This is a genomic window from Paenarthrobacter sp. YAF11_1, assembly GCF_052113445.1.
Taxonomy (GTDB): Bacteria; Actinomycetota; Actinomycetes; order Actinomycetales; family Micrococcaceae; genus Arthrobacter.
In genome coordinates this window covers 282245-339081 of sequence record NZ_JBFRDF010000004.1, presented here as the reverse complement: position 1 = coordinate 339081, position 56837 = coordinate 282245, and the positions used below count along the sequence as shown (strand labels likewise).

At 61.9% G+C, this 56837-nt stretch carries 55 protein-coding genes and 2 pseudogenes (2 of these 57 running past the window's edge); 30 read left to right on the top strand and 27 right to left on the bottom strand.

The genetic code is table 11. The features are described from left to right. The 3 genes in view from AB4Y77_RS09150 to AB4Y77_RS09140 are tightly spaced (at most 17 nt apart) and all read right to left on the bottom strand, a layout consistent with a single transcriptional unit that may run on beyond the window. Positions 1-486, bottom strand: partial view of an MFS transporter gene (locus tag AB4Y77_RS09150; protein WP_442013681.1) — the beginning only. Its footprint begins 837 nt before the window's first position; 486 of the gene's 1323 nt are visible here — the first part of the coding sequence; it begins with the start codon at positions 484-486; its stop codon lies off the left edge, out of view. Further along, positions 483-2075 (bottom strand): acyl-CoA synthetase, encoded by a 1593-nt coding sequence (locus AB4Y77_RS09145; RefSeq protein ID WP_442013680.1) that lies wholly within the window; start codon positions 2073-2075, stop codon positions 483-485. Before AB4Y77_RS09145 ends, AB4Y77_RS09150 begins: the two co-directional genes overlap by 4 nt. 17 nt (positions 2076-2092) lie before the next feature. Then, the gene (locus AB4Y77_RS09140; RefSeq protein ID WP_442013679.1) at positions 2093-2857 is read right to left on the bottom strand and encodes an enoyl-CoA hydratase/isomerase family protein; all 765 of its coding nucleotides are present in this window, start codon (positions 2855-2857) and stop codon (positions 2093-2095) included. 117 nt (positions 2858-2974) lie between these two features. Here AB4Y77_RS09140 and AB4Y77_RS09135 point away from each other — a divergent pair, with 117 nt between their 5' ends. After that, on the top strand, positions 2975-3868 hold the full coding sequence (locus AB4Y77_RS09135) for a LysR family transcriptional regulator (RefSeq protein WP_442013678.1): 894 nt from the start codon (positions 2975-2977) through the stop codon (positions 3866-3868). Positions 3869-3966: 98 nt separating this feature from the next. Then, entirely contained in the window at positions 3967-4350 is a 384-nt protein-coding gene (locus tag AB4Y77_RS09130) for a DUF1304 family protein (protein WP_311213563.1), read from the top strand. Between the two features lie 230 nt (positions 4351-4580). Here AB4Y77_RS09130 and AB4Y77_RS09125 read toward each other — a convergent pair whose 3' ends face one another. The 12 genes from AB4Y77_RS09125 to AB4Y77_RS09070 all read right to left on the bottom strand — a co-directional run bounded on the left by AB4Y77_RS09125 (position 4581) and on the right by AB4Y77_RS09070 (position 18458). Next, positions 4581-4994 (bottom strand): hypothetical protein, encoded by a 414-nt coding sequence (locus AB4Y77_RS09125; RefSeq protein ID WP_442013677.1) that lies wholly within the window; start codon positions 4992-4994, stop codon positions 4581-4583. An 80-nt stretch (positions 4995-5074) separates the two neighbouring features. Then, entirely contained in the window at positions 5075-6268 is a 1194-nt protein-coding gene (locus tag AB4Y77_RS09120) for a Gfo/Idh/MocA family protein (RefSeq protein ID WP_442013676.1), read from the bottom strand. A 4-nt stretch (positions 6269-6272) separates the two neighbouring features. Next, positions 6273-7022, bottom strand: a complete 750-nt coding sequence (locus tag AB4Y77_RS09115) for a ThuA domain-containing protein (RefSeq protein WP_442013675.1) — start codon at positions 7020-7022, stop codon at positions 6273-6275. 1 nt (position 7023) lies between these two features. Beyond that, on the bottom strand, positions 7024-8127 hold the full coding sequence (locus AB4Y77_RS09110) for a Gfo/Idh/MocA family protein (protein WP_442013674.1): 1104 nt from the start codon (positions 8125-8127) through the stop codon (positions 7024-7026). Between the two features lie 47 nt (positions 8128-8174). After that, positions 8175-9074 carry a carbohydrate ABC transporter permease gene (locus AB4Y77_RS09105; RefSeq protein WP_349471460.1) on the bottom strand — a complete coding sequence of 300 codons (900 nt, stop codon included), beginning with the start codon at positions 9072-9074 and terminating at the stop codon, positions 8175-8177. Beyond that, positions 9071-10012 carry a carbohydrate ABC transporter permease gene (locus AB4Y77_RS09100; RefSeq protein WP_442013673.1) on the bottom strand — a complete coding sequence of 314 codons (942 nt, stop codon included), beginning with the start codon at positions 10010-10012 and terminating at the stop codon, positions 9071-9073. The genes AB4Y77_RS09105 and AB4Y77_RS09100 overlap by 4 nt, the downstream gene beginning before the upstream one ends. Positions 10013-10014: 2 nt before the next feature. Continuing rightward, positions 10015-11337 carry an ABC transporter substrate-binding protein gene (locus tag AB4Y77_RS09095; RefSeq protein WP_442013672.1) on the bottom strand — a complete coding sequence of 441 codons (1323 nt, stop codon included), beginning with the start codon at positions 11335-11337 and terminating at the stop codon, positions 10015-10017. Between the two features lie 200 nt (positions 11338-11537). Beyond that, complete coding sequence (locus AB4Y77_RS09090) at positions 11538-12533, bottom strand: LacI family DNA-binding transcriptional regulator (protein WP_442013671.1); 996 nt, start codon at positions 12531-12533, stop codon at positions 11538-11540. A 142-nt stretch (positions 12534-12675) separates the two neighbouring features. After that, positions 12676-15030, bottom strand: a complete 2355-nt coding sequence (locus tag AB4Y77_RS09085) for an AAA family ATPase (protein ID WP_442013670.1) — start codon at positions 15028-15030, stop codon at positions 12676-12678. Between the two features lie 1048 nt (positions 15031-16078). After that, complete coding sequence (locus AB4Y77_RS09080) at positions 16079-16618, bottom strand: integrase catalytic domain-containing protein (RefSeq protein WP_442013669.1); 540 nt, start codon at positions 16616-16618, stop codon at positions 16079-16081. After that, a complete protein-coding gene (locus tag AB4Y77_RS09075) occupies positions 16603-16971 on the bottom strand; it encodes a hypothetical protein (protein WP_442013668.1) in 369 nt (122 codons plus the stop codon). The genes AB4Y77_RS09080 and AB4Y77_RS09075 overlap by 16 nt, the downstream gene beginning before the upstream one ends. Before the next feature lie 431 nt (positions 16972-17402). Further along, positions 17403-18458 carry a hypothetical protein gene (locus AB4Y77_RS09070; RefSeq protein WP_442013667.1) on the bottom strand — a complete coding sequence of 352 codons (1056 nt, stop codon included), beginning with the start codon at positions 18456-18458 and terminating at the stop codon, positions 17403-17405. A gap of 621 nt (positions 18459-19079) precedes the next feature. Between AB4Y77_RS09070 and AB4Y77_RS09065 the strand changes: the two genes are divergently transcribed. The 4 genes from AB4Y77_RS09065 to AB4Y77_RS09050 all read left to right on the top strand — a co-directional run bounded on the left by AB4Y77_RS09065 (position 19080) and on the right by AB4Y77_RS09050 (position 23737). Further along, on the top strand, positions 19080-19946 hold the full coding sequence (locus AB4Y77_RS09065) for a HEPN/Toprim-associated domain-containing protein (RefSeq protein WP_442013788.1): 867 nt from the start codon (positions 19080-19082) through the stop codon (positions 19944-19946). Positions 19947-20201: 255 nt separating this feature from the next. Beyond that, complete coding sequence (locus tag AB4Y77_RS09060; protein ID WP_442013666.1) at positions 20202-21293, top strand: ABC-three component system protein; 1092 nt, start codon at positions 20202-20204, stop codon at positions 21291-21293. Further along, the gene (locus AB4Y77_RS09055; RefSeq protein ID WP_442013665.1) at positions 21283-21789 is read left to right on the top strand and encodes a three component ABC system middle component; all 507 of its coding nucleotides are present in this window, start codon (positions 21283-21285) and stop codon (positions 21787-21789) included. The genes AB4Y77_RS09060 and AB4Y77_RS09055 overlap by 11 nt, the downstream gene beginning before the upstream one ends. Positions 21790-21793: 4 nt before the next feature. Continuing rightward, positions 21794-23737: a DUF3732 domain-containing protein gene (locus AB4Y77_RS09050; RefSeq protein ID WP_442013664.1), complete on the top strand. Its 1944-nt coding sequence runs from the start codon at positions 21794-21796 to the stop codon at positions 23735-23737. Positions 23738-23894: 157 nt separating this feature from the next. Here the strand turns inward: AB4Y77_RS09050 and AB4Y77_RS09045 are convergent, their stop codons facing one another. The 3 genes from AB4Y77_RS09045 to AB4Y77_RS09035 form a co-directional block, all read right to left on the bottom strand. After that, positions 23895-24170 carry a hypothetical protein gene (locus AB4Y77_RS09045; protein ID WP_442013663.1) on the bottom strand — a complete coding sequence of 92 codons (276 nt, stop codon included), beginning with the start codon at positions 24168-24170 and terminating at the stop codon, positions 23895-23897. 241 nt (positions 24171-24411) lie between these two features. Next, positions 24412-24543 carry a hypothetical protein gene (locus tag AB4Y77_RS09040; protein WP_442013662.1) on the bottom strand — a complete coding sequence of 44 codons (132 nt, stop codon included), beginning with the start codon at positions 24541-24543 and terminating at the stop codon, positions 24412-24414. 2 nt (positions 24544-24545) lie between these two features. Beyond that, complete coding sequence (locus AB4Y77_RS09035) at positions 24546-24806, bottom strand: hypothetical protein (protein WP_442013661.1); 261 nt, start codon at positions 24804-24806, stop codon at positions 24546-24548. 887 nt (positions 24807-25693) lie between these two features. On the opposite strand from AB4Y77_RS09035, the gene AB4Y77_RS09030 reads away from it, so the two are divergent. The 14 genes and pseudogenes from AB4Y77_RS09030 to AB4Y77_RS08965 all read left to right on the top strand — a co-directional run bounded on the left by AB4Y77_RS09030 (position 25694) and on the right by AB4Y77_RS08965 (position 39516). Next, positions 25694-26497, top strand: a complete 804-nt coding sequence (locus AB4Y77_RS09030; RefSeq protein WP_442013660.1) for a hydroxypyruvate isomerase family protein — start codon at positions 25694-25696, stop codon at positions 26495-26497. A 116-nt stretch (positions 26498-26613) separates the two neighbouring features. Continuing rightward, entirely contained in the window at positions 26614-27522 is a 909-nt protein-coding gene (locus AB4Y77_RS09025; protein WP_442013787.1) for a 2-hydroxy-3-oxopropionate reductase, read from the top strand. Positions 27523-27646: 124 nt separating this feature from the next. Beyond that, complete coding sequence (gene gcl, locus AB4Y77_RS09020; RefSeq protein WP_442013659.1) at positions 27647-29422, top strand: glyoxylate carboligase; 1776 nt, start codon at positions 27647-27649, stop codon at positions 29420-29422. 25 nt (positions 29423-29447) lie between these two features. Further along, positions 29448-30614 carry a glycerate kinase gene (locus tag AB4Y77_RS09015; RefSeq protein WP_442013658.1) on the top strand — a complete coding sequence of 389 codons (1167 nt, stop codon included), beginning with the start codon at positions 29448-29450 and terminating at the stop codon, positions 30612-30614. After that, entirely contained in the window at positions 30607-31956 is a 1350-nt protein-coding gene (allB, locus tag AB4Y77_RS09010; protein WP_442013657.1) for an allantoinase AllB, read from the top strand. The genes AB4Y77_RS09015 and allB overlap by 8 nt, the downstream gene beginning before the upstream one ends. A 10-nt stretch (positions 31957-31966) precedes the next feature. After that, complete coding sequence (locus tag AB4Y77_RS09005; RefSeq protein WP_442013656.1) at positions 31967-32719, top strand: winged helix-turn-helix domain-containing protein; 753 nt, start codon at positions 31967-31969, stop codon at positions 32717-32719. A gap of 98 nt (positions 32720-32817) precedes the next feature. Further along, positions 32818-33285 carry a thioredoxin-dependent thiol peroxidase gene (bcp, locus tag AB4Y77_RS09000; RefSeq protein ID WP_442013655.1) on the top strand — a complete coding sequence of 156 codons (468 nt, stop codon included), beginning with the start codon at positions 32818-32820 and terminating at the stop codon, positions 33283-33285. A gap of 210 nt (positions 33286-33495) precedes the next feature. Then, positions 33496-34614 (top strand): annotated as a pseudogene (locus AB4Y77_RS08995) (PP2C family protein-serine/threonine phosphatase). 21 nt (positions 34615-34635) lie between these two features. Next, a complete protein-coding gene (locus AB4Y77_RS08990; protein ID WP_442013654.1) occupies positions 34636-36618 on the top strand; it encodes a glycosyltransferase family 2 protein in 1983 nt (660 codons plus the stop codon). Further along, the gene (locus AB4Y77_RS08985; RefSeq protein WP_311213545.1) at positions 36602-36934 is read left to right on the top strand and encodes an STAS domain-containing protein; all 333 of its coding nucleotides are present in this window, start codon (positions 36602-36604) and stop codon (positions 36932-36934) included. Before AB4Y77_RS08990 ends, AB4Y77_RS08985 begins: the two co-directional genes overlap by 17 nt. Further along, positions 36927-37346 carry an ATP-binding protein gene (locus AB4Y77_RS08980; RefSeq protein WP_442013653.1) on the top strand — a complete coding sequence of 140 codons (420 nt, stop codon included), beginning with the start codon at positions 36927-36929 and terminating at the stop codon, positions 37344-37346. Before AB4Y77_RS08985 ends, AB4Y77_RS08980 begins: the two co-directional genes overlap by 8 nt. Positions 37347-37591: 245 nt before the next feature. Further along, complete coding sequence (locus tag AB4Y77_RS08975; protein WP_442013652.1) at positions 37592-38140, top strand: hypothetical protein; 549 nt, start codon at positions 37592-37594, stop codon at positions 38138-38140. Further along, positions 38141-39235, top strand: a complete 1095-nt coding sequence (locus tag AB4Y77_RS08970) for a C2 family cysteine protease (protein WP_442013651.1) — start codon at positions 38141-38143, stop codon at positions 39233-39235. Between the two features lie 8 nt (positions 39236-39243). Next, the gene (locus tag AB4Y77_RS08965) at positions 39244-39516 is read left to right on the top strand and encodes a hypothetical protein (RefSeq protein WP_311213541.1); all 273 of its coding nucleotides are present in this window, start codon (positions 39244-39246) and stop codon (positions 39514-39516) included. A 99-nt stretch (positions 39517-39615) separates the two neighbouring features. Here the strand turns inward: AB4Y77_RS08965 and AB4Y77_RS08960 are convergent, their stop codons facing one another. Together AB4Y77_RS08960 and AB4Y77_RS08955 are read right to left on the bottom strand one after the other, a co-directional pair. Then, the gene (locus tag AB4Y77_RS08960; protein WP_442013650.1) at positions 39616-40710 is read right to left on the bottom strand and encodes a pyridoxal-phosphate-dependent aminotransferase family protein; all 1095 of its coding nucleotides are present in this window, start codon (positions 40708-40710) and stop codon (positions 39616-39618) included. Positions 40711-40735: 25 nt separating this feature from the next. Beyond that, positions 40736-41980 carry an MFS transporter gene (locus AB4Y77_RS08955; RefSeq protein ID WP_442013649.1) on the bottom strand — a complete coding sequence of 415 codons (1245 nt, stop codon included), beginning with the start codon at positions 41978-41980 and terminating at the stop codon, positions 40736-40738. A 58-nt stretch (positions 41981-42038) separates the two neighbouring features. On the opposite strand from AB4Y77_RS08955, the gene AB4Y77_RS08950 reads away from it, so the two are divergent. The 7 genes from AB4Y77_RS08950 (at position 42039) to purM (ending at position 47809) form a co-directional block, all read left to right on the top strand. Further along, positions 42039-42530: a winged helix-turn-helix transcriptional regulator gene (locus tag AB4Y77_RS08950; RefSeq protein WP_442013648.1), complete on the top strand. Its 492-nt coding sequence runs from the start codon at positions 42039-42041 to the stop codon at positions 42528-42530. A gap of 88 nt (positions 42531-42618) precedes the next feature. Further along, positions 42619-43449 carry a phosphatase PAP2 family protein gene (locus AB4Y77_RS08945; protein WP_442013647.1) on the top strand — a complete coding sequence of 277 codons (831 nt, stop codon included), beginning with the start codon at positions 42619-42621 and terminating at the stop codon, positions 43447-43449. A gap of 154 nt (positions 43450-43603) precedes the next feature. After that, positions 43604-44113, top strand: coding sequence for a 2-oxo-4-hydroxy-4-carboxy-5-ureidoimidazoline decarboxylase (gene uraD, locus AB4Y77_RS08940; RefSeq protein ID WP_442013646.1), 510 nt, complete (start codon positions 43604-43606; stop codon positions 44111-44113). Beyond that, on the top strand, positions 44110-44451 hold the full coding sequence (gene uraH / locus AB4Y77_RS08935) for a hydroxyisourate hydrolase (protein ID WP_017199951.1): 342 nt from the start codon (positions 44110-44112) through the stop codon (positions 44449-44451). Before uraD ends, uraH begins: the two co-directional genes overlap by 4 nt. A 92-nt stretch (positions 44452-44543) precedes the next feature. After that, on the top strand, positions 44544-44876 hold the full coding sequence (locus AB4Y77_RS08930; RefSeq protein WP_089596292.1) for a hypothetical protein: 333 nt from the start codon (positions 44544-44546) through the stop codon (positions 44874-44876). A gap of 147 nt (positions 44877-45023) precedes the next feature. Next, entirely contained in the window at positions 45024-46655 is a 1632-nt protein-coding gene (gene purF, locus AB4Y77_RS08925; RefSeq protein WP_442013645.1) for an amidophosphoribosyltransferase, read from the top strand. Continuing rightward, positions 46652-47809, top strand: coding sequence for a phosphoribosylformylglycinamidine cyclo-ligase (purM, locus tag AB4Y77_RS08920; RefSeq protein ID WP_089596294.1), 1158 nt, complete (start codon positions 46652-46654; stop codon positions 47807-47809). Before purF ends, purM begins: the two co-directional genes overlap by 4 nt. A 72-nt stretch (positions 47810-47881) precedes the next feature. On the opposite strand, the gene AB4Y77_RS08915 is transcribed toward purM, so the two are convergent. From AB4Y77_RS08915 to AB4Y77_RS08905, 3 genes are all read right to left on the bottom strand, one after another. Next, complete coding sequence (locus tag AB4Y77_RS08915; RefSeq protein WP_442013644.1) at positions 47882-48652, bottom strand: VOC family protein; 771 nt, start codon at positions 48650-48652, stop codon at positions 47882-47884. Next, entirely contained in the window at positions 48649-49431 is a 783-nt protein-coding gene (locus tag AB4Y77_RS08910; protein ID WP_442013643.1) for a VOC family protein, read from the bottom strand. Before AB4Y77_RS08910 ends, AB4Y77_RS08915 begins: the two co-directional genes overlap by 4 nt. A gap of 184 nt (positions 49432-49615) precedes the next feature. After that, on the bottom strand, positions 49616-49840 hold the full coding sequence (locus tag AB4Y77_RS08905) for a DUF3073 domain-containing protein (RefSeq protein WP_024818182.1): 225 nt from the start codon (positions 49838-49840) through the stop codon (positions 49616-49618). 242 nt (positions 49841-50082) lie between these two features. On the opposite strand from AB4Y77_RS08905, the gene AB4Y77_RS08900 reads away from it, so the two are divergent. After that, positions 50083-51006, top strand: a complete 924-nt coding sequence (locus AB4Y77_RS08900) for a septum formation family protein (protein ID WP_442013642.1) — start codon at positions 50083-50085, stop codon at positions 51004-51006. A gap of 82 nt (positions 51007-51088) precedes the next feature. Here AB4Y77_RS08900 and clpB read toward each other — a convergent pair whose 3' ends face one another. Further along, positions 51089-53746, bottom strand: coding sequence for an ATP-dependent chaperone ClpB (clpB, locus tag AB4Y77_RS08895; protein WP_311213530.1), 2658 nt, complete (start codon positions 53744-53746; stop codon positions 51089-51091). Positions 53747-53916: 170 nt separating this feature from the next. Here clpB and AB4Y77_RS08890 point away from each other — a divergent pair. Both AB4Y77_RS08890 and AB4Y77_RS08885 read left to right on the top strand, forming a co-directional pair. After that, positions 53917-54405, top strand: a pseudogene (locus AB4Y77_RS08890) (MSMEG_1061 family FMN-dependent PPOX-type flavoprotein); the annotation flags it as partial. After that, a complete protein-coding gene (locus AB4Y77_RS08885; RefSeq protein WP_442013641.1) occupies positions 54393-54533 on the top strand; it encodes a hypothetical protein in 141 nt (46 codons plus the stop codon). The pseudogene AB4Y77_RS08890 and the gene AB4Y77_RS08885, both read left to right, overlap by 13 nt. Positions 54534-54536: 3 nt before the next feature. Here AB4Y77_RS08885 and AB4Y77_RS08880 read toward each other — a convergent pair whose 3' ends face one another. The 3 genes in view from AB4Y77_RS08880 to modA are tightly spaced (at most 16 nt apart) and all read right to left on the bottom strand, a layout consistent with a single transcriptional unit that may run on beyond the window. Next, positions 54537-55625 (bottom strand): sulfate/molybdate ABC transporter ATP-binding protein, encoded by a 1089-nt coding sequence (locus AB4Y77_RS08880; protein ID WP_311213528.1) that lies wholly within the window; start codon positions 55623-55625, stop codon positions 54537-54539. After that, positions 55622-56437, bottom strand: a complete 816-nt coding sequence (locus AB4Y77_RS08875; RefSeq protein WP_442013640.1) for an ABC transporter permease — start codon at positions 56435-56437, stop codon at positions 55622-55624. Before AB4Y77_RS08875 ends, AB4Y77_RS08880 begins: the two co-directional genes overlap by 4 nt. A gap of 16 nt (positions 56438-56453) precedes the next feature. Further along, positions 56454-56837, bottom strand: partial view of a molybdate ABC transporter substrate-binding protein gene (gene modA / locus AB4Y77_RS08870; RefSeq protein ID WP_311213526.1) — the final stretch only. Its footprint extends 417 nt past the window's final position; only the last 384 of its 801 coding nucleotides appear in the window; its start codon lies off the right edge, out of view; its stop codon occupies positions 56454-56456.

The window sequence follows — 56837 nt, the reverse complement described above, 5'->3', positions numbered from 1 at the left end:
GCTTGCGTAGGTTGCACGCTTGCCTTCCGGGGCGTATTCGACAATAAACGCCGACGATCCCGTGTATTCGCCGCCGGTTGTGAAGCCCTGAACGGCGCGGAATACGAACAAAAGAATCGGGGCCCAAATGCCGATCACCGCGAACGTCGGCAGGATACCGATGCAGAACGTTGCCGCGCTCATGATCAGCACGCACAGGCCCAGCATCTTGTTGCGGCCAATCCGGTCACCATAGCGTCCAAAGAAAGCCGCCCCGAGCGGCCTGGCGATGAAGCCGCCGGCGAAGATCGCCCACACGGCCAGAAGTGACGCCGTCGTGGAGTAATCCGGGAAGAAGAGCTTCGCGATGGTGACGGACATGACCGCATAAGCCGCGGAGTCGAACCATTCGACGAAATTTCCGACGGCGGCCGCCGCGGCGACGCGCTTCAGGCTGCGCCGGGGGGAAGACTCAGTGTCTGCAACTTTCTCGGTCATCGTATTCATGATTGTTGTCCTTCGAGGCGGGGAGAGGCTACAACGTGTGGGAGTTCGCGGAGCTGGGCCCGCTGGACTTTTCCGGTGGCCGATTTCGGCAGCGCGGAGACGTATTCAATAAACCGTGGATACGCGAAGCGGGAGAAGTTCTCCTTCACATGGGCCACGATGGTTTCGCTCAGTTCCGCTCCCCCAGCGTGACCGGGCATCAGCTCGATCCAAGCCTTGATGGACTGGCCGCGGAGCTCGTCGGGCACGCCAGTCACTGACACGTCCCGCACGGGATCGAGCTCGCGGATGACTGCCTCCAGCTCATAGGGTCCAACGCGGTAGCCGGACGTTTTGATGACGTCGTCGGTCCTCCCCAGGAACCAGAAGTAGCCGTCATCGTCCGCGTAGGCCTGGTCCTTGGTGTGGTACCAGCCGCCCCCGAATGCGGCGGCGGACGCCTCCGGCATGTTCCAGTATCCCAAGGGAAATTGCGGGTTGGACCGCGCGCGGAGGCAGACCTCACCGGTCTCGCCCGCGGCCACTTCCTGTTCGTTCTCGTCCAACAACCGGACTTCCCATCCAGGAAGTGGACGGCCCATGGATCCGGGCTTGACCGGCACATCCGGGAAGTTGCCCAAGAGCGGGTACGACTCCGTGGAGCCGTAGTAGTCGAGCAACGTCACCCCATACTGCGACTCGAACCACGTGATCAGGTCCGGCGTCAGCGGCTCATTGGACGAACAAACCGTCCGCAGGGACAGCGGGAAGCGAGTACCGGCGTCGGGCACGTCTTCACGCATCTTCCGCAGGAAGGTCGGGTTCACCAGTGCGCTGGTGACGCGGTGGCGACTCATGCTGTCCAGCAGGGCCTCCGGGTCGAAGCCGCCGTTGGGCCGGAAGACCAGGTGCGTGGCACCAAGCCGGAGCGGCCCCATCAGCTTGGCCAGCGACCACGCCCAGTCCCCCGCGCCGTAGAACACGTCGCCGTCGCCGATCTGGTGGCAGTACTCGAACTCGTTGTGGCCGAGCAATGTCCGGTGCGCGTGAACGATTCCCTTGGCCCGACCGGTGGTGCCCGAGGTGTAGAAGATGAGGGCGGGGTCGTCGGCTTTGGTCTCGACATCCTGGAATTCTGGGGCAGCCTCTTGGATGGCCGGGCTGTCAATGTCGATGAACGTGCCGTCGTAGTCCTCGAAGAGGTGCCTCGCCGACTCCTCGGCGATGATCACCGATGCGCCGCTGTCGTCCAGCCGGAACCGAATGGGTTCCGCGGCCCAGAGCAGGGACATGGTGACCAGGATGGCGCCGGTCCGCAGCACGCCGAGGTAGGCAGCCGGGGTGTCGGAACGCTGCGGCAGGAGGACGGCGACGCGGTCGCCCTTCTTGATGCCGGCCTTTTGCAGGGTGGCCGCGATCTGGCGGGATCGGTCCTGAATTTCGCCCCAGCTCACCTCGCGTTGACCTTCGACGGCGGACTCCAGGATGAGTGCCCGCTTGTCCCTTGGGTGCCGGTCGGCGACGTCGACGGCCATGTTGTAGAGCTCCGGAACCTCCCAGCGGTGGCTGTTCCGCAGTTCGGTGTAGCGGTCTTGGGTTGCAGTTTTCATGGTGTGATCCCGTCCGTTCAGCGGCGACCGGCGAGGAAACGGGCCATCTCGCGCTGCGGTTCGCCGGTGCCGTAGGCCTCGCGGTGGACGCGCTTGGCTTCGGCCATCGCGTCGGTGAGGTCGTCGTCTTCCAGGCTGCGCAGGCGGTTCTTGGTCAAGCGAACGGCACCCGGGGGAAGGAGGCTCAAGCGGGCGGCGAGGTCCTTGGCGTAAGTCAGCACGCCGCCGTCGTCCGCCAAGTAGTTAAGGAGGCCGAGACGCTGGGCCTCGGCGGCGTCAACCAGTTCGCCGGTGAGGACGAACTGGGAGGTCTTGGACTTGCCAAGGATGCTCCACATGGCCCAGATGCCGGTGATGCTGGGGATGCCGGAGAGGACTTCGGGCTGGCCCATCCGGACTTTGGAATCACCGACACGGAGGTCGGCGAGGAGCGAGTACTGGAAACCGGAGCCGGCGGCGACGCCGTTGACCGCGGCGATGGTGATCTGGTCGAGGTTACGGACGGCGCGGTAGAGGCGGTCGAAACCGTCGATCCAGGCTTCCGCTGACTCGTGGTCATCGGGGTTCATGGACGCGGTCTCGGCCAGGTCCTGCCCGGCGCAGAATGCGCGGCCGCTGCCGGTGAGGATGACGGTGCGGACTTCGTCGTTGCCTTTAAGGCCTTCCAGGTAGTCGATGAGTTCGCTGCGCATGGCTTCAGTCCAGGCGTTGAGTTTGTCCGGTCGGTTGAGGGTGATGATGGCCGTGGAGTCGATGTGTTCGAAGAGGACGTCCTGAGACATTGGGGAGTTTCCTTTGGTTCGTTGGGGCTTTCTTGAGTCCCATCTGACCATCGGGGAATGTGACCCGTCTAACATCAATATCTACTCGCCTTGATATCAAACTGATATGGTGCGGTGATGGACCTTCACCATCTCAAGTACTTTGTGGTGCTCTCCGAGGAACTGCATTTCGGCCGCGCGGCCCAGCGCCTGCACATGGCCCAGCCGCCGCTTTCGCAGCGCATCAAGGACTTGGAGAAAGAGCTGGGGGTGGTGCTTTTTCATCGGAGGCGTACCGGTGTGGAGCTGTCCGAGGCCGGAGCTCTGCTGTTGGAGCATGCGCGTGGGGTGCTGGATCACGTGGCCATGGCGCAGGAGTCCATGCGGCGGATCCGGCCAGGCGCGTCGGGCATCCTGCAGGTGGCCGTGCCGCCGGACACGAACCCTGTTGCGCTGTCCACCATGGTCTCTTCGTTTGCTGCGTCTGCCCCTGACGTTCTGCTGAATTTGCACGAGCTCACCACCGTTGAGCAGGTTGAGCGACTGCGCGACGGCGAACTGGACGTTGCGGTGGTCCGTCACCCTTTGAGCAGCGTGGGTTTTGAGTCGGGGCCGCTGTATTCGCGGGCTCTTGGCGTGGTTCTGAATGCTTCGCATCCGTTGGCTTTATTGGATGCTGTGCCGCTGGGTGACCTGGCCGGGAATCCGTTGATCATCTTCCCGCGGCATATGGCCCCCACGTTGTACGACTCGTTCCTGCACACGTGCCGGGATGCCGGGTATTTGCCGGCGGCTATCGTTCACGCGCGGAATCAGCACTTCACGCACGGACTGATCATGGCCGGCCGTGGTGTGCACTTCAACGAGGAGCCGTGGACACCGTTGCCTTCGGGGATCGTGTGGCGGCCACTGGTTGGCGATCCGTTGGCTTGGCGGACGTCGGCGCTGTGGTTGAAGAGCAGGCGGTCGGCGGAGACGGACGCGTTTGTTGTGGCCGTCGGGGCGGGGCTGGAGGCGGGTGGGCACGGGTAATGGACTGCGTTTGCAGGCTGCCCCTTGATGGTCTTCGCCCCTGAAGCGTAACCTGCACGCAAGAAGCGGAGATTGCAAGATTGTTCTAGGAGCGCGGCATGAATGTGCTGAGCCAGATACTCGCCGGATCCACCGGTCTGGCGCTGATAAGCGTTGGCATCCTGGAGATCTTCTTCCATGGCGATCAACGGTTCCACCGGATCTTCCTGATCAGGCCGGACGACGTGCGCGCAGTGCGGATGTGGGCGATGAATGTTGGCGCCTACAACATCTCTTTCGGCTTAGGCATCGCAGTGGGCCTGTGGCTGGTGAACCTCTCGGGCAATCCCGCCGGCGGGTCGGCAATCGTTATCTTCTGCTGCGCGTGCCACGTCTTCCTCGGTTTCTGGCTGTGGGTCACAGAGAAGCGCCTTCTGGTCAGCGCCATCGGCCAGGCGCTCTTCCCGGCGCTGGTAATCGTCTTCTACGTTCTCTTTCACTAGGGGTGGTGGTCGGCGGTAATGCCCGCAGACCACCAGATCGCCCAAAAAATACATGCCTCCACCGGGTCCGGCAGCGACCACGCCAGAGACCCCGTAGACCTGCAACTCCTCGGGGCACGGGAGCATCTTGACCTGACAATGGTTCGGGCCACGTGCGTTCGTCTTTTCGACTACCGAAGGGTTCATGTTTGGCCTCCGGATGTTGTCGAGGCTGGCCGGTCATGACTCGACTATCCGCCAGCCACCTGCCCCGCCGGACTTTGACGCAATGACATCAATGCGAGCGCGTACAGCAAGCCGCGGGCCACACCGAACAACCACGGGAACGGTAGGTCGAAGCCCAACCAGAAAACCGCTTCCAAAGGCAGCAGGGCCAACCCAAGAATCAGCCCGGATCTACGCCCCTTCCATGACAGCCAAGCCGCCCACGCCGCCGCGAGGACCACGACGAGGAATGCCATTAGCAGGGTCACGAAGACCGATGGCTCGACGCCGTCCCACGGCCCTGCATACAGCGGGAACAGGTCCATGAACATCGGGAGGTAGCCGTTTTGGAGGAGATGGATGCTGACTGGGATGGCTGGAATCCCGAACGCCGCAGCGTAGATCCAGGTCAGCACGGCCGCCACTCGCGCTTTCTGCATAGCCTTCCTCATTCCGCCCCGCCCACGGCATTTCCGCTTGCCAATGGAACGGATAGAACCAGTGTGGAGCAGGGCGTTCATCAGTGGAAGTGGCTCACAGCCTCTCCCATTTCCCTGACGAAGGACGGAACCGTCGTCACCGTGCTCCTGTTTCGGGCCGACTCTTCGACGGCGGCCAGCACCCGCTGAATCTGCACCCCATCAGCGAACGACGGCGACGGCTGGCTTCCGTCGCGAACGGCAAGGAGGAAGTCGCGAACCTGGTGCGTGAACGTGTGCTCCCAGCCGATGATGTGCCCCTGCGGCCACCATGCTGCAGCGTAGGGATGCTCGGGCTCATTGACCAGAATCCGACGGAATCCCTGCTCCCGCACAGGAAGCGTCGCGTCCAGGAAACCGAGCTCATTCAGGTTCTCCAGGTCGAAAGTCAACGAGCCCAGCGACCCGTAGATTTCGATCTTGAGCGAGTTCTTCTTTCCCGTGGCCACACGGGACGCTTCCACTGAGGCACTGATGTTTCCTGTCATGCCAAGAGTCGCCCACGCGGCGTCGTCGACCGTTACTTTCTCCAAACCGCCGGCACCGGGGCGCTCGGCCACGAAAGTCCGCAGCGTTCCGGTCACCTCAGTAACCGTCTGGCCGGTGAGGTGCTGGACCTGGTCAATGGCGTGGGAGGCAATGTCCCCCAGCGCCCCGGAGCCGGCGGTCTCCTTCCGGAGCCGCCAACTCATGGGGGCGTCGACGTCGGAAAGCCAGTCCTGCAGGTAGGCGGCCCGGACGTGCCGCACAGTTCCGAGACGTCCTTCGGCAATCAGCTCCCGGGCCAATGCCAACGCAGGAACGCGGCGGTAGTTGAACCCGATCATCGACTGCACACCCTTGGCCCGCGCTGAAGCAGCCGCTTCCGCCATCAGCTCTGCCTCACCGACACTGTTGGCGAGCGGCTTCTCCACGAGCACATGCTTGCCCGCTTCCAAAGCGGCGATGGCGATCTCGGCGTGCATCCAGCCCGGCGCGCAGATATCAACAATGTCGATGTCATCCCGCAAGATCACGGAACGCCAGTCGGTATCGGATTCGGCCCAGCCATACTTGGCGGCTGCCTCGGCCACTGCCGAGGCGTCCCGGCCAACGAGCACTTTCTGCTCGAAGGCCGGGACGTCGAAGAAACTGGCCACATTCCGCCACGCATTCGAGTGGGCCTTCCCCATGAAGGCGTGTCCGATCGCGGCCACTCCTAGAGGACGGCCAGAGGGAAGAAGGGAACTGGTCATCGTCCTAAGCTTCCTCGAACCAGCCCCGCGCAGGGTTCGACACCTCGGGCGCCTCACGGAAGACACCCGGCTGGGCAACCCAGCCAACACCGTTGGCAATGACCTTCTGGATCTGCGGCTGGTGGTACACGGGGTATTCCTGGTCACCGGGGCTGAAGTAGAAGATCCGCCCCTTGCCGCGCGAGAACGTCACACCGGAGCGGAACACCTCTCCCCCGGTGAACGAACTGATGAAGATCAGGTCATCCGGCTCTGGAATGTCGAACAGTTCGCCATACATTTCCTGCTGGGGAATGACGATCGGGCTCTCAATGCCCGCCGCGATTGGGTGCGAAGGCTTGACCGTCCACACGAGCTCACGTTCGCCCTCGTTGCGCCACTTCAGCGAGCACGTGGTCCCCAGCAATCGAGTGAAGATCTTGGCGAAGTGCCCGGAGTGCAGAACCACCAAGCCCATGCCGCCCAGCACATGCCGCTGCACGCGTTCCACCACCTCGTCGCTGACTTCCTGATGCGCGATATGCCCCCACCACAGCAGCACATCGGTCTGCTCCAGGACTTCCTCGGAGAGGCCATGCTCTGGGTCAGCCAACGTGGCGGTGGAGATTTCGGAGTCGGGGTAGAAACCACGGAGCCCGGCAGCAATAGCGCCATGGATCCCCTCCGGGTACATCTCGCCGATGGTTGCAGGCTCGTTGCGGGCCTCGTGAACGGCCTCGTTCCAGACGACAATCTTCAATTTCGCATCAGACATTTCAGAGCACCACTTCACGTTGTTCGAGGGCGGATTTGTAGCAGGCATCAAGGACCAGCGCGCGGCTGAGGGCGAGGGATCCGTCGTGGCTTCCCCACACGGTCTCGCCACCGCGCACGGCGGCAATGAAATCGTCGACGACGGCCTGGTGGGCTCGCCCGGGTTCGGCCACCACTTCGAAGTCGGTGTTTTCGCCGTCCTTCTCGGTGAAGACATGGACGTCCGCCACCGGGTTCTCGGAGGCGCCGACCGAGCGCAAGTCCGCACCGCCGTCGGTCCCGTAAACGGTGAAGTCCATCAAGTCCCGCTCGTCGCGGTAGGTGGCCCATCCCGCTTCCAGGATCAGCGTGCCGCCACCTTCCAGCCGGATGAACGCCGAGGCGAAGTCTTCCACTTCAAACTTATGGCTTGAGTTCGACGCCGTGTACCGGGCGTTGCCGCCGAGGCCGCGCGGGCCGAGTTCGGAGTGGGTCGACGCCGAGACGGCCAGAACCTTGGGCTCGCCGAGGAGGTGCAGCGAGTAGTCCAGGACGTGCACGCCAATGTCAGCAAGCGGTCCGCCGCCAGCGAGTTCCGGGTTGGTAAACCAGCTGCCCAGCATCGGAATGCCCTGGCGCCGCAGCCAGGATGCCTTGGCGTAGTACGGGCGTCCCAGCGTGCCGGCGTCGATCACTTCCTTGAGCGCCTGGATGTCGCCGCGGCGTCGGTGGTTGAACGCGACATCCAGGACGCGGCCGGCCTTGCGGGCGGCGTCAACCATCTGTTGACCCTCGACGGCGTTGCGCGCCAACGGCTTTTCGCTCAGCACATGCAGTCCTCGCTCGAGCGACGCAATCGCGATGGGCGCGTGCAGGAACGTCGGCACGGCGACGCTGACGGCGTCGAGACCTTCAAGCTCGATCATGTCTTCCCAGCGGGCGAAGGCGTGGGGAATGCTGTATTCGTCCTTTAGCTGGGCAAGAAGGTCAGCTTCCATGCCAGCGACGGCGACAATCTCGACGCCGGGGATGGTGCTGTACGCCTTGAGGTGCTGCTGGCCGGCCCAACCGATGCCCACAACTCCCACCTTGAGGGTTGCGGACGGGGCCTGCTGCTGAATGCTCACGTTGTTCCTGTTCTTTCTTTGGTTACTTCGGATGGCTGAAAGTGGGGTTAGCCCTTGACCGCACCGGCCGTCATGCCGGAAACGATGCGCTTCTGGCACAGCAGCACCAGGATCACTAGCGGCACGGTAATGATCACCGACGCGGCGCTGATGGTGCCAAGGGGTTGGTCGAACTCGCTGGTTCCGCTGAAGAACGCAATCGCGACCGGGACCGGGCGGGCTTCGGGCGAGGTGGTCAGGGTGACGGCCAGGAGGAATTCGTTCCAGACCGAGATAAACACCAGGATCGCCGTCGTTGCCAGGCCTGGAACAGCCAGCGGCAGGATCACCTTGCGGAAGGCGACAAACGGCGTGGCGCCATCCATGTACGCGGATTCCTCGAGCTCACGCGGGATCTCCTTGAAGAACGACGTCAGAGTGTAGATCGCCAGCGGCAACGCGAACGTCAGCTTGGGAATGATGAGGCCAAGCAAAGTGTCGTACAGGCCGATCTCGCGCCAGATGGAGAACATCGGGGCCGCGATGGCGATTGCCGGGAACGTGGTGACCGAGAGGATGAGCGTCAGGATCATCGCCTTGCGGCGCATCTTCAGCCGGGCCAGCGCATACGCGGCGAACGACGCGAAGACCAGCGCCACTGTTGTAGTCACGACGGCGATAATCACCGAGTTGCGCAGGGCCAGGAGGAACTCGGGGTTCTGGAAGACCACCAGATAGTTCTCGAGGGTCGGCTGGCTCGGGAAGAGCTCGCCTTGGGACAGGCTCGCACCCTTCTTGAGGGAGGTGTTGACCAACCAGTAGAACGGTATGAGTGAGAAAGCCATGACGGCCACCACGAACACCCATACCAGGGGATGCAGTTTCGATTCTCCACGCAACCGACGCTTTGGCGCCTTGGGGCGCGTGGCGAGTTCCGCCGTCGGGCGTTCAGCAATCAGCGTGCTCATTGTTCCTCCTTCGCGACGTCGCGGATGTTGCCGCCGGCGAAGCGGACGTAGATGACCGAGACCACCATGACGGTGAGGAAGGTCAGGATGGACAGCGCCGATCCTTCGCCCACCAGCCGGTTTTCGCGCAGCTGGGTGTAGGCGAGCATGGACATGGATTCGGTGCCGTTGGCGCCGCGGGTGAGGACGAACGGCAGGTCGAAGACGCGGAGGGCATCCATGGTGCGGAAGATCGCGGCGAGGACGATCGCCGGGCGCAGGAGCGGCAGGGTGATGTTCACGAAGGTCTGCCATTTGCTGGCGCCGTCGAGCTCCGCGGCCTCGTACGTTTCGGCGGAGATGACCTGCAGGCCGGCCAGGATGATGAGCGCCGCGAACGGGGTCGTCTTCCAGACGTCGGCCATGACGATCACGGCCATCGCGTAGCCGTGCTCACCGAGCCAGACGACGTCGCCGCCCGGCAGCCCCAGCGTGGAGAGGACGTTGGTGACCAGGCCCATGTTTGGCTGGAACATCGTTTGCCAGGTGATGGCGCTGACCACGGTGATGATCGCGTACGGCAGCAGAACCACGGTGCGTAGGACGGCGCGGCCCTTGAACGCTAGGTTGAGCAGCAGTGCCATGGCCGTGCCGAGGATGAGTTCCAGACTGACGGAAAGGCCGGCGAACAAGAACGTCTGGCCGAACGCTGCCCACCACTCTTGGCTTGCCAGGGCGTTGATGTAGTTTTCCAGACCGACGAAACGGGACAGACCGGCCGTGCGGACGCTGTACTGGTTCAGCGAGAGCCAGATCGCGTAGCCGATGGGGACCGCCGCAACCAGGGCCATGATCACCAGTGACGGGGCAGTCATGCGGAACGCGAGCTTGCGTTCGGCGCGGTCGCGGCCGCTTGTTTTTGCCGGGCCGCGGCTTGGCGGGATTGTTTTGATGGCCATGACTAGAAGCTCGCCTTGGCGGCGGTGATTTCCTCGGCCATCTTCTGCACGGCTTCCTCGGTGGAGGCGGTGCCAGAGAGGACGGCGTAGACGTTCTTGTAGATCGCCTGGCTGATCTGCGGGTAGACCGGGGAGATCGGGCGCGGCTTGGCACCCTTCACGGAGGCGAGGAGTTCCGTGGCGAACGGCATCTTCTGCAGTACCGTCGGATCGGAGTAGACAGCTTCGTTGACCGGGGCCTGCGAGTAGTCCATGGCCACGTGCTTCTGCCACTCCGGGCTGGTGGCGTAGTCGATGAACGCGACAGCCCCGGCCTGGTTGGTGGAGTGGGCCGAGATTGCCAGGTTCCAACCGCCCAGCACGCCGGAGGCCTTGCCGCCTTCCCATGCCGGCAGGGGTGCGACCCCGAAGCTGGACGCCAGTGGTGTCGCGTTCAACAGCCGGTACACGTGCGGCCAGTTGCGCTGGTATCCGAAGTCGCCGGACTCGAAGGCGAGTCGGGCCGGGTCTTCGTTGTAGGTGAGGACGGCGCGGTCGGCTGAGCCGTTCTTCAGGCCGTCGACCATGAAGTTGAGGACGTCGCGGGTTTCCTTGGAGTCGATTTTGACGTCACCTTGGTCGTTGAGGACTTCGCCGCCCGCGCTGTAGAGCATTTCGAGGAAGTTCACCGTGAGGCCCTCGTACTGCTTGCCCTGGTAGACGTACCCATTGCCGGGAGCTTTGGCGGCTTCTGCGTAGAGCTGCTGCCAGGACTCGGGCTTGGCCACCTTGTCCTTCTGGTAGTAGATCAATCCGGCGTTGGTGAAGAACGGCGAGCCCCAGTACTTGTCCTGGTACTTGGTGGTTTCCACAGTGGAGGGGATGAGCCGATCCTTGTTGGCTTCTACCAGCTTGGTCTGGTCCAGCAGCCAGCCCTGGGAGGCGAACTCGGAGGTCCAGATAACGTCTGTTACGAAGAGGTCGCACTCGGTGGACTTGCCTTCGAGCCGCTGCACGATCTGCGTGCGTGCCTCATCCGTGGTAGCGCCGATCTCCGTGTACTTGGCCGTGACCTTGCCGTTCGCCTTGGTGAACGCCTCCGCCGTGCCCTTGTAGATACCGCTCGCGTCCTTGACGCCGCAGATGTTGACGGCACCGCTGGCATTAGCGCCCGACGCCGGATCGGCAGCTGCCGCTTGCTCGGCACCTTGGGGTGCTGCTCCCCCGCCGCACGCGCTGAGGAGGAAGGCTGCGGCTGCGATGGCGGCTGACGCGAGGGCTTTTCGGTTACGGGGCGTTGCTTGGTTCTGGCTCTGGAGCGGGGAAGCAGGTCGGTTCGAGTCCACAAGTGGCTCCTTTGGGGTCTGTGGGCGGTGGCGTTCAGTGCGCGTTCTGGCTGGCCCGCGTGCTGAGGGTGGCTTCTTTGCCGGTGGTTCTTATGATCCGTGGAATCGATTCCAAATGTGTTCAAAAGAATCGGCCTTTGCGGCCGTGGAATCGATTCCAAAATAGTGTGACAGGGGCCACTGAGGACTGTCAACCCTCTTTATTTGGTGGAGTCCCTGATGACGAGTTCGTGCGGGAGGAAGGTTCTTCCCTTGCGATGTGAGCCTTCGACAGTCATGCGATCGAGGAGCTCAGCGAAGGCTACACGGCCCATTTCGTAGGCCGGCTGCCTTACTGTGGTCAGTTCTGGGACGCACATTTCTGCCTGGGCCGAGTCGTCGAAACCAGCTAGGGCAATGTCTTGTGGAACTCTGAGTCCGGCATCCGTAAGTTCCCGAACGCACCCGGCAGCGACCACGTCGGTCCCGCAGAAAACGGCGTCCGGGCGGTCTTTTGCTTTGAGAAGCTTCTTGGCGAGCGTACGGCCGGCGTGGAAGCCGAAGTTGCCCTCACCGAACAGGACCTGGTCTGGTTCTAAGCCCGCTTCCGTGAGTGCATGGCGGAAGCCCTCTTCACGGAGCCGGCCCGAGCGGGCACCCCTGTGGGCGAGCATGGCCAGCTTCTTGGCACCCGTGTCGATCAGGTGTTTGGTGATGTCGTAGGCGGCCTGGCGGTCGTCGATGGAAACCCCGAATGCTGCCTCGGCATCGACAATTTCACAGACCTGGATCACGCTCATTTGCTCGGCAACTGTGTTGACGTCGTCGTCCGGCATTGTGGGCGAAAAGATGACCAATCCATCCACAGACCCGTTGCGCAGCATGTCCACAAGCTGCTGCTCGCGGTCGAGGTCACCGTCGGTCGCTGCGATGAGGCTGACATAGCCCGAGTCGGCCGCAGCGTCCCCAACGCCCCGGAAGACTTCACTGATTACGAGCGAGTCCAGGTTCTTGGCGAGTGCCAGGACTCGCATGGTCCTGTCACGGCGCAGATCCCGCGCAGAGGCCAACGGGCGATAGCTGAGCTGGCGGATTGCCGCGTTGACCTTCTCCTTGGCCGCCGCGCTGACAGCCGAGCTCCCGTTCAAGACGCGGGAAACCGTCCCCACGGACACACCCGCCGTTTTGGCGACGTCCTGAACAGTCGGCCGAGCCATTAGTTTGTCCTTCCGCGAGCAGTGCCCGCGCACTCTACACCAAAGCGCCTTGCGCCCCTATCGCGGGACCTTCAGCTTAGCTGCCTATCCGGCTATGGAGTTGGGCAACAGGAAAGAGGCCCGCCGCCCAGCCCTTGAAAACCTAGAGGGTAAGCTTGTGACATTTGCACGAAATGGATGTCGCATCGCGCTTTTCAATCCAAGTTCGACATTCTGAACAGTGAACAGACTCGTGAAGTCTTAATGCTGCCTCACCAAAATCAGAGACGTCACGCCATGAAATGCCAGCTGCCCAACTGTTGTAGTGTCCACCAAGCAGATTCCTTAAAGCTATGTTCTTGTTGACGTCTTCCACCAAGACCTTAACAAGAGTCGACTTTTTTAGGACCTTTGCGACACCACTCCACAAATCATTCAGGGTATAGCGATCGTCCTTGCGTCGAATAATGCTCGCTTGGACGCGCCAACTCAACTCCTGACAGACTTGCTCCAAGAGAAGACCGGTAGCTGACGCACTCGCCAACGGGTCGGACCGGTCCAAGGCGTTACGGAGCGAAGATACAGTAGTCCAGGTTGAATCAGATATATAGATCCCGCCATCGAATGACCAGCGTGTAATATGTCGTTCAAGCACCGGAACTCCACGATTATTAAACAGGGGACGAAGCTGATTAAGCCATGATCGGTCATGGCCGGTGATTATTATCTGCCATCCCTTAAATTCTTCCAGTACGTAGTCCATCACCTCAACACGTACTGTTGAATCAACACTCTGCAACACATCATCCAGTATTAAAATTTTTGCTTGGCCGTAGTCGCCGGCCTTCTTTGTTACAGAGAGAAAAAACAATAGGGCAATCAGATCTTTATATGCCTCGCTGAAGACTTGCTGAGGAAAGGCAGTCTTGCCATTCTTAAAAGTAACCAACACGTCAAGGCTAACTGGCCCTGATTTTGCCACTAGAACCTGGATAGAGTCCACATGATCGGCTTTAGTAAGTCGCTGAAAACTCGCTGTCAAGTCATCCGTAACAGAATGCAGAACCGGCGCGATCCGAGAGAGCTGGTCTCTATAAAGAATCGGATTGAGATTTTCAATACCGCGCTCTAAGGTTTTCTTGATCTTCGATAGACGACCGTGGATATCCTTAAGGGACGATATGAGTTCACGAACCACCGGCGCTGCCCAAGCTAAAGGATCGCTGTTATCCGTTCTCCGGCGTTTGGCTTGCCTAATCTTATTTTGAAGAAAATTCTCAAAATGCGTTTGATTTGTGAAGTTCACCTTTGACGCAGGGTAGTGCTCTAATAACTCTTCGGCGGTTTTATCACGCAGGAGTCTAAGCGTAAAACGCTCCTCCTCCAACATGCGCAGTTGTTCATCAGGACGCAGTCCAAGAGTCCCGCCAGCAGAGGGAAAGTAATCAAAGAAGATCATACTTCTGGAAAGTGTTTCAGTGTCAAGAAAACGAAGAATATCGGCGCGCCGAATAGCTAATGGGGCGATTCTAAAGCCGGGCCGTATAGCCACGCTTGATGTAACGTCACGCCCCACGTCATTGGATTTCAGTTGTCGTTCCACACTCGTGCCGTCTGTAAGCTGGACAGTCGCACTTGCCATCGGGACAGCTAAGTTCTTGACAGACGGTCGGAGGCCGCTGTTGAAGTCTGCTGAACGGTCAACCCGACCTTGCAACGCGAACTCGATACCGTCAATGACTGTCGACTTTCCGACTCCATTATCCCCCCAGAGAAGCAAGCACACAGGCTTGTCGTGCATGGCTAAATCCACACTAATTTCCTCGGGCGCTCCCCTGAAGCCTTGAACAGTTACCTTCCGCAGCAGCACCTTTGAATCAGCTTTGTCGTATTCAGGAATGGTGCCATCTGGAGCGCCGGCATGCTCTGCCATTGATGCGAGCGCCGCGGCAGCATTCAGGCCCACTGGGGGCACCGAGACATCAGCGACCAGACGCTGTAGGAACGGCGTCGTGTGATACTCCGTTTCTTGGTGAATAACTTCGAGGAGCTCGATCCACCGATCGTCGTCAATTCCGACTACGGTTGAAACCGTTGTATTTGACGATTTCTTCGCATTTTGGTTGATGAAGCTTAGGAGATACTTCGGAACGGGCTCAATACCCAGCAGTAGTTCACTGATCATGACCCGGAGCGTGTCCCTACGATGCCGTAGGTTCCGGTCTGCGAAACCTCTGATAAGGCTTGATGTAGCCACAACGGCTTTTTTGTACGTCTTGAAGTCACGAGAATGCGAATAGAGAGCGCATTCCTTATTCGCAATGGCCGTCGAGATCGCAGCAATAGTCGCGCCTTCGCCTCCGGATGTCGTTTTATTCATACGTAGGCTATATAGTGAATCCAATTTCAGGCGCATCAGCTTTCTCAGCTCGTCCTGGGATACAGTTTCCTGCGCGTAGAATGCTCTATTTATTTCGCGCAAAGCCTGAACTGCAGTTGGTTTAGTAGAGTCGGTCAAATCTTCCCTTTAAATCTATCGTCGGCTATACTTCGGCGCACACTGGGACACAGGTGTGCGTTACGAATATGGGGCGAAGTGATGGAGCCACACAGTCTCTTATTCAAGACATTAGTCTAGTCTCAACTCATAGCGAACAACGCCCCTTCTCAAGGCTTTCCTAGCGCGGTCGCCACTTCTTTGGGAGTGTGAACCTGCACTTCGTCCACCGCGATAGCGCTCGCACCTTCGACGACGAAAGCGAAATCATGATTCTTGGACGGGTTTCATCGATGGCACCCCTAAACCGCATAGAACTCTCCACGGCTCAGATATAGGAACTCAAGTATTCATCTGGAGGAGCGGGTTACCGCCACTTCTTACACCTCGCCCCCGCTTCGGACGCATATGAGCCCTCGCCAGCACAAGGGTTCCACCCTTGTTGACATCCCTCGCTTCCGCCCACCAGCACGAGTGTCCTTTGGGACGACCCGGCGTACAAAGTAGGCAGTCACGTGCGTCGCCTCTTGGCAATCGGCTCGAGCAGCACGGATCCGAAGCGGCAGTACAGTATCTGGATCCAGCCTACCCACGAATTACAAAGCATCATGAGTGCCAACAACCAGCGATATGGGATAGCTCCGGCAGTTCAACTTCAGTCACCAACAACAAGTGCCCACCAGCACCTAGCTGAAGTAGGCATAACGCGAACCCCGATGCGGCGGTCCCCATATCCCGAACAGCGGAGATCGAAGGTCGCAGGATAGCCAAGGCTGGCAACATTGGGCTCAATAGGCGGCTACGCTGGCCGGGACACCAAAAGGTTGACATGTTCTTTCGCCCGATCATTCAACAGTGGACTCCGCAGGGGCCCCATCCTGGTATCCCATCCCCACCCCCCGTGATGACTCATGTCAAGATGCTCGCGAAAGTGTTGTGCGTGCCTCAGCTATTTCTGCTCGCGTGATTGAGGCTTCCAGAGCCTGTGTTTTCGCGGCGGCGAGGGCGATGACCTGGGTTTGGATTCTGGTGATGCCGCGGGTGAGTTCGGCCGGGTTGGTGGTCGCCATTAGTTCGGCAAGTTCGGTCGCTTTGGCCTCGGTGAGGATCCCGGAGTCGATGACGCGGTGGTATGGGGTCCGTGGTTTGTCATAGATCCGGGTCTTTTGCCGTATTTGTTTGAGCGCCAGCCGATGGCTTTGGTGGTCGCGGTAAAGAGGTTGAGGCGGATTCGGACCAAGGCGTAGAGGGCGTTGAGGAGCTTCAGTTCGGCCGCCGTGTCGTACCGGTAGTGGAAGGCGTGCCGGCGCACGACGTCACCGTTTTTCTGCTCGACGTGAGCGTTGTCGTTGGACTTATACGGCCGTGCACGGGTGAAGTAGATGTCCTTCTTCCCGGCCCACTCGATCATGGCGTAGTTGATGAATTCCCCGCCGTTGTCGGTATCGAGCCCCACCAAGGGAAACGGTAGTCGTGCCACGACCTCATCCATGGCCGCAAGAATCCAGACGTGCGCCCCGTTTCGGACGGCCACGTTCTCGGTCCAGCCGGTGAACACGTCCGTGGCCGTCAGGGTTCGTGCGAATTCCCCGGTCAGGTGGGGCCGCAATGGACGACCAGGTCCGCCTCGATGAAACCGGGGAGCTGTTCGTGCTCGTCGCCGGCCTTACGGACCGTGATCGAATTACGCAGCAGTGGCCCGTCCTTCGTCGCGGAGGGCCCTTTGGGTTTGTCCGCGTCCTTGGTGGGTTTGAGGAGCCGGTCGATCGTGGCCCCGGAGACCTGCATCAACTGCACTCTGACAGCCGGTGTCAGTCTCTTGGCGTCGAGTTCACCAAACGCTTCGAGCTTGGGTAGCCACAGGTCCATGGTCGCGGCCAGATATTCGGGGTTCGAGGATCGCTCGATTACAGTAAGGCTGCAATCATCGCTGCCAGACGATCCCAAGAATGATGCTGCCATTTTCAACCGCCCCGTTTATCGGCGCTCCTTCTGGCATAGCGACCCAGCCGCTAGGGGCGTATCTCAGGGAAAGCTCGCATGCGGTCGATCCAGGGTGTGCCTAAGCTCTTACCGATGTCGGTCCAGTCATGGCCTTAGTAGCGGGCCAGGCGAATCGAAGCTGCTACCTCTCGGCGTGCTTGTTCTGCCCTGTCGGCCTTGTCCCTGACTAGGGCAAAGGGGTCGTTCAAGTAGCCCAGGCCGAACATTCCTTCGTTGCATGGGTCCTCAAAAGCGTCTCCCAGGTGCCTGTAGCTGGTGACAGCTCTGAGGCTTGTTCGGAGTTTAGTCCGTCGAAATCGTTGCTGTTGTCCGGGCCTGTGTATGGGTGTTTTCTCATGCCACCTGCATTCAGAATCCCGTATGTTAGAGACATACAAGGTCACTGGTCTTCATCGAGGATCGAGCGCCTTTCCGAGAGCAGCCAAATAATAGAGGTCGTTTTTCTTGGCCTCGTTAGCTGCGCGTAATGACTTGACGACTGGTGGAGCGAATCCTGCCGCGGCTGTGGTGACGGCCGCTGCGGTGGTGACCACTTCATTCAAACCAATATTTGGTCCTTGGAAGTGAATCAACGCTGCCGCCGTCTCTGCTACCAGTGGTTTGGCAACAGAAAAACCTTCCCACAGTGTTTCTCGCGCGATAGCTGCGCCGCCCACGCGCCGTTGCAGATCCACAACCGAAGGTTGGACCTCTTCAAGCCAGAGGTCGTCGAGTTCGTGCTCTAGAGAGGTGCTGAAGGGACCTGACTTGAGTTTTTGCGAGTAATCCTTGACCGCCCTGCGGTACCGCCCAAGCGGTTCGTCCAGCTGCGCCCGTGCTTCCAGGACGTGACCTACGCTTACGGTCGGAAACGCCGGAAGGCGCGCGATCAAGCCGGTTCCGGTGCCGGCCTTGACCGAACGTGCCACGCCTGTGGGGGACTCCTCGATCATTCCCTCTTCGATCATCCGCCTCACGATCGAGCTCATCTCTTCATCAAGCAGAAGAGCGCTGCCTCTGTCTAAGACGCCTTGAAGCATCTCTCCGTACACCTTGCCCAAGTCGTCTGGAGCGCCATTAAGCAGACCATTGGTCACAGAATGGTTGATCGACAGGAGACCTGAGGAGAGAGCTTCATCGATTTCCGGGTGTCCAGCGTCCAGGAGTTGCTTCTCAATAGGCTGGGTCCCGTGATCGGCAAAGAGTTCATTGAAGTGGGTGGCAAGGGCCTCGTTGCCGGCGAGCTCTGCCGGCGGAAGATTCCGCTTTTCCGTTCTGTTCATTTGCTGAAAACTTTTGAGCTGGTTCAGCATTGCCCGGATGCCAGAGACGTCCATTCCTTGGGATAGATGGCGGAGCTCCTTATCACCCAACCCGCTGAGCAGTGACACATAGGCGGCAGCACCGCTATCAAGTAGTTCATCAAGTCCCGACATCATGCTTGCTGCGGGACTGATCAGCTCCACGTGGTCTGCGTAAAGTAGCGCGGCTCTGACGAGATGAAGATCGGACGCTAGCGTTACCCCCGCGGGGCCTGTTGTTGGTGTGGTGGCGATGACGATCCGGAGAGCACCATCAGTAATTGAGGCAGCAAACTTTGACCGTAATCGCCTGTTTGCCCGCCTGGAGGGCTTTCCCATACAACACCCCAATCGTTCCGAGTCCTTTGTGCATCCTGCCACACATTGAATCCTGCGCTGCGGGTCGAATCATGGTGATCTCATCGGCAGGGGGCCCAGATGACATCGTTCAACTCGCCGTAGAGATTCCCGTACCAGCACCTCCGAGAAACTGATCTCGCTCTGACTAGAAAATCCCCTCCCCCCGCCGTTACTGAGACACTTCACGGCAAGACGACTTAGTGTGACCCTCAAACGCCCAGAAACCGTCGCATCCCGGACTACCGCACCCGCCCCAGCACTGCCTCAAGAAGCATTAGTTTTTCAAGACACAACTTTTCGCTGATGAACAGACTCGATGGAGTGGAGCGAAGTCACGTGTCGTTCAATGACGACTTATTGGGCAGAGCATGCCCTGACGATGCGTAGCGAATGGAGACGCAATGTCAGGATGGAGCCGTGGGAACTATGATCTCGCTGGCACTGAACGGCATCGAAATTGACTGGGGCAAGAACCGGTACTGGAGTGGCCATCATTGGCTTTTCCCGCCAGGGAGCATCACTGAGATTGAGTACCTGTACGCCGGGGGGATTTCAGAGAGAAAGCCAGGATTCCAGACAACCTTGAACGAGTCCTACTTCCGACTATGTCATCTCGGTTACTCGCAGCAGGAGACGAAGACGAAGTTCGAGGCTGCTGTGGCGCGTTGGAACCGCACAGCAGACTTACGCCTCTCTTTCGAGGACTTCCGGAGCGTTCTTGCTGGAGTCGACTTCGCCTCGCTCACGTCGAAGGACCTGGAACCGTACGTCTGGGACTTTAGAGGGTTCTTATTGAACCTTCTCTCGCCATGGGACAGGGAGTATGCATCTCTCGAAGACTTCATTCGAGGCCTGGACGTAGCGCTCACCCTCCGGGTCCTTGCCGAGCGCGTCGAGAACCGTTCATTGCCGCTCCGTTGGCATCATCAGGATCTAGTGGACAGCGGTTGGGTATCACTCGACGACCTGACTGACATTGACCGACCTACCTACATCGTCAACCACACAGTGCTGTACGGACGCCTGCAGGACTACGCCGGTGCCACCAGAGTGGGCGCATTCGACAATTGGCTTGCAAACCGCCATCTCGCTCGCGCAACGTACTACACCGAAATAAGGCCGGACAGCACCCTGGCTGTAAAAAAGACGACCCTGCCCACCGCTGTTCGCAACATGATCCATCACCCGGAGAACCCACACAACCTGCTGTCTGATGACAACCTCCGAGACAGCGTCGAACTTCTTTTGGGGCTTGTGAAACTTCTTTCTACCCCACTTCCCGGCCTTGCTTAGTTCAGCACCACCCCGCATGGACATGTTTGTTCATTCAAACGGCGGCAGTCGCATGAGCTAGAGTCACAGCCAGAGGGGGCTAATTCTGTCGCCCCAGTTGGTATTTGCAGGAACGAGTGTTTCTGCCGAGTTTCCCGGAGGCGTCTTAAAATGACTTCCCATGATGCGTCCTCTAGCGCCATCGGGTACCTCTATCAGACGGATTGGGCCCTTTTAGAGCTCCTGAGAGGAGCTCGGGACCGTCCGGACCAAGCAATGACCATCGAACTTTTCGACGACGTCGCTTGGGAAAAGAATGGCGAAGTGGAGGAACTGCTCCAACTGAAGCATCATCAGCAGTCGGCGGGGAGTCTCTCTGACATGAGCGTTGACTTATGGAAGACACTCAAAGTTTGGCTCGATACCCCGGCTTTCGTGGACGTCGGGGGGCCCCTTCTCACGTTGCTGACTACGAGCGACTGCGGGATTGGAACGGCAGCCTCTCACCTCGGCCCAGGCAGCGATAGAGATCCAGGGCGCGCTTTGGAGCTTCTAAATACAGCAGCGGCCGCATCAACATCATCTACTACTGAGGCAGCACGTCTGAAGTGGATTGAGACACCGCTTTCATCACGAATCTCGATGGTTGAGAGGATTCGTGTCTTGGGAGGCGCGATCCGTATCGATGACGTTGAAAGCCACGTCAGAAGTGAAATTAGTTGGGCACTCCCTATAGGCCAAGAACCGACCTTCCTGGGCCTTCTCTGGCAATGGTGGCGACGCGTCGCCTTAGACCTGCTCCAGAAGAGGCGAGAGCGGGTGGACGTCCTAGAGGCACAGCAGCAGGTTCAAGTCATTCGAGACATGTTCGTACCGGACAATCTGCCGACCCTGGTTGAACTAAGCCAGATTGACGAGGAGACACTTGTGCAAAGCCACGATGCACATATCTTCGTGCATCAACTTCGTTGGGTGAATGTCGGGACAACGCACCTTCGTAAAGCGGTCGGCGACTACTATCGGGCCGTGACCCAGACGACGGAGTGGATTGACCGCTCGCTCATCGGGCTAAACGAGCTTGGTACTTTCGAAGATAACCTCGTGGACGAGTGGGAGCGCGCCTACGCGGACATGATGGAGGACCTAGATTCAGATGCCGACCAAGCCTCGCGCCAAACCGTCGGGCGGGAGCTCTGGCGTACGCTTCGGGACTCGACGGCAGTGGCAGTCCGCAGCCGTTACACGGATACCTTCTTCGCCCGCGGCAAGCGACATGAATTGGCTGACAGACACCTGATCGGTTGGCATCCAGATTTTGAGGACCGGGTGCAGACTCTCCTCGCGGGGAGGCTCCCTGATGGCCAATAGCCTTCCCGGACTCAGCGAATGGGATTCCCGGTCTCCCGTCGTAGCAACAATGCTCAACCCTGCCTTGTTTGCAGCCATATTCGCTGCCTCTGCCGAAGAGTACGAACGGCGCGCCGGCAAGAGTATGCCGTGGGAACTGGTTTTCATCATTGCTCCACTCGTCCTGCACCACGACACCCGTGCTGCTCTGCCCCGGACAACGGCTTCGCATCTGTCAGCCTGGATTGCGAATCATCCAACTATCCACGCTGGGTTTCCAGAACGGGCCAAAACGATGGTCCCCCATGTTAAGGAAGGGCTTCGATTTGCGCTGAGAGAGGGCGTTATCGATGTCGACGAAGCTGGTTTTTTTAAGGGCTCTCTGCCGGCGAAAGCCCGGCCCGCCAATACTGGCGACGTAAGAGATATTGTCAGAGCTGCGGCGTTTCTGGGGAGATGGCTCACAAAGATCGAAAGGTCATCTACGGTATACGGCTATTTCGGCGTGACACCATAAGACCGTGCAGCTACTGAATATCACCCTTTACAACCACGATGGCCGTGAGCGATCCGTCAGGTTCAAGCCGGGCTCACTCAACATCGTGACTGGCGAGTCCCGAACGGGCAAAAGCGCTCTCTTGACGATCGTCGACTATTGTTTGGGACGCGATGGCGCCAAAGTTCCCGCTGGACCGATTTCCAACACGGTGGCTTGGTTTGGCACTTTATGGCAGTTGGGACCTGGATCACGGGCATTTTTGGCACGTCCTTCGATGAAGGCAACCGCTTCCTCGAATTCGCGTGCCATGCTTGAGTTTGGCGGAGACGATCTCGATGGCTTTCAGCTTCGTGATCTTGAAGTCAATACTGATTCCGATGCCCTTCGGTCCCAGGTGGGGCTTCGGATCGGTATGCCGGAGGTTCGTTTCGAACCATCCCAGTATTCGACACGGTCTCCTTACTCCATCGGGCTCGGCAGCGCTGCCCTTTTTTGCTTTCAAGGTCAAGATGAAATAGCCAGCAGGAGTCTGCTTTTTCACCGACAGGCTGAGAGAGGAATTGACCAGACGCTCAAGGATGCCCTGCCGTTTTTCTTGGGAGCTTTGCAGGAAGACCAAGCCGCCAAGCGCGCTCAACTTCGCGATGCTCGTAGAGAATTACGAAGGGCAGAACTAACGTTGACCGACGCTGAGTCTAGTGCGCAGACGACGGACATCACTCTGCAGGCACTCCTCTCTGAAGCGCACTCAGCAGGGATGACTGACAGCCCATCAGCTCCAGATATACAAACTACGGTCGCCGTTCTCAGTAGCATTCGGTTTTCAGGGTCCAAAGATCTAGATCGAAATTCCGACGTTCGGTCCCAGGATGCACGGCGTGAAATTGAAGGACAAAGGACTGAGCTGCGACAACAGATGAAGCAACTGTTGTCGGAACGTGAGCTCCTACTCGACTTCCGCAGCGGCGAAGGAAGTTACCAGCGGTCCGTGGCTCTACAGACAGGGCGAATGACCAGTCTGGATCTCTTACGGGCCGGACACAAAGGCCCGCAGACCGACGAGGAGACAGATCACTGCCCCGTTTGCAGCCAGAAACTTGGAACTCCGGATCCCAAGGCGAGCCAACTGGAACAACGACTGGCTGAGCTTAGGAAGGAGCTAGTATCTCTGGCTGCCGCAGAACCGAACCGTCGGGCTGCCCTCATTCGTTTGGAGAATTCCGTTTCGGAGTTGCGCGTGCAACTCCAGGCACTGGATAGAGCATTGGAGACGGTGAATCTTCGCGGCAATGAAGCGAGAACGGTCAGTGACGCCGAGAGCCGCGATTTTATTCGCGGTCGCATAGATGCCATTCTCGGTCGACATTCCTACATCGACAATAACCATCTGGGCGTTCTCAAGCGACAAGCCGAAGCAGCAAGGGCGAGAATGATCGCTCTTGAGCAAGAGCTCGATGATGATGAGGCCCGTGAGCAGTTAACATCAAGATTGGTCGCCTTGGGCCGCGACATGACAGCATTCGCCGAGAAGCTGGCACTCGAACATGCTGAAAAAGGAGTCCGCCTCGATCTGGCCAAACTCACGGTCGTTGTCGACAGCGAAACCGGCCCAATACCTATGCACGGTATTGGCAGCGCAGCGAATTCGATCGGGTATCACCTCGTCACCCATCTGGCACTCCACAGGTTCTTTACCCGGCAAAACCGACCAGTTCCACGGTTTCTAATGCTTGATCAACCGACTCAGGCATACTACGAGTCGGAAGAAGAGAAGCGCTCAGGGAAGCCGTCCGACCGAACGGCCGTGCTGGCAATGTTCCGGCTCATGAAAGACATCGTTGAAGAACTCGCGCCCGATTTTCAAATCATTGTCAGCGATCACGCCGACCTTTCAGAAGAATGGTTTGCGGAGTCAGTTGTACACAACTGGAGGGACGACAAGCTTGTCCCTCTCAGCTGGCTCTAGGCCGTCGGGACAAAGACACATAGTGCCAGTGTTTCCTCCTTGGCTCACCGTTCGTACCCGCTCATTGCTGGTGCTGCTGGTTCAGGGCCGGCGATTGGGCTTTCGTTGCGGCAGCTCCTGGGGGCTGCAGAGCCCGGTTGTTGCGGGAATGATGCCTTCATGAGGCGTTGCATCTTCTCCAAGCGCGGATCACCTTCGGGAGCGGCGTCGGGCTGTGTTTGTCTTCCGGTTTTAATGCGTCGGCCATGAGCTGGTCGACGCGTTCCGTGTTGTCTTGGGCAGCCTTAAGCGCTGCGGCGTGCTTGAACGGTTCTGCAAGCGCCTTGTCCGCTTGCTCGATGCGGGTGAGGGCTTCTTGACGTCGTGTCTCGACGTCGGCAGCGAGCCGAGGCAACGAAGACACCCTGTTTTCGAGTTGCTTGATGGTGCCCACGTCAGCTGCCAGCAAGCCCTTGCGGGATATCTGTGTGGTCGCCCTGGGCACACCCTCGAGACGTACCTCTACCGCGGAGCGGTCGAGGTCCCGTCCGGGGACAGCTTGGCGCGGAGTTCGTGGCCTCCGAGAGTGGCGAGGGTACCCAGCTCGTCGTATCCGTAGAGGTTCATAACCGGTGTCCCTGCCGGCCGGCCCATGCTCGGAGTGCTTCGGCAGCGCCGGTACTGCCGTCCAGGGTCTACCCGCCGATGGTTGCTTTGAAAACATCCGCTGTCGTGTCCACGGTCCGCGCCGCAGCGGCGTGGATCAGTGGAAGGTCGTGGGCTGCCGCGTCGGCTGCGGCCTGTTCTCCGCGTTCGGCGTGGCTCACCGCTACCAGGTTCCGGTTGTACGCCCGGTCCAGGCGGGACAGGCGGGCCAGTTCCTGGTCCGCGACGGCCTTTCCAGGACCAGCGGGTTGCCGCTGGTGATGGCTTTGGCTTGGGCGAAGTTCAGGGTGTTATCCCCGATGCCAATGGCCAGGTCAAAGTGGCCCGTGGGCAGTGTCCGCGAAGGACTCCTCCCGGACAGTTGCCTCGAGGTAGAGGGCTTGGGAAATGGCGGAGATGGTGGGTCCAGCTCGACGCCGGTCATCTCAGCGGACTCGGGGGGAATCCGCTGAAGGTTCCGACTCCGGATCCCGGTTCCAGCACGTTGCCACCGTCGAATCCAAGTTCCTGCACGGCTGCCCACATGGCCTTCACCTAGGCGGCGTCGTTGTAATGAGCGTTGATGGTGGAGCGGCGGGCTGCGTCGTACTTGGCCTCGGTCAGGAGGCTCCAGGTGTTCACGATCCTCGGCCTTGTCTTCTTCCTTGGCCGCATCGAAGATTTGGAACACGGATTGCCGGTTTATCGTGGCCCCAGAGACCCGCATCAGCTGCACCCGGACGGGCGGTGTCAGCCGCTTGCTATCGAGTTCACCAAACGCTTCGAGCTTGGGTAGCCGCAGGTCCATGGTCGCGACCAGATATTTGCCCGAGGGCATCCCTGCCGGCCGCCACACACCGATCAAGACTTTAAGCGTGTCATACCCATAGGTTCGTCCCCGAGGCTTCCGTACCGCCACCCCCGCAGGGCCTTGCGCTTGCGCGCAGTGAAAAGCGCCCGCCGGTCGTTTGCTCTGGACGAGCCCGTATCGGCGACCAGTTCTTCCAGAACCAATCCCTTGGCGTTCTTCGACGACTTCGCATAATCGGCTGCGTACTTCTTCGTGATTTCCCTACGCAGGTCCATCCCTCATCGTCACCGCCGTGCCCACAGCGGCCGTGATTTCGCGGGCGTTTCTCAAATGAGGCACGCACCCCGTTTCGCGAGCACTATTCATGAGTCTCGTCGCCCCCTTGACTCCCACCCCCACCTTCCCTAAACTTTTCATAAAGCAGAATCTAAATTCCACAAAGCGGAAACTGAGGCCAAGCACCAAGGCAGCGGCCAAGCAGCAGGAAGATAGATCAAAGCCCCTCCTCGGAAGGACCTACGATGACGTACACAGTGAACTGCTCCATCCTCCTGACGGAGCTGCCCTTGCTCGAGCGCCCCGCCGCCGCGAAGGCAGCCGGTTTTGACGCCGTCGAGTTCTGGTGGCCCTTCGAGACCTCCGTCCCCACCGACGCCCAAGTGACCGAATTCGAGAACGCCATCAAGGACGCCGGCGTTCAGCTCACGGGCTTGAACTTCAATGCCGGCAACATGCCCGGCGGCGACCGCGGCCTGGTTTCCTGGAAGGGACGTTGCTCCGAGTTCAAGGACAACATCGACGTCGTAGCCGGCATCGGTGAGCGCCTGGGCTGCAAGGCCTTCAACGCCCTCTACGGCAACCGCCAGGACGAGTTCACCCCTGAAGAGCAGGACGAACTCGCCGCCAAGAACCTCGCCGCAGCAGCAGAAGGCGTCGCCCGTATCGGCGGCACCGTCCTCCTCGAGCCGGTCAGCGGTGCACCCAAGTACCCGCTCCTCACCGCCGAAGACGCACTCAAGGTCATCGCCCGCGTCAAGGCAGAGTCCGGCGCACAGAACATCAAGCTCCTCGCCGACTTCTACCACCTGGCAGTCAACGGCGACGACGTCGAATCCGTCATCGAAAACCACGCCAAAGACTTCGGCCACATCCAGATCGCCGACAACCCCGGCCGCGGCGCTCCCGGAACCGGCACGCTCCCTCTCGGCGAATGGATCGCCCGCAGCCGCGAACTCGGCTACGACGGCTACATCGGCCTCGAGTACAAGGAACCGCAGGAATCGGCTTTCAGCTGGGCCATCCGCCAGCGCGCCAACGCCAACTAAGCCCCGCGCACCCAACTAGGGGACAGCAAATGCTCCACAGAGCGCTCAATACGACGCTTACTGTCCCCTAGTTGGGTAAGCACACCTGAGTTAATACACACGGACTCAAAGCACACATACAGACTTCCCCAGAAAGAGAACCACAAATGAGCAACGTTGCAGTCATCGGACTCGGAATCATGGGCCTCCCCATGGCCATCAACCTCGTCAAGGCCGGCCACACGGTCACCGGTTTCAACCGCAGCCAGGACAAGATCGACAAGCTCGTCTCCGAGGGCGGCCAGGGTGCCACAAGCATCGCGGACGCAGTCAAGGATGCCGACGTCGTCATCACCATGGTCCCGGACTCCCCCGATGTTGAGGGTGTAGTCAGCGGCAAGGACGGCGTCTTCGCCAACGCGAAGAAGGGCACCATCTGGATCGACGCATCCAGCATCCGCCCGGACGTCGCCAAGCGCCTCTCGGATGAGGCCACAAAAGCTGGTATCCGCCCCTTGGATGCCCCGGTGAGTGGCGGCGAACAGGGCGCCATCGACGCCGTCCTGTCCATCATGGTCGGCGGGGAGGCTGCAGACTTCGAGGCAGCACAGGATGTCCTCAACGCAGTGGGCAAAACCATCGTCCACGTGGGCCCGTCCGGCTCCGGCCAGACCGTCAAGGCAGCCAACCAGCTGATCGTGGCCGTCAACATCCAGGTCCTCGGCGAGGCCATCGCCTTCCTCGAGGCTTACGGCGTAGACACCGACGCAGCACTGAAGGTCCTCGGCGGCGGCTTGGCCGGCTCCAAGGTCCTCGAGCAGAAGGGTCAGAAGATGCTGGACCGCAACTTCGACCCCGGCTTCCGCCTGGCCCTCCACCACAAGGACCTCGGCATCGTCACCTCCGCAGCCCGCGAAGCCAACGTCGCTGTCCCGCTCGGCGCAGTCGTCGCCCAGCTCGTCGCCGCAACCGTCAACCAGGGCGATGGCGGCCTCGACCACTCGGGCCTCTTCAAGCAGGTCCTCCAGCTCAGCGGCCGTAAGTAAGCCCAAAGGCACCAAGCAACAAAAGCAGGGAACCCGCCGTCGTACTTAAACGACGGCGGCTCCCTCACCACACCCAAAAACACCACAGACTTCGCCCGCAAGGGCAAAAAACAAGGAGTACACCATGGCAAAGATGCGCACCGTTGATGCGGCCGTAGCCATCCTGGAAAAGGAAGGCGCAACCGAAGCTTTCGGTCTGCCCGGCGCAGCGATCAACCCCTTCTACTCAGCAATGCGTGCCCACGGCGGCATCCGCCACACGCTGGCCCGCCACGTTGAAGGCGCCAGCCACATGGCTGACGGCTACAGCCGCGCAGCTGATGGCAACATCGGCATCTGCATCGGCACGTCAGGCCCCGCTGGCACGGACATGATCACTGGCCTGTACGCAGCATGGGCTGACTCCATCCCCATGCTCTGCATCACCGGCCAGGCACCCGTTGCCAAGCTGCACAAGGAAGACTTCCAGGCTGTGGACATCGAGTCCATCGCCAAGCCGTTGACCAAGTTCGCCATGACCATCCTGGAGCCGGGCCAGGTTCCCGGCGCTTTCCAGAAGGCTTTCCAGCTGATGCGTTCGGGTCGCCCGGGCCCGGTTCTGCTGGACCTGCCCATCGATGTTCAGATGGCCGAGATCGAGTTCGACATCGACACCTACGAGCCCCTGCCGGTTGAGAAGCCCAAGGCTTCCCGCAAGCAGCTGGAAAAGGCTTTGGACCTGCTGACCGCAGCCCAGCACCCGCTGATCGTTGCCGGTGGCGGCATCATCAACGCAGGCGCTTCTGCTCAGTTGGTTGAGCTGGCCGAGATCCTGAACGTTCCCGTGATCCCCACCCTGATGGGCTGGGGCACCATCCCGGACGACCACCATCTGATGGCTGGCATGGTTGGCCTGCAGACCTCGCACCGCTACGGCAACGAGACGTTCCTGCAGAGCGACTTCGTTATCGGTATCGGCAACCGTTGGGCCAACCGTCACACCGGCGGCCTGGACACCTACACGGCTGGCCGTAAGTTCGTGCACATCGACATTGAGCCGACGCAGATCGGTCGCGTTTTCTCGCCGGACTTGGGCATCGCGTCCGACGCCGGTGCGGCGCTGGACGGTCTGTTGGAGCTGGCTCGCGAACGCCAGGCTGCCAAGACCCTGCCGGACTACTCAGGCTGGGTTGCCGAATGCCAGGAGCGCAAGGGCTCCCTGCACCGCAAGACCAACTTCGACAACGTGCCCATCAAGCCGCAGCGCGTGTACCAGGAGATGAACAAGGCCTTCGGCCGCGACACCACTTACGTGTCCACCATTGGCCTGTCGCAGATCGCCGGCGCACAGATGCTGCACGTGTTCGGTGCCCGCAAGTGGATCAACGCAGGCCAGGCCGGCCCGCTGGGTTGGACCGGTCCCGCCGCACTGGGCGTGGTTCGTGGAACCCCGGACGCCACTGTTGTTGCCCTGTCCGGTGACTACGACTTCCAGTTCATGATCGAGGAACTGGCCGTTGGCGCACAGTTCAACCTGCCGTACATCCACGTTGTGGTGAACAACAGCTACCTGGGCCTGATCCGTCAGAGCCAGCGCGGCTTCAACATGGAACAGAACGTTTCCCTGGCCTTCGAGAACATCAACTCCCCGGAGACCAACGGCTACGGCGTGGACCACATCAAGGTTGCCGAGGGCTTGGGCGTCAAGGCCATCCGCGTTGAGGACCCCAACGATCTGCCTGCCGCTTTCGACAAGGCCAAGGCACTGATGGGCGAGTTCAAGGTTCCCGTGGTTGTTGAAGTGATCCTGGAAAAGATCACCAACATCTCCATGGGCGTTGAGATCAGCGGCGTGAACGAGTTCGAAGAGTTGGCAGAAACCGCGGCGGATGCTCCCACCGCGATCCTGACCAAAGCGTAAGTAAGTAAAGGAAGGAGGCACCGGAATGCGTGTTGTTATCGCCCCGGACAAATTCAAGGGCTCGCTGTCCGCGCCCGACGTCGCCGAGCACCTGGCAACAGGTCTGCTGGCGGGGTTCGGCCACGGTATTCAGGCAACACGCATTCCGGTGGCCGACGGCGGCGAAGGAACCATCGACGCCGCCATCGGCTCCGGCTTCACCCGCCGGACCACCACCGTCACCGGCCCGCTCGGCGAGCCAGTGAAGGCCGATTTTGCAGTGCGGGACCAGGAAGCTGTCATCGAAATGGCGGCAGCTTCCGGTCTCGCCCTCCTGCCGGACGGTCCCACGTCCGAGACGGCCAAGACAGCCACCAGCATCGGCACGGGCGAACTGATCCGGGCCGCGCTGGATCTCGGCTGCCGCAAGATCATCCTGGGTGTCGGCGGCAGCGCCAACACCGACGCCGGCGCAGGAGTCCTGCAGGGCCTCGGCGCCGTGTTCGTGGACAAGGACGGCAACGAGCTCCCCGGCGGCGGTGCAGCTCTGGCCCAGCTGGACAGCATCGACTTCTCCAACTTCGACGTCCGCGTTGAGGCAACGGAGTTCGTGTTGGCGTCCGACGTCGACAATCCCCTTTTGGGGGCCAGCGGAGCCCCAGCCATCTTCGGTCCGCAGAAGGGCGCGACGCCGGACGACGTCGCCGAACTGGACGCAGCAGCAAGCCACTTCGTCGACGTCCTCGCAGCCACCACCGGGCAACATGCCAAGTACGCAGCCAAGGCGGAAGGCGCTGGAGCGGCAGGCGGCGTTGGCTACATTGCCATCGCGGCACTGAAGGCAGAACGGCGGCCGGGCATCGACGTCGTGCTTGAATTCACTGAACTCGAGCACAGGCTGAAGGGCGCCGATCTGGTGATCACCGGAGAAGGCAGCCTGGATGAGCAAAGCCTGCTCGGCAAGACCCCCATGGGCGTCTCCCGGGCGGCGCAACGGAACGGGGTTCCCGTGATCGCAGTGTGCGGCCGGAGTACCCTGAGCCGTGAACAACTCACGGACGCCGGCTTCCACACGGTCCATGCCCTGACCGATCTGGAAAAAGATGTCCAAAAATGTATCGCTGAAGCAGGTCCTTTGCTTGAACAATTAGGTAAGCACATAGGCGTGTACCTGGCGGAACGGACCGAAAACAAGGAGTACCTCAATGTCTGAAGCAATCGGCGCCTATGACCTCGTTATCCGGGGCCAGCGCATCCTGACCACCGCAGGCCTCGCAGCCCGCGAAGTTGGCATCCGCGATGGCGTCATCGTCGCCATCGAACCCCTGGGCAACGGCCTGACGGGCAATGAGGTCATCGAACTCTCAGACGACGAAACCCTCATCCCCGGCCTGGTGGACACCCACGTCCACGTCAACGAGCCCGGCCGCACCGAGTGGGAAGGCTTCGCCTCCGCCACCCGTGCCGCAGCTGCCGGTGGCGTGACCACCATCATCGACATGCCGCTGAACAGCATCCCGCCCACCACCAGCGTGGACGGCCTGGAGCAGAAGCGCGTGGTCGCCAAGGACCAGGCGTTCGTTGACGTCGGATTCTGGGGCGGTGCCATCCCGGGCAACAAGAGCGACCTCCGCCCGCTGCACGACGAAGGCGTTTTCGGCTTCAAGTGCTTCCTCCTGCACTCCGGCGTGGACGAGTTCCCGCACCTGGACGCGGATGAGATGGAAGAGGACATGGCTGAGCTCAAGTCCTTCGACTCCCTCATGATCGTGCACGCCGAGGACTCCCACGCGATCGACCGCGCCCCGCACCCGGGCGGCGATCACTACGAAACCTTCTTGGCTTCCCGCCCCCGCGGCGCCGAGAACAAGGCCATCGCCGAGGTCATCGAACGCGCACGCTGGACCGGCGCCCGCGCCCACATCCTGCACCTTTCTTCCTCAGACGCACTGCCGATGATCGCCTCAGCAAAGCGCGACGGCGTCAACCTCACCGTTGAGACGTGCCCGCACTACCTGACGCTCATGGCCGAAGAAATCCCCGACGGCGCCACAGCCTACAAGTGCTGCCCGCCCATCCGTGAGGCCTCCAACCGCGAGCTCCTCTGGAAGGGCCTGCAGGACGGCACCATCGACTGCATCGTCTCGGACCACTCCCCGTCCACCCTGGATCTGAAGGACCTGGAAAACGGCGACTTCGCCGTGGCATGGGGCGGCGTTTCCTCGCTCCAGCTGGGCCTGTCCCTGATCTGGACCGAAGCCCGCCACCGCGGCATCCCGCTGGAACAGGTGGTCTCCTGGATGGCCGAGAAGCCCGCCGCTTTGGCCCGCCTGCACAACAAGGGCCAGCTCGCGCTGGGCTACGACGCCGACTTCTCCATCTTCGCCCCGGACGAAGCATTCGTTGTGGACGTCACCAAGCTCAAGCACAAGAACCCGATCACGCCGTACGACGGCCGTCCGCTGGCCGGCGTCGTCCGCAAGACCTACCTGCGCGGCACCCCGATCGACGGCCAGAACCCCGGCGGCAAGCTCCTGCGCCGCGGCAACGTTTAGGTCAACCGTCATGGCAGTCAATGCCTACGGGCCACCGCCGTCGCGCGGATCCGCAGCCCGCGGAACTTCCGCGCGTCGGACCGGCATGACCGCACACGGCCTGGCGCTCTGGGTCAACCCGGCCGAGGGCGATGAGATCGATCCTGCAGTCTGGGAGCGGGCCGCACGCCTTGTGCTGGCCCGCGCCATGAAACTTGCCCCGGAGGCGGAAGTCCGCATCTGGCCCGCCACCGGGGCAGAGCACTCCGGCGTCGGCGACACTTCCTGGGGCGGCACTCCGCAGGAAGCCGCCGACGCCGGTACCAACGGCACACTCTCGCTCGCCGACGCCCTCGCGGAGGCGCGTTCGGTGACCCGTTCGGAAGCCATTTCCGACGGCGGCGACCCCACCGAAGCAGGCGACAGCACCGCCGTCGAGCCCGTAACGTTGGCCAGCCGCCGGAGCCAACTTGCGGTGGACCTCGCCGCTGAAGTAGTGCTGCTGGACGGTAAGCCGGTTTCCTTTACTGGCATGGAATACAAGCTGCTGCGCTACCTCGTGGTCAACTGCTCACGGGCCATCAGTCGTGAAGAATTGCAACGCTTCCTGGAGTCATTTGACCTTCCCGGCGCGGCATTTCGGTCGATCGACGTTTATGTTGGAAGGGTGCGGCGGAAGCTAGGCTCCGCCCGACACACCGTCGCCACCGTCCGTGGTGGCGGCTACCAGTTCGTGCCAGGGCCCTATGCCACAGTGCGCGGACCTGCGGAATACAGCATCTAGGTTCGCTGTTGTAAAAGATCAACGCCCCCGCAATGTGCATGACCGCTGTTGTTTGAAATAAAGGCCGGCTGTTTGCCGGTGAAACGTAAAGGATCGCCATGACCCAGAAACTCCTCGTCGGAACGCAAGCACCTGATTTCGCGCTTCTCGACGCCGACGGCACCAAGGTCTCGCTGTCCGATTACCGCGGACGCAACGTCATTGTGTACTTCTACCCGAAGGCAGCCACCCCCGGCTGCACCACCGAGGCTTGCGACTTCCGCGACAACCTCGCCAGCCTCCAGGGCAAGGGCTACGACGTCATCGGGATCTCCCCGGACGCCCCGGAAGCACTGTCCAAGTTCACCGGTGAATTCGCGCTGACCTTCCCGCTGCTTTCCGACGAAAACCACGCTGTTGCCCTCGCCTACGGTGCATGGGGCGAGAAGCTGGTTGACGGCGAGATCGTTGAAGGCCTGGTCCGCTCCACCGTCGTCCTCGACGGCGAAGGCACCGTGAAGCTCACCCAGTACCAAGTTGCTGCGCAGGGCCACGTCCAGGCGCTGAAGGAAGAGCTGGGCGTCTAACCCTCTCTCACATCCCACGGGCTAGAGCCGAACCCTCTCTCACATCCCACGGGCTTGAGCGGATCGCTCTCTCACATCCCAAGGGTTAGAGCCGAACCCTCTCTCACATAACTGAACAAAATATGTAACGCCCGCCCACTTTTGTGCGCGGGCGTTTCATATGCCTTGACTAAACGTGACAAACGTCCGGCCACAGTAGTTAATGGAGCCATGGTCTCTTCCCCACCCGTGCGCCACGCTGTAGTCGTCGAAGATGACGCTGACATCCGCGGCCTCCTCGTCCTGGTCCTCGAGCAGCTCGACTTTGTGGTGACCTAAGCACCTGACGGTTTGTCCGGCGTCGAGGCTGTCCGCAACACCAACGCGGAACTCGTGACTCTCGACGTGAACCTCCCGGACATCGACGGCATGGAGGTGTGCCGCCGGCTCCGCGAATTCTCGGACGCCTACATCCTCATGCTGACGGCCCGGGCAGACGAGATCGACCGGCTCAACGGCCTGGACATCGGCGCCGACGATTACATCAACAAGCCCTTCAGCCCCAAAGAACTCCAGGCCCGCATCCGTGCACTGTTCCGCCGGGCACGCACGCCCGCCGCGCCGGCCGAGGACACCGGCCAGACCGACGAACTTGAGCGCGCCGCAGTGGTGCAGCAGAGCCTCCTGCCGCGGGAAACCGTCCGCATTGAGGGATACGACGTCGCCGGGGCCTTCCGCCCTACCCGCAACGTTGGCGGGGACTTCTACGACTGGTACCAGACCAGGGACGGCATGCACCTGACGTTCGCGGACGCCATGGGCAAGGGCATGGGCGCCGCCTTGATCGCAGCCACCGTCCGCGCGGTGATGCGTTCAGTGGCGGACACCCCGGCCATCGACTCCGCCTTTGCCTCTGCGGGTGCCACCATAACGTCGGACCTGGACCAGTCCGGATCCTTCGTCACCATGTTCCACGCGCGGCTGGACGCTCCGTCCGGAAGGCTCAGCTATATCGACGCCGGTCACGGCCTCGCGCTGTACATCCCGGCTGAGGGGGCAGCGCAGAGACTGGTTTCCGCCGGTCCGCCAGTGGGCATCCTCGACGGACAGCACTGGCCCGCCGCTGAGCTCCTGCTGGAACCCGGCGACACGCTGGTGATCGTCAGCGACGGCGTATTGGACGCCCATGCTTCCCTCGAAGACTTCATTCGGAACGTGGAAAAGTCGACGCGCGGCGAGGCGTCGTCGGACGGCGTCTGTGCCGCTCTTCTGGAGTTGGCGCCTGCGGCCACCGCCGAAGACGACGTGACCGCCGTCGTCGTTCGCAGGAAACCTGAAGTCCAGCACTAAAGACCACAAAAAGGGGGGATTGTGACACGTTTCTGGACCAGGCTGCTGGTTGTCCTGACAGTCATTCTGGGCGTCAACTATGTGGCATGGCGCTGGATGGCGTCGCTTAACTGGGACGCCTGGTGGATCGCCGTTCCGTTGGTGATCGCTGAAACGTACAGCCTCATTGACGTGATGCTGTTCGGCCTGACGGTGTGGAACCTGAAGATCCGCAAGCCCCCACCCCCAGCGCCGGCCGACGCCACCGTGGACGTTTTCATCACCACGTACAACGAGCCGCTGGACCTTGTCATGACCACGGCACTGGCCGCCAAGGACATCCGCTGGCCGCACAGCACCTGGATACTCGACGACGGCGATCGCCCCGAGATGCGCCAACTCGCCGAGTCCAACGGGATTGGCTACGTAACGCGTGGCGCGGACTGGACACCGGACATGCCGCGGCACGCCAAAGCCGGCAACCTGAACAACGCCCTGATGGTCACCTCGGGCGAATACCTGCTGATTCTCGACGCCGACCAGATCCCCGAACCGGACATCCTGGACAAAACCCTGGGCTACTTCAACGACGACCGCGTGGCGTTGGTCCAGACCCCGCAGTACTTCATCAACGTCCCCGCCGACGATCCCCTGGGCAGCCAGGCACCGCTGTTCTATGGGCCCATCCAGCAGGGCAAGGACGGTTGGAACGCGGCGTTCTTCTGTGGCTCCAACGCCATCCTCCGCCGCGAAGCCCTCATGCAGCTCGGTCTGGTTGGCTACGTCAAAGCCACGGAGAAGAGTGTTCGTCGCGCCCTCACTGCGTCCCGCTCGGCCATCAAAAAGGCACGTCGCTCCGAAGAGGCCCGCAACCCACTGGTGGAGCAGATGCTCAACGAGGTGGAGGCAGCAACCAACACAGCCCAGCAGGAACTCGAAGCGCGCGTGTCCCTCAGCGAGATCACGTACCGCGTGCGCCGAAAAGTGGACGAAGCCGTCCGCACCCTCGTTGCCGCCGACTTCTCCGCACTGCAGGCCGACCTCGAAGAGATCGCCGCCATGGAACTCGCCCACGTCGGCGAGTCCGGCGTGACCACTGTGGCGAGCGACGCCGTCGACCGTATGTCCGGCCGCGACTGGTCACCGTTGGGTGCGCTCGAGTCGGTCCACGCGGTCCTGGACGCCATCTCCGTGGAGCGCACCGACGAAGCGCAGCCGATCATGCCACTGGCCACCATCTCGGTCACCGAGGACATGGCTACGGCCATGCGGATCCATTCACTGGGCTGGAAGAGCGTCTACCACCACGAAATCCTCGCCAACGGGCTGGCACCCGAAGACCTCAAAACCATGCTCACCCAACGCCTCCGCTGGGCCCAAGGCACCATGCAGGTCCTCCTTCGTGAGAACCCGTTAGTCCAGCCCCGGCTCTCGTGGGGCCAACGGCTCATGTACTTCTCCACCATGTGGAGCTACCTCAGCGGTTTCGCGGCCGTGGTGTACTTCGCGGCGCCCATCATCTACCTGACGCTCGGCATCCTCCCTGTGAGCAGCCTCAGCTGGGACTTCTTCATCCGCTTCATCCCGTTCATGGTGGTGAACCAGCTGCTGTTTGTGGTGGCCGGGCACGGCATCCCCACGTGGCGCGGACAGCAGTACAGCCTTGCGCTGTTCCCCACCTGGATCAAGGCATGTACGACGGCGGCGCGGAACGTTTGGTTCGGACGTCCCCTCGGGTTTGCCGTCACCCCCAAGGCGCGGCAGAGCGGCGGCCCGAGCTGGAGCCTGATCCGGCCGCAGATCATCGTGGCGGTGTTGTTGGCCATTGCAATGGTTGTAGGGATCGCCCGGCTTTTGACTGGTCTTTCGGAGCCCCTCGGCACGCTGGTGAACGTCGCCTGGGTGGCGTTCGACCTTGTGGTCCTGAGCGTGCTGGTCAAGGCAGTTTTGTACAAGGGTTTTGTCCCTGAAGATGTTGGGCCGGAGAGCCCCGAGGAAAGGAATGCAGATGCAGTTCAGCTATGAGGTCAAGGACTCCTACGCGGAGGTGAAGAGCGTGGGCCGCTTGAACATGGTGGCAGCGCCCAAGCTCCGCGAAGTAGTGAACGAGGTTGTTGCCGGCGGATCCAGCCGGGTTGTAGTCAACCTGGCCGAGACTGACTTCATGGACTCATCCGGCCTCGGAGCCCTCATCGGTTGCCTCAAAGCCGCACGCCAGGCTGGCGGCGACCTCCGCATCTCCGGCGTTCAACCCCAGGTCAAGATGGTCCTGGAACTGACCAACATGGACCGGGTGCTCACGGCGTACCCCTCAGCCGAGGAGGCGTTCGGAGATGACTGAGGTCATCGCCCGCCGGGGGTTCCACGGGCCGTCCAACGAGGAAGCGATCGAGGCCATCCACAACGAGTTGGATGCGTTGTGGGACGACGCAGCCTTCGTGCCGGACATGGACCGGATGACCTTTGCCACCGCAGTCATCGAGGCAGCGGCGAACATCGTGCAGCACGCGCTTCCTGTGGCCGAGAAGCCCGTGGAGATCGACGTCGACATCAGCGTCCGGCCCGCCCGGCTGGTCGCGAGGGTCAGCGCGTACAACGCCCGTGAGCCCTTCGCGAGCGACATGCAGGCGTCCATGCCCGACTCGGAGGCGGAGTCCGGGCGCGGGTTGGCACTCATCGAGGCCCTGGTGACCACGGTGACGTTCGAACGCCAGGACGGCACCAACACCTGGATCCTCACCCGCGACACCTGATCCTCTCTCACCTCCCACGCCCTTGAGCCGAACCGTCTCTCACCTCCCGCGCCCTTGAGCCGAACCATCTCTCACCTCCCACGTGCTTGAACCGAACCATCTCTCACCTCCCACGTGCTCAAGCCGAACCATCTCTCACCTGCACGGGTTGTTCTGCCCATCGCGTGGCGCAACGCAACGTGAAAGCATTCGGTGAGATCCGCCGTCGAACGCTAACTGAAACTGGGGACGAAATGAACCGCCGCATGCACCGCAAGCCTTGGGCGCTGGCTGCTGCCCTTACGTTGATGGCGGCCGCCGCCGCGGGCTGCAGCGATACCCCCGACGGACCCACGCGGGAACCCAGCAGCGCGCCGCCAGTTACCGCCGAACCGGCCTCCGTGGCCGAAAGCGTGGCGAAGTACAACGCCCTGACTTCCGACCTTGTTGCGGCCTTGGAGGCAAAGATGCCGGACATCACGTGGGCCGTGGATGACCCGGCACGCCTGAGCCGCATCGACGACGGCAGGTGCATGCTCGCCCCACGGAGCATGAAGAGCAGCGCGGACATCGTGAAACCATCAAGGAGTTTCGAGGACGTCTTTGCAGTGGCGGATCCGGTCCTGAGAGAGCACGGCTTCCCGGCTTTCGACGGAACTGACCCTGTCCCGGGCGGCTGGGTGGTCACGCGCAGCACCGATGCGGCGGGTGCCACAGTGACCATCCGATCCAAGTTCCCGGCTTACTTGGACGTCACTGTTCCGGTCAAGTCTGAGTCCTGTGATGCCAACGAAATTCCTGAGGGGGACCGATAAATGCCCGGATTTTACGGTGCTGATATTGAACAATTGCGGGCTCTCGCGAAGACCATGTCCCGGCACTCGGAACGGATGACCTCCCTGTCCAATGAACTGGGTCACCTCATCAGCAATGCGCGGTGGGACGGCCGGGACGCAGCGATGTTCCGGGCCTCGTGGGACTCTGAACACCGCCCCATGCTGAAGAAAATCTCCAGTGAGCTGCAGACCCAGGCCAAGGAACTGATCCGCAACGCGGACCAGCAGGACAAGTCCAGCTCGGGAGCGTCAGGGTCCTCGGGCTCTGATCATTCCGGGCGGGGCGATTCGAACCCGCCTGGCGACCCAGGGCCGCTGGACCCGGACACTCCCGACGTCGATGTGCCCGGCGACGTGCGCAATGACCCCGACGCCGGTGACCCCAGCGACATCAACCAAGGACAGATCGGCGACTGCTGGTTGCTGGCAGGCATTGGCTCCGTGGCCCAGGTGCTGGAGCGCGAAGGCAAGCTGGACGAGTTCCTTGAGGAGCACATGCGTCCCGTCGGTGATCCCCCGACGCACTGGGTGGTCACACTCTACGAAGACGGCGAGCCTGTGGAAGTCACTGTGGAGGCCAAGTCCACCGAAGGCGGAGTCCGCGGCGCTGATGGCGAACCCAACTGGCTGTCCATCTACGAGCGCGCGGCGGCTGAGCACCGCGGCGGATCCTACGACGACATCGACGGCGGCTTCAGCAACGAAGCCATGGAACTGATGACCGGGCAGTCCGCAGATAAGGACGGCGAGCTGAACTTTGATGACATCGAGGACAAGCTCTCCGACGGCCAAGCCATTTCCGTCGGCACCGAAGACGTCAAGGACGACGACTTCGACTGGGTCTGGGAGTCCGACGAAGTCAACCGCACCGACGTCGTGCCCAACCATGCCTACGTTGTGGTTGATGTGAAAACCAACGACGACGGCGAGAAAGTCATCGTCCTGGCCAACCCGTGGGGTCCATCCGGCGGCTACTTGGAGGACGACGACGACCACAAGTCCGGCACGCTGGAACTGACCGAAGATGAGTACAAGGAAAACTTCGACTCCGTCTACTCCGTGGACGTGAAGTAAGGATGGCCGTGGAACAGCTCGTAACAGTCAAGCAAGGCATGCAGCCCACCTTCGACGGCGTCAAAGTGGGCGTGGTCAAGATCGGAATCGCCGACGGCGCCCCCGCCATCCAGTTCTGGATCCGCACCGCCGAGCAACAGCGCAAGCAGGCCTTCCGCGAGGGCCAGTCGATCACGCTGCCTGGCGCGGGTTTGCTGACGATCACGTCCATTCAGCCCGCCGACGGCAGCACCGCAGCCTCCGCGACGTTAACGTACGACGCCGGTCACGTCACCGATTGACCGTCGACGCTTGGGCGTGAGTGAGCGTGCCGCCCAAGCACGCGGGACGTGAGTGAGCGTGCCGCCCAAGCACGCGGGACGTGAGAGAGCGTGCGGGGGCTAGGCTTTCGCGATCGCCTCCTTCAGCGCCCCCAGCACCAAAGTCACCGAGGCACTGTTAGCGTTCGGGCCCATCATGCCGATGCGCCACACGGTGTCCGCGAACTCCCCCACACCCGAGCCGATTTCCATACTGAAGTTCTCCAGAAGGTAAGCGCGGACGGCAGCCGAGTTGACGCCGTCGGGCACTTTGACCGTGGTGAGGCTCGGCAACCGGGAGCCCTCGGCAGCGAACAGTTCCAGCCCCATCTCCTGCAGCCCATTCTGCAGGGCGGTGCCGGCTGCGCGGTGCCGGGCCTGCACCATGTCCAGACCCTCGGCGAGGATCCGGTCCAAAGCAGCTTCGAGCCCGGCGATCATGGTGACGGGCGCAGTGTGGTGATATGTCCGGGCTCCACTGGCCGCCCCGACGTACCCGCCGAGCAACCCGATATCGAGGTACCAGGACCGTGGATCCTTGACGCGGCCCTCAAAGGCGCGGTCGGACACAGTGAACGGCGACAGTCCCGGGGGAACGCCCAGGCACTTCTGCGTACCGGCGTATCCGACGTCGATCCCCCAGTCGTCCGCCAACAGCTCCAGTCCGCCGATGGATGTGACGGCGTCGGTGATCAGCAGGGCGTCGCCCTTGCCGGCACCGAGCGCGGCGATGTCGGAAATAACCCCCACAGAAGTTTCAGCATGAACTGCCGCAATGACTTTGGGATGAGGGTGCGCCGAGAGGACGCGGTCGGCATCGACGGGCTGGCCCCATTCGTGGTCAACCCGGACCACAGTGGCGCCGCAACGCCGGGCGACCTCGCACATCCGCGCCCCAAACAGTCCGTTGACAGCGATAACTGCCACGTCGCCGTCGGACACGGTATTCACGAAAGCCGCTTCCATCCCGCCGGAACCTGTGGCACTCAAAGGGAGTGTCCGCGCATTGGACGTGCCCCAAACAGTCCGCAGGCCCTCGCAGGTGTGGTCGAGCCGCTCGATGAACACCGGATCAAGGTGCCCCAGCACGGGATAAGCCAGGGCGGCCATGGCTTCGGGGTAGCAATTGCTCGGGCCGGGACCGAACAGGAACCTGGACGTCAGAATGTCGGGCATGTGCGAACTCCTTAGCTGGTTGAGGTCATTCTGCCCCAGCGTGCTGTACGGGGCGAGCCAACCGCGCCCGCCCGCTCGATTTGCACGGAATGAGCCGGTCCATGCCCCAGACCGCCAGCGCAAGCACCGCGAAAACGGCACCGAGGACACTGGCCCCGGTCCAACCCCACGCATCGTAGACCGGAGCAACAGCTGCCGCACCCGCTGCACTTCCCACAGAGTAGAACACCATGTTGCTGCCGATCATGCTGCTGGCCGACTCCTCAGCACCTGCCACGATCATGGTCTGACTGGTCACGTGGACGGCCTGCACCGCGGCGTCGAGGACGATGATGCCCGCTACGAACCACAGCAGCGTCCAACTGCCCAGTGACAGAGCCACCCAGGAGGCCAGGAGCGCAGCGAGGCTCCAGGCCGTGACCCGCTGCGCCCATCCACCGTCCGCCGCGGCGCCTGCCCGGGATGCGGCCACCACACCCACGAGGCCAGCCAGCCCAAAGAGCCCGATCACGCTCGGCGGCAGATTCCACGCGGGACTGCTGAGCAGCAGGGACATGCCGCTCCACAGCACCCCGAAGGACGCGAACAGCAGCATGGTGATGAGCGCCCGGGTACGGAACACGCGTTCACGCCGCGTCAGGACCACCACCGATGAGACAGCCCGCCAGTAGCGCACCCCGCCCCTCTCGGACGTTTCTTGGGGCAGGGCGCGATAAACCGCGACGGCGAGGACCGCACCCGCCAGCGCCGCGAAAACGTAGACCGACCGCCATCCCCATAGGTCTGTCAGGCCTCCCGCCAGCGTTCGGGCAAGGATGATGCCACTCACGACGCCGGCAGTGACGGTGCCGATGTTTCCGCCCCTTTGGTCGGGGGTGCTGGAGGCGGCGGTATACGCCACGATGGTCTGGACCACCGACGAAGCCAATCCGAGGAACAGGAAGCCACCCAGCAGGGCCGTCTGTGAATCTGCCAGGGCCACTACGGATCCACCAAGGGCCGTCGCCGCGATGTGAAGGGTGATGAGCACCCGACGGTTCATGACATCCCCCAAAGGCACCAAGAGAACCAGCCCAAGAAGGTAGCCGGCCTGGGATGAGGCCACAATCCAGCCCACCCCGGACGTTGGAATCCCCAGATCCGTCCCGATGCGCTCAAGAAGGGGCTGCCCGTAATAGATGTTGGACACCATGAACCCGGCCGCCACAGCGAGCAGGAACAACAAGCGACGGCCGATTCCTCGGCTGGATTCTTTCAGGTCTGTGCTCACAGCGCCTCCATTTTTGGTTTCACAATGCAACCATGCGACTTTATGGCAGAATGGTTGCATGTTGCAACCAAGTGAAGTTGAGTGGACGGATCCCGAATGCCCCGTCGCCAGGGCCGTGGACCTGGTGGGCGACAAGTGGACCCTGCTCATCATTCGGGACTCACTGGACGGCAAGCGGCGCTTCTCCGAGTTCGAGAGATCACTGGGCGTGGCTAAAAACATCCTTTCGGACCGGCTCCGCCTTTTGGTGGAGAGGGGCGTCCTGACCAGGATTCCCAACGAGCGGGGCACCCGAAGCGAATATGAACCGACGGACGCGGGGCGCGATCTGTTCACCCTACTCCTCAGCCTCCGACAATGGGGCGAGCGCAACGCCTTCACCCCGGGTGAGGAACATTCGGTCCTCATCGACCCCGCCTCGGGTCAGCCCGTCCCGGAGTTGCGGCCAATCAGTGAGGGCGGCCAAGAGCTTGGCCCGGAGCAGACGTTGCTGGTCAAAGTGGGCCAGCCGCTGCCTGACAAGCAGCCACTGCCTGACAGCGGGAGATAACAGGCCTGAAGGCGCTCCCAGGAACCTCCGGGCAGCAACTGCTAAGGTTGCTCACCAATACTGAGGCCGCCACGGATAGGGGACATGAGTGACGACTGAAGGAAAAGAGGCGCCGGAGCAGGGCGTCCGCGGCGAAGTAAGCCAGGACAGGTTCGTTGCAGGGCAGGACCTGACGCGCTGGAAATCCCCTGCGGGCCGAACACTTGCCCGAGGCGCCGAGAAGGTCACCTCCCTGCTGGGGCCCTACGCCGCGCTCATCATCACCTTGATAGTGGGGCTCGCCGCAGCCCTCTCACTGGCCCTGGTCTTCGGCGAAGTCTACGAGTCCGTGACGGAAGCCGACGGCGTAGCAGGTTTGGACGATCCCTTCCTGGCCGCAGCAAAGAGCGTCCGCTCCCCCGCTTTGGACGTTGCCACCACTGCCTACACGAATATTGGCGGCACCGTGGGGATGCCCATCATTGCCGTCGGCATCATGATCTTCCTGGCCACCAAGCGGCGATCATGGACGCCGGTAATCCTCATGCTCGCCGCCGGACTGGGATCACTGGTCATCACCATTTTGGGCAAGCCGCTCTTCGGCCGCGCCCGTCCGGACATCGCGGACGCCATTCCTCCCTACGAGCATTCCGCGTCCTTCCCCAGCGGCCATTCCCTGAACTCCATCGTGATTGCCGGCATCGTGGCCTACCTGATCATCCTGAGGCTCAAGACCTTGCGGGCGCGGGTCATCACCGTACTGGTGGCCGGGATCTTTGCCTTCACCATGGGCCTGAGCCGCGTCTACCTTGGCCACCATTGGCTGACGGATGTGCTGGCAGCCTGGGCCATCGGCGTGGCATGGTTGGCCTTAGTGATCACCGCCCATCGCCTGTACCTGACAGTGCGGACCCGGCGCCACAGGGCGGTAGTCTCTTGACACCAGGCCGATCACTCGGCTTAACTGAATTACGTATGCTGAAATAACAGTTCCATGATGCGGAAGCTTGAAGCAAAGGCTTCCTCTTGCACCAGCAGGAGTTCCGCATAGCCCACACCATGGATGCCAGCATTTGCACGAGGATGTCACAAGCATGGAGCTTGCAGAATTCAACAGTGTTGACCGGGTCGAGGCCATCAGGATCCTGACCCCCTGCCTGGATATCAGCCGCTGGGTGGAGGCCATCGCTGACGCGAGGCCCTTCGCCACCGTCGACGAACTGCTGGGTCAGGCCCAGCGCGCCGCCGAACCGTTCACCGCCGCCGAGGTGGAATCCGCCATGGCACACCACCCCCGCATCGGCGAACGCCCCAAGGCCCAGACCACCGAGGCCGCAATGTCGCGTTCGGAGCAGGCCGGAGTGGATCCTGGAGACAGCGATACCACTACCGCCCTGGCTGAAGGCAACCGCGCCTACGAGGAAAAGTTCGGCAGGGTCTTCCTGATCCGCGCCGCCGGCCGCAGCGCCCAGGAAATCCACAGCACCCTTCAGGAACGCATCACCCACACCCCCGAAGAAGAAGACACAATTGTGGCCGGCCAACTGCGGGAGATCGCATTGTTGCGCCTCTCCGGTTTGGTCAGCGAAGGAGTCAACGCATGAGCGTTTCACAAGTAACCACGCACATCCTGGACACCGGTTCCGGCCGCCCGGCGGCGGGTGTCGCCGTCGTACTTTACGTCCGTGAAGGTGACGATTGGACCCTGGTGGCGAAGGGCGAAACCGACGCCGATGGCCGAATCAAGACCCTCGGTCCGGAGCGCATTCCGGGCGGCGCTTACCGGCTGAATTTTGCCACCGGCGCCTACTACGAGGGCCTCGGCACGGAGACGTTCTTCCCGGAAGTGGATTTGAACTTCACAGTTTCAGATGCCGGCGAGCACTACCACGTGCCGCTCCTGCTGAGCCCGTTCGCGTTCTCGACGTACCGCGGCAGCTAACCCTCCCCCGCCGAGTTTCCAGTTAATGCCAATGTTCTTCAAGGACATTGGCATTAACTGTCGTATCGGCGGAGAACGGTAGGCTTTAACGCATGGCTTCAGAGGACACCACCCCCAACTCCGCCCGCCGCGAGATCACGGTACGCCGGGCACCCAAGTTTGTACCCTTCATGATTTTGGGAGCAGTGGTTGGTGCAATCGTGGCCGCCATCATCGCGTACGGCCGCCAAGCCGACCCCGCCTTCGACGCCGGCACAGTGTTCGGCTTCTTCCTGATCGTCTGCGCGGGCGGAGGCGTCATCCTCTTCTCGATTCTCGCCCTGATCCTGGACCGCATCAGCGTCAAGCGCTCCCAGCGCGCCGTAGTGGAAGCCGTTCCGGATTCGGTTCCGGACCAAGGACCAGAGAACGACGACGTCCGCTAAGTCGGGCGCCCGGCCCGCCTCTTTGGAGGGGAGCCGAATGTGAGACACACCGCATTTTCGGAGGAACACGCCTGTTCTGCGCCGGTTCAAGGGGTCACATAGGCTGCGGGGGAACGTACCACGCCGACATCATGAGACAATCGACCAGTGGCACGTGGCGACGGAAAACTTTCTCATGATCTTCTCCCCGGCGAAAAAGGCCCTCAGGACGCTTGTGGCGTCTTTGGGGTTTGGGCTCCCGGTGAAGAAGTAGCAAAACTCACCTATTACGGGCTGTATGCGCTGCAGCACCGCGGACAAGAATCGGCTGGTATAGCTACCAGTGACGGCAAGCGCATTAATGTCTATAAGGACATGGGGCTTGTGTCCCAGGTCTTCGATGAGACAACCCTGAACACCCTTACCGGGCACCTGGCCGTTGGCCACTGCCGGTACTCCACCACCGGTGCAAGCCACTGGGCCAACGCGCAGCCAACCCTGGGTGCGACAGCAACCGGCACGGTTGCCTTGGCCCACAACGGCAACCTGACCAACACCGCTGAGCTCCGGGAAATGATCCTTGAGCGCAACGACGGCCAGCTGACCGGTGAAATGAAGCAGGGCAATACCTCGGACACCGCACTGGTGACCGCTCTCTTGGAGGGTGAAGAGGGCAAGACCCTGGAGCAGACTGCACTGGAGCTGCTGCCCAAGATCAAGGGTGGCTTCTGCTTCGTCTTCATGGACGAAGGAACCCTCTATGCAGCCCGCGACACCTACGGCATCCGCCCGCTGTGTCTTGGCCGCCTGGATCGCGGCTGGGTTGTGGCTTCCGAGCAAGCCGGCCTGGCCACCGTTGGTGCGAGCTTCATCCGCGAGATCGAGCCCGGCGAGTTCATTGCCATCGACGAGGACGGCGTCCGTTCGCAGCGCTTCGCCGAGGCAACTCCTGCCGGCTGTGTCTTCGAATACGTGTACCTCGCCCGCCCGGACGCTGCCATCGCCGGCCGCTCCGTGTACGAGGCACGCGTTGAGATGGGCCGACAGTTGGCCCGCGAAAACACGCACGAGGCCGACCTCGTCATTCCCGTTCCCGAGTCCGGTACCCCCGCAGCTGTTGGGTACGCCGAACAATCCGGAATCCCCTTTGCCCACGGCTTCGTCAAGAACGCCTACGTGGGTCGCACGTTCATCCAGCCGTCGCAGACCCTGCGCCAGCTGGGTATCCGGCTCAAGCTCAACGCCCTGGAATCCGTGATCCGCGGCAAGCGCATTGTGGTGGTGGACGATTCAATCGTTCGCGGCAACACCCAGCGCGCCATCGTCCGGATGCTCCGGGAAGCCGGTGCCGCCGCGGTGCACGTCAAGATTTCCTCTCCCCCGGTCCAGTGGCCGTGCTTCTACGGCATCGACTTCGCGTCCCGCGCGGAACTGATTGCCAACGGCGCCACCATCGAGGAGATTTCCCAGGCAATTGGCGCGGACTCGCTGGCCTACATCTCCGAAGACGGCATGATCGGCGCTACCCAGCAGCCGCGCGAACGACTCTGCACGGCCTGCTTCACCGGCCAGTACCCCATCGAACTGCCGCACGCGGACAAGTTGGGCAAGAACCTGCTGGAACGCACGGACCTGGGCGGCTTGGAACCGGCTGCTCAGTCCGAGTCCGTGGACGATTCCGAGGATCCGGCCGACAAGCCGGGCGCCACGGGTTGCGATCCCGGACCCGACGCCGAATTCGAGAACCTGCTGACCGACGCTGATCGTTTGACCGACGCCGACAAGAAAGAGTCTGTATGAGCTCCGCAACACCCGCCGCTGGAAGCACCCCGAACACAACAGGCATCACCTACGCTTCTGCCGGTGTCGACGTTGAAGCGGGCGACCGCGCAGTCGAACTCATGAAGGGCGCCATCAAGGCGACGCACAACTCTTCGGTGATTGGCGGCGTCGGCGGTTTCGCTGGCCTGTACGACGTCTCCAAGCTGCTGACCTACAAGAAGCCGCTGCTCGCCACGTCCACTGACGGTGTTGGCACCAAGGTAGCCATCGCGCAGGCCATGGACATCCACGACACCATCGGTTTCGACCTGGTGGGCATGGTGGTGGACGACATCGTCGTTGTAGGTGCTGAGCCGCTCTACATGACCGACTACATCGCTTGCGGCAAGGTTGTTCCGGAGCGCATCGCTGACATCGTCCGTGGTATCGCTGCCGCCTGCTCCGTTGCCGGCACCGCCCTTGTGGGTGGCGAAACAGCTGAGCACCCGGGCCTCCTGGGCGAGCACGAGTACGACGTCGCAGGTGCCGCTACCGGCATCGTCGAGGCCGACGCCCTGCTCGGTCCGGACCGCGTCCGCGCCGGTGACGTCGTGATCGGCATGGCTTCTTCCGGCCTGCACTCCAACGGCTACTCCCTGGTCCGCCGCGTCATCAACCACGCCGGTTGGGCCCTGGACCGCCAGGTTTCGGAGCTCGGCCGCACGCTGGGCGAAGAGCTCCTGGAGCCGACCCGCGTTTACGCAGCCGACTGCCTGGACCTTGCCCGCACCTTCCCCGTTACGGGCGGCGCGGCTGTCCACGGCTTCAGCCATGTCACCGGTGGTGGCCTTGCCGCCAACCTGGCCCGCGTCCTTCCGCAGGGCCTGGTGGCAACAGTTGACCGCAACACCTGGGAACTCCCCGCCATCTTCAAGCTGGTTTCCGAGCTGGGCAACGTGCCGCTGGCCGACCTGGAGCGCACGCTGAACCTCGGTGTGGGCATGGTGGCCATCGTTTCCGCCGAAGCAGCAGACGCTGCAGTGGCCCGCCTCAACGACCGCGGCCTTCCGTCCTGGGTCATGGGCACCGTTTCAGCTGACAGCGACTCGATCGACAAGACCGGCCCGGATTACGTCCAGGGTGCCAAGGGCGTCGACGGAGGCGCTGTCCGTTTGGTGAACGCGTACGCCTAAGCGGTATATCGCTTCATAAAGAGAGCGGCCGGGCAGTCTTTGACTGCCGGGCCGCTCTTTTGTTGCCTGGTTCTATGTCTGGATCAGGCTCAGGACTCCGCCTTGCGGATCCTGGATGGTGGCCAGCGATCCCGTCCCGGGCTTGTCCTCCGGCTCCACGAGGAGCTCTCCCCCGGCTGCGACTGCCGCTTCCACGGCTTGACGCAGGTCCGCCACACCGAAGTAGACCTGCCAGCTGGCCTCATCCCCCTCATCGGCAGGAACGATGCCAGCCACCTCGTCGCCCTTGACCATCAGCGTGCTGTAGCTGCCGCCGTCGTCCTGCGGATACTCGGTGACCTCGTGACCGAAAAGCTGCTGAAAAAACGCGACGGCGGACTGCGGCTCGGGCGTCGACAGTTCAGCCCACGCCAATGCGCCGGGCTCGTTGTACAGGTGGCTTCCCAGGTGCGTTCCAGCCTGCCAGATACCCGTGGTTCCGCCGCCGGGAGGTTCGATGAACGCCAAGACCCCCGTGTCCGCAACTGCTTCGGGACCAAACTGGAGCTTTCCGCCGGCGTGAACGGCGTCGTCGGCAATTTCGTCAGTGTCCGTGGCAGCGATATAGATGTTCCACTGGCCATGCGTTCCGGCCGCCTCCTGCATGGGGTTCTGCGGTGCGATCACGGCCACCAGCTGATCCTTGACGAAGGCTTGCGCGTAGCTTCGGCCGTCAGGAGTGGGCAGGTCCTTGAAATTCCATCCGAACACCTGCTGATAGAAATCCTTGGCCGCGGCCACATCCCTGGTCTGGAGGTCAGCCCAGCACGGCTCCCCGCTGGCGTAGTGCTTCCGTGCCGTCATGCTGCGAGGCCCGTCATGATGCTGAACGCTGCCCCGGCAGGATCCATGAGGACAGCCATGCGACCCACTCCCGGCACGTCGAAGGCGGGGGCGATGACGTGGCTGCCCAACTCAACCGCCTGCTCCACAGTGGCATCGATATCCACCACGTTGAAGTAGGTCATCCAGAACGGCGACAAACCCTCGATGGGCAGCTTCAGGGCACCCGCAACTCGTTTCCCCTCGACCAGCAGGCTTGTGTACTCCTGCAGGTCACCTGCCGGTTCAGTTTCGCTGGTGCACCCTGTCACAGCCTCGTAGAACGCTACGGCCTTGGGGACGTCATTTGTTTGCAGCTCATTCCAAATCATGGTCCCCGGTTCATTGATCAAACCTGATCCCGGGTGGTTGCCTGCCTCCCAGAACCCGATCTGGGCTCCGGTGGGATCTGTGGCGAAGAACATACGTCCTGAACCGTTGGGGACCGAGTCAGGAGGGGAAAGTAGGGTTCCTCCAGCAGCTTCCACGCGGTGGGCCGCTTCGTCAGCAGAGTCCACAGCCAGGTAGTTTGCCCAGTAGGACGGCATCCCTTCAGGAGCATCGGGCATCTGCTGCATCATTCCGGCAATGTAGCGGCCCTTGAGCTTGGCCATGTAGTAGGTCATGCCGTTCCCGGCGTCCATGGCATCCAGCTCCCATCCGAAGAGGTCGCTGTAGAACTTCCTGGAAACGTCAATGTCGGTGGAGGAGAGGTCCACCCAACATGGTGTCCCCTGCTTGTAGCTGTCAGCCTCCGGCATGGCGTTCCTTTCGATGCGCTCGAACCTCCAGCCTACGCAAAAAAGGGCCCTCAGGGTACGCCAATGAATGACGTGCCCTGTGGGCCCTTTTCAAAAGATATACGGCATCCGAAAATGCGCGTTGACCTTGAAGTACGACGGCGGTCCACAACTCAGTGCCTACGGCACCTGTTGGTTGCGACAGCTATCCGATCCGGCGGGTGTCAACCTCGTCGTCGTCGTCTTCCGCGTACTTATCCTCATAAGCCGAATAGTCCGGCTCCGGGGGATCTTCGGGGAAGTGGCTCTTGACACGACTGGACGGACCCGTGAGCTCCCGCTCAAGTGCCGAATAGTCAGTGTTCGGGGAGTAGTACTTAATATCCCGAGCCTGCTTGGTAGCTTTTGCCTTTTGACGGCCGCGCCCCATGGCGTGACCCCCTTTTGTACTTGGACCGGAGGTGGTCACCTTGGCTATCGGTGAGGCCCCGGAATGTTTGGTCAATTTGTCGTATGTCTAGATTACATGCTTTCAGGGGTGCCTGCGTGCCACCACGGGCCCGCGTCGATGGCGGCTCCGGCCAAAACCACGGCCAAACACCTCCCCGGGGGCCAAAAATTGGGTAGAGTCTGCCTCAATGCGGCGTCACAGCAGGAAGGCACACCCCGGAAATGAGCCAGGACAACACTCCACCACGCGATGGTTCACCACGCGAAGAGGACAAGGATGGGGTGCCGCCCGCGCCCAAAAACCCCCCGCCCGCCACTGGTGAGCAGCCGCCCAGGCCCTCTGGTGGGGATCCGCATAGGGCTCCGGGCGAGCAGCCTGCTGCAGTTGGTGAGCAGCCACCCGCAGCCCCGTTGACGCCGCCGTCTGGACTTCAGCCGGATCCCGCGCCGGAACTGGACCCCGACTTCGTAGCGGACCCAGGTTCGCAGCCGGATCCCGCGATGCCGCCCACCGGTGGGCAGGCGCCTTCCTACGCCATGCCGTATCCGGGCCAGCAGCCTTATCCCGGGCAACAGCCGGATCAGGAGCAACAGCCGTATCCAGGGCAAGAGTCACCTCCGGAACCCCACGGAGATCCCGTCAAGAGGCAACGCTTGGTCATCGGTGGGATCGTAGTGGGCGTACTCGTACTTATTGGCGTGGTCATCTGGGTACTGCTGAATCTGTTGGGAACCCGCCCCGAAGCCGCTGTCACCACTCCGAGCGCCACGGCTACCCCGGGTCCACTCCCCCGTGACGCCAACTCCAAGGACTTCCAGGTGGGCGACTGCTTCGCCGACTTTGATCCCAATGCCAGCGAGGCACGCGCCGTAGCCTGCGATACCGAACACTCGGCCCAGCTCATTGGAGTGCACGCGTACCCGGGCGACGATTCCTTCCCCGGGACCAACGCCCTGCGGGACAAGGGTCGCGAGGTGTGCAAGGCCGCGGTGGCCAAGCTCAACGAGGCCGCCGATAACTACGTACTGCTGCAGCAGAACGTCTACCCGAGCACCACCAGTTGGGATCGGGGCGACCGTCGCGTCGATTGCTTCATCGTGGTGGACTCAGGCAACACCATCAAGGAAGACCTCCTGCAGAAGTAGCCCGCGGCTGGCAGCTTCGGGCTACTTCTGCCCAGCCTTACTTCCGGCGGGGCCACTTCCGCCCGGCCCCATTTCCGGCGGGCTACTTCCTACGTACCGTGAGGCCCGTTCCTACGGGAGCGCCGCCGTCGGGCCCGGTCAGTGCCTCGAAGCCCTCAACGGTGAGCTCGTCCAGGTCGGCTGCGGTGTCCACCAGCACGGTGTCTCCGTCGCTGATTTCGCCGGCGAGGATCTCCTTGGCGAGGCGGTCGCCGATCTCCCGTTGGACGAGCCTGCGAAGGGGCCGGGCACCATAGGCGGGGTCGAACCCGGACATGGCCAACCATGCACGCGCTCCGTCCGAAACTTCCAGGCTCAGACGGCGATCCCGGAGTCGGTTGCTGAGCTCGGCCACGTGGAGCTCCACGATCCGGGCAAGTTCCTCCACGGAGAGCGGATCGAAGAGCACGATCTCGTCCAGGCGGTTCAGGAACTCCGGCTTGAACGATGCCTGCACCACAGCCATGACTGCCTCGCGCTTGGCCTTGGCGTCCATGGTGGGGTCTACCAGGAACTGGCTTCCGGAGTTGGACGTCAGCACCAGGATGGTGTTGCGGAAGTCCACGGTGCGGCCCTGACCGTCGGTGAGGCGGCCGTCGTCGAGGACCTGCAGGAGGATGTCAAAGACCTCCGGGTGTGCCTTCTCCACCTCGTCCAGCAACACCACGGAATACGGCCGGCGCCGCACAGCCTCGGTCAGCTGGCCGCCCTCCTCATAGCCGACGTATCCGGGAGGGGCACCCACCAGACGGGCTACGGAGTGCTTCTCGCTGTACTCGGACATGTCGATCCGGATCATGGCGCGTTCGTCGTCAAAGAGGAAGTCCGCGAGGGCCTTGGCCAGCTCCGTCTTACCCACACCGGTGGGGCCAAGGAACAGGAACGAACCCGTGGGCCGATTGGGGTCGCTGATGCCGGCGCGGGCGCGGCGCACAGCATCGGACACAGCCTGCACAGCCTTGCTCTGTCCGATCAGGCGTTTGCCAAGCTCCTCTTCCATGTGGAGCAGCTTCTGCGACTCGCCTTGCAGCATGCGGCCGGCCGGGATCCCCGTCCAGGCGGAGATCACCTCGGCGATATCGTCAGCGGTCACGTCTTCAGCAACCATCAGCTCGGGCTTTGACTCGCTCCGGGCCGACTCCTCCTCGGCGGCGGCGCTCAGCTCGCGTTCCAGAGCGGGCAGTTCGCCGTAGAGGATCCGCGACGCCGATTCGAGGTCGCCTTCGCGCTGGGACTTGTCCGCCGCGGAACGCAGTTCGTCGATTTTCGCCTTGAGGTCACCCACGCGGTTGAGCCCGGCTTTCTCAGCTTCCCAGCGCGCATTCAAGGCGCTGAGTTCCTCATTCTTGTCGGCTTTGTCCGCGCGGAGGGCAGCCAGCCGTTCCACCGATGCGGGATCGGTCTCGCCTTGCAGGGCCAGCTCCTCCATGGTCAAACGGTCGACGGCGCGGCGGAGCTGGTCGATCTCCTCCGGCGCGGAATCGATTTCCATGCGCAGCCGGGACGCGGCCTCATCCACGAGGTCGATGGCCTTGTCCGGGAGTTGGCGTCCGGAGATATAGCGGTTGGACAGCGTCGCTGCGGCCACCAACGCCGAGTCGGCGATGGCTACTTTGTGGTGCGCCTCGTAACGCTCCTTCAGGCCGCGGAGGATACCGATGGTGTCCTCCACGCTGGGCTCGCCCACGTAGACCTGTTGGAAGCGGCGCTCCAATGCGGGGTCCTTCTCAATGTTTTCGCGGTATTCGTCCAAGGTGGTGGCGCCGATGAGGCGCAGCTCGCCCCGGGCCAGCATGGGTTTGAGCATGTTGCCTGCATCCATGGCGCTCTCGCCAGTAGCGCCGGCACCCACTACCGTGTGGATTTCGTCGATGAACGTGACGATCTGGCCGTTGGAGTTCTTGATCTCTTCAAGGACAGCCTTCAGGCGCTCCTCGAATTCGCCGCGATACTTTGCGCCGGCCACCATGGAGGCGAGGTCCAGGGCGATGAGCGTCTTGCCGCGCAGGCTTTCCGGAACGTCACCGGCCACCATGCGCTGGGCCAGGCCCTCAACGACGGCTGTCTTACCAACGCCGGGCTCACCGATGAGGACGGGGTTGTTTTTGGTGCGGCGGCTCAGGACTTGGACAACACGGCGGATCTCGCTGTCGCGCCCAATGACCGGGTCCAGCTTGCCGGAGCGCGCCACGGCAGTAAGGTCGGTACCGAATTTCTCCAGCGCCTGGAAGGTGTTCTCCGGGTCCGGCGAGTTGACGTTCCTGTCTCCCCGGACACCCGGCAAGGCGGCAAGCAGCGCCTCATGGGAGGCACCGGCGTCGCGCATTAACTTTCCGACGGCGTCGCTTCCGGCCGAGAGGCCCAACAACAGATGCTCTGTGGAGACGAAGGAGTCACCGAGTTTGTCGGCCTCATTCTGGGCAGCCTGGATGGCCTGCATGGATTGGCGCGACAACTGCGCCTGCTGGACAGAACTGCCCGAGGACGACGGCAACGCTTTGATGGCCGAGCTGGCTTGCACGCTCACGGCATCGGGGTCGGCACCGGTGGCCCGCAGCAGGGCCACCGCAACACCCTCACGCTGGTCCATCAGCGCCTTCAAAAGGTGCGCTGGCTCCAGCTGCGGATTGCCGGCGGTCGAGGCATTCATGGCGGCCGCAGAAAGGGCCTCCTGGCTTTTGGTGGTGAATTTGACGTCCAAAGAGTGCTCCCTTTCTGGAGTGGATCCGATGCTTTCAAAGTTGAGTCTACTACGCTCAACTTTGATTTCCTGCCCACTGTGTTCCATGTTTGCCCACGGCGAAACCAGTGTCCAGATAAAACCACGGCTATGTGAATAACCGGTAGCTCCCGCACCCGTAGGCTGGGGCCATGGACACCATTTCAAGCGCGGACGAACTCGAAGAACTCATAGGCCTGCCCCTTGAACGCGTGCGAAAGAAGGTGCGTACGTCACTCAGCGGGTTCGATCGCCAGTGGCTGGCCGCGAGCCCCTTCTGCGTGGTGTCCACCACCGACGCCCAGGGTCGCGTGGACGCCTCTCCCAAAGGGGACCCTGCAGGATTCATCCACGTCCTGGACCACCACACCATTGCCATCCCGGAACGGCCCGGAAACAAGCTTGTCTTCGGTTTCCACAACATTCTGGAGAACCCCAATGTCGGCATCCTGTCCGTGGTCCCGGGCCGGACGGACACCTTGCGGATCAACGGGACGGCCCAGATTGTCCGGGATGCCGATTTCTTCGATCACATGGTCGTCAAGGGACATCGGCCGCGCGCGGCCATTGTGGTCACCATTGACGAAGTCTTCACGCACTGCGGTAAAGCCTTCATGCGCAGCGGCTTGTGGCAGCCGGAAACCTGGGAACCGGATGGCCTGCCCAGTATCGCGGCCCTATCCAAGGCTACACCCAGCCGGAAACGCCGCTCGAGGAGCTGGAGTCCTACTACGGACCGTCCTACGCCGAGCGGATGTACCGGGACTGAATGTCAGGCCGGGTACAGCGAGACCAGCGCGGACTTGACCACGAACCTCACCTCCAGGCCGGGCACCAGGCCCAGATCGGCAGAGGCGGCCGGGGTGATGTCGGCGGAAAGGACCTGCGCAGCGTGCCCCAGGCTTGCGCGCACCCTGATCTGGTCGCCGTGTGGTTCAAGGTCCGTGATGACCACGGGAAAGGAATTGCGCGGGCTGCCGTGCACCTCAACGGGGAAAACGGAAACGCTCGACGGCGGGAACGCTGCCACGCCTGCCTGGCCGGGCTGGGGTGACCAGCCGGGATCGTGCTGGCCGGCGAAAACCCGGCCATCCGGCGTCGTAATTCTGTCCTCGCTGAGGGTGCCGGCAACGAGGTTAAGCCCTGCCAGGCCGGCTGCGAAGTGGCTTCTGGGCCTTTCAAGGACTCGGCGCGTAGGGCCTTCCTCGGCGATCCTTCCGTTTTCCACCACGATGACGCGATCGGCAAGCATGTAGGCGTCCAGGACGTCGTGCGTGACGATAATGGCTTTGCGGTCCTGGAGCACCCTTTTAAGCACGCGGCGCAGCAAGGGAGCCGCGTGGATATCCAGCGCGGCCATGGGCTCGTCAAGAAGGAGGAGCTCCGGTTCGGCTGCCAAGGCGCGGGCCACCGCAACCCGTTGGGCCTGCCCGCCGGACAATTGGGCGGGCTTCCTGTCGGCCAGGGGCGAGGCATCAACCTCCGCCAGCCAGTGCCGGGCAGTTTCCCGCGCGTCCGCCTTCGAAGCCCCCGCACTGCGCGGTCCGAACGCCACGTTGTCCAACGCGTTCAGGTGGGGAAACAAGAGCGCTTCCTGGGCGAGCAGCGCAGTCCCACGAAGGTGCGGGGGGCTCCAGAAGTGAGTGCCGCCGTCGAGGTTGAACAACTGACGGTCACCGTTTTTGGCTGTGCCCATTTTTGCCGCTCCGGAGTCCGGTCGCAGCAGCCCGGCGATCACACCCAGCAACGTCGATTTTCCCGCACCGTTCGGACCCAGGATGGCAACGGTCTCGCCGTCGCCGAGCCTGAAGGACATGTCGAAATTCCTGGCACCTAGACTGGCCTGCAGTTCGAAGCTCACGATTGGACCTCCACGCGCTGAATGCTCTGCCGGCGGCCGTAGCTTAGCCCCACCACAGCAACCGCCACGGCCACCAGAACCAAGGACAGCGCGACGGCGGCATCGGCGTCGGTCTCGCGCTGCAGATAGATCTCCAACGGCAACGTCCGGGTCACCCCCTCCAGGCTTCCGGCGAACGTCAGGGTAGCTCCAAATTCTCCGAGGCTGCGAGCGAAGGACAACACGGCACCGGATGCGAGCCCCGGCAGGACAAGTGGCAGCGTGACACGACGGAGGACCGTGGTGGGTCGCGCGCCGAGTGTCGCTGCGACGGCTTCGTACTTGTTTCCGGCCGATCTCAGCGCCCCCTCCAGACTGACCACCAGGAACGGTAGTGCCACAAAGGTCTGAGCCAGGACCACCGCGGTAGTGGAAAATGCAATCTGGATGCCGGCCACCTCCAGGGATTTCCCCAGCAGGCCCTGCCGCCCAAACGTGTACAGCAGCGCGATGCCCCCGACGACGGGCGGAAGCACCAGCGGCAAGAGGACAAACGCCCTCAGCAGCCGCTGGCCTGGAAAGTGGCCGCGCGCCAGCACCAACGCCAAAGGAACACCCAGCACGACACAGAGCACGGTGCTGGCAGCCGAGGTCCGCAGGCTCAGGCTCAGTGCTGCGAGCGAGGACTCCGAGGTGATGAGTGGAATGAACTGCGGCCAGTTGACCTTGGCCAGCATTGCCACCAACGGCAGGACCACCAGCAATCCTCCGACAGCGGCCACGGCATAGATCCACCGCGGGATGCCGTTGTACCCGGAGGTGTCTCGTCTCATCAGCGTTCCCGGTCCGCTACGGCGTGCCGAAGCCGGCGTCGTTCAGGATCTTCTTGCCGTCGTCGCCGGCGACCATGGCAATGAATGCCGCCGCCAACTCCTTGTTCTTGCTGGTACCCACTGTGGCTATGGGGTAGGTGTTGACGGCTTGGTCTGATTCCGGAAAGGGGATGCCCCTGACCTTGTCGCCGGCTCCCTTGACGTCGGTGACATAGACCAGGCCCGCGTCGGCTTCCTGGGAGGTCACCTTACCCAGGACATCGGTCACGGACGATTCCTCGCTGACCGGGCTCAGGGTGGTTCCGGTTGCCTTCTCGACGGCGTCCGTTGCTGCCCCGCACGGCACCTGACTCGCGCAGGTGACCACTTTGACTCCAGGTTTGACCAAGTCGGCAAAGGA

Excerpts from the sequence above, each read along its gene's own strand:
- AB4Y77_RS09145 (WP_442013680.1), bottom strand. The coding sequence starts at position 2,075 with ATGAAAACTGCAACCCAAGACCGCTACACCGAACTGCGGAACAGCCAC.
- AB4Y77_RS09140 (WP_442013679.1), bottom strand. The coding sequence starts at position 2,857 with ATGTCTCAGGACGTCCTCTTCGAACACATCGACTCCACGGCCATCATC.
- AB4Y77_RS09135 (WP_442013678.1), top strand. The coding sequence starts at position 2,975 with ATGGACCTTCACCATCTCAAGTACTTTGTGGTGCTCTCCGAGGAACTG.
- AB4Y77_RS09130 (WP_311213563.1), top strand. The coding sequence starts at position 3,967 with ATGAATGTGCTGAGCCAGATACTCGCCGGATCCACCGGTCTGGCGCTG.
- AB4Y77_RS09125 (WP_442013677.1), bottom strand. The coding sequence starts at position 4,994 with ATGCAGAAAGCGCGAGTGGCGGCCGTGCTGACCTGGATCTACGCTGCG.
- AB4Y77_RS09120 (WP_442013676.1), bottom strand. The coding sequence starts at position 6,268 with ATGACCAGTTCCCTTCTTCCCTCTGGCCGTCCTCTAGGAGTGGCCGCG.
- AB4Y77_RS09115 (WP_442013675.1), bottom strand. The coding sequence starts at position 7,022 with ATGTCTGATGCGAAATTGAAGATTGTCGTCTGGAACGAGGCCGTTCAC.
- AB4Y77_RS09105 (WP_349471460.1), bottom strand. The coding sequence starts at position 9,074 with ATGAGCACGCTGATTGCTGAACGCCCGACGGCGGAACTCGCCACGCGC.
- AB4Y77_RS09100 (WP_442013673.1), bottom strand. The coding sequence starts at position 10,012 with ATGGCCATCAAAACAATCCCGCCAAGCCGCGGCCCGGCAAAAACAAGC.
- AB4Y77_RS09090 (WP_442013671.1), bottom strand. The coding sequence starts at position 12,533 with ATGGCTCGGCCGACTGTTCAGGACGTCGCCAAAACGGCGGGTGTGTCC.
- AB4Y77_RS09075 (WP_442013668.1), bottom strand. The coding sequence starts at position 16,971 with ATGGCAGCATCATTCTTGGGATCGTCTGGCAGCGATGATTGCAGCCTT.
- AB4Y77_RS09065 (WP_442013788.1), top strand. The coding sequence starts at position 19,080 with ATGATCTCGCTGGCACTGAACGGCATCGAAATTGACTGGGGCAAGAAC.
- AB4Y77_RS09060 (WP_442013666.1), top strand. The coding sequence starts at position 20,202 with ATGACCATCGAACTTTTCGACGACGTCGCTTGGGAAAAGAATGGCGAA.
- AB4Y77_RS09055 (WP_442013665.1), top strand. The coding sequence starts at position 21,283 with ATGGCCAATAGCCTTCCCGGACTCAGCGAATGGGATTCCCGGTCTCCC.
- AB4Y77_RS09035 (WP_442013661.1), bottom strand. The coding sequence starts at position 24,806 with ATGACCGGCGTCGAGCTGGACCCACCATCTCCGCCATTTCCCAAGCCC.
- AB4Y77_RS09030 (WP_442013660.1), top strand. The coding sequence starts at position 25,694 with ATGACGTACACAGTGAACTGCTCCATCCTCCTGACGGAGCTGCCCTTG.
- gcl (WP_442013659.1), top strand. The coding sequence starts at position 27,647 with ATGGCAAAGATGCGCACCGTTGATGCGGCCGTAGCCATCCTGGAAAAG.
- AB4Y77_RS09015 (WP_442013658.1), top strand. The coding sequence starts at position 29,448 with ATGCGTGTTGTTATCGCCCCGGACAAATTCAAGGGCTCGCTGTCCGCG.
- allB (WP_442013657.1), top strand. The coding sequence starts at position 30,607 with ATGTCTGAAGCAATCGGCGCCTATGACCTCGTTATCCGGGGCCAGCGC.
- AB4Y77_RS09005 (WP_442013656.1), top strand. The coding sequence starts at position 31,967 with ATGGCAGTCAATGCCTACGGGCCACCGCCGTCGCGCGGATCCGCAGCC.
- bcp (WP_442013655.1), top strand. The coding sequence starts at position 32,818 with ATGACCCAGAAACTCCTCGTCGGAACGCAAGCACCTGATTTCGCGCTT.
- AB4Y77_RS08985 (WP_311213545.1), top strand. The coding sequence starts at position 36,602 with ATGCAGTTCAGCTATGAGGTCAAGGACTCCTACGCGGAGGTGAAGAGC.
- AB4Y77_RS08980 (WP_442013653.1), top strand. The coding sequence starts at position 36,927 with ATGACTGAGGTCATCGCCCGCCGGGGGTTCCACGGGCCGTCCAACGAG.
- AB4Y77_RS08975 (WP_442013652.1), top strand. The coding sequence starts at position 37,592 with ATGCACCGCAAGCCTTGGGCGCTGGCTGCTGCCCTTACGTTGATGGCG.
- AB4Y77_RS08970 (WP_442013651.1), top strand. The coding sequence starts at position 38,141 with ATGCCCGGATTTTACGGTGCTGATATTGAACAATTGCGGGCTCTCGCG.
- AB4Y77_RS08960 (WP_442013650.1), bottom strand. The coding sequence starts at position 40,710 with ATGCCCGACATTCTGACGTCCAGGTTCCTGTTCGGTCCCGGCCCGAGC.
- AB4Y77_RS08950 (WP_442013648.1), top strand. The coding sequence starts at position 42,039 with ATGTTGCAACCAAGTGAAGTTGAGTGGACGGATCCCGAATGCCCCGTC.
- uraD (WP_442013646.1), top strand. The coding sequence starts at position 43,604 with ATGGAGCTTGCAGAATTCAACAGTGTTGACCGGGTCGAGGCCATCAGG.
- uraH (WP_017199951.1), top strand. The coding sequence starts at position 44,110 with ATGAGCGTTTCACAAGTAACCACGCACATCCTGGACACCGGTTCCGGC.
- AB4Y77_RS08930 (WP_089596292.1), top strand. The coding sequence starts at position 44,544 with ATGGCTTCAGAGGACACCACCCCCAACTCCGCCCGCCGCGAGATCACG.
- purM (WP_089596294.1), top strand. The coding sequence starts at position 46,652 with ATGAGCTCCGCAACACCCGCCGCTGGAAGCACCCCGAACACAACAGGC.
- AB4Y77_RS08915 (WP_442013644.1), bottom strand. The coding sequence starts at position 48,652 with ATGACGGCACGGAAGCACTACGCCAGCGGGGAGCCGTGCTGGGCTGAC.
- AB4Y77_RS08910 (WP_442013643.1), bottom strand. The coding sequence starts at position 49,431 with ATGCCGGAGGCTGACAGCTACAAGCAGGGGACACCATGTTGGGTGGAC.
- AB4Y77_RS08905 (WP_024818182.1), bottom strand. The coding sequence starts at position 49,840 with ATGGGGCGCGGCCGTCAAAAGGCAAAAGCTACCAAGCAGGCTCGGGAT.
- AB4Y77_RS08900 (WP_442013642.1), top strand. The coding sequence starts at position 50,083 with ATGAGCCAGGACAACACTCCACCACGCGATGGTTCACCACGCGAAGAG.
- AB4Y77_RS08875 (WP_442013640.1), bottom strand. The coding sequence starts at position 56,437 with ATGAGACGAGACACCTCCGGGTACAACGGCATCCCGCGGTGGATCTAT.